Origin of the sequence: Streptomyces himalayensis subsp. himalayensis (assembly GCF_013778455.1) — a bacterium.
Classification (GTDB): domain Bacteria; phylum Actinomycetota; class Actinomycetes; order Streptomycetales; family Streptomycetaceae; genus Streptomyces; species Streptomyces himalayensis.
Map to the genome: position 1 here is coordinate 57,672 of NZ_JACEHE010000020.1, position 57,671 is coordinate 115,342.

The 57,671-nt window shown below is 69.5% G+C and carries 49 protein-coding genes and 3 pseudogenes; 42 read left to right on the plus strand and 10 right to left on the minus strand.

The genetic code is table 11. The annotated features are described in order from the left end of the window. Window positions 1-444: 444 nt before the first annotated feature. The 31 genes and pseudogenes from H1D24_RS28280 (at window position 445) to H1D24_RS28420 (ending at window position 35,204) form a co-directional block, all read left to right on the plus strand. A complete protein-coding gene (locus H1D24_RS28280) occupies window positions 445-1,380 on the plus strand; it encodes a conjugal transfer protein (RefSeq protein WP_258564375.1) in 936 nt (311 codons plus the stop codon). A 17-nt stretch (window positions 1,381-1,397) separates the two neighbouring features. Further along, window positions 1,398-1,718, plus strand: coding sequence for a hypothetical protein (locus H1D24_RS28285; RefSeq protein WP_220137338.1), 321 nt, complete (start codon window positions 1,398-1,400; stop codon window positions 1,716-1,718). Beyond that, on the plus strand, window positions 1,715-2,281 hold the full coding sequence (locus tag H1D24_RS28290) for a hypothetical protein (protein WP_181660545.1): 567 nt from the start codon (window positions 1,715-1,717) through the stop codon (window positions 2,279-2,281). The genes H1D24_RS28285 and H1D24_RS28290 overlap by 4 nt, the downstream gene beginning before the upstream one ends. Then, complete coding sequence (locus tag H1D24_RS28295; protein WP_181660546.1) at window positions 2,278-4,962, plus strand: ATP-binding protein; 2,685 nt, start codon at window positions 2,278-2,280, stop codon at window positions 4,960-4,962. Before H1D24_RS28290 ends, H1D24_RS28295 begins: the two co-directional genes overlap by 4 nt. Continuing rightward, window positions 4,959-5,315, plus strand: a complete 357-nt coding sequence (locus tag H1D24_RS28300) for a hypothetical protein (RefSeq protein WP_181660547.1) — start codon at window positions 4,959-4,961, stop codon at window positions 5,313-5,315. Before H1D24_RS28295 ends, H1D24_RS28300 begins: the two co-directional genes overlap by 4 nt. Next, window positions 5,316-8,099, plus strand: a complete 2,784-nt coding sequence (locus H1D24_RS28305; protein ID WP_181660548.1) for a hypothetical protein — start codon at window positions 5,316-5,318, stop codon at window positions 8,097-8,099. Window positions 8,100-8,140: 41 nt separating this feature from the next. Then, entirely contained in the window at window positions 8,141-9,271 is a 1,131-nt protein-coding gene (locus H1D24_RS28310) for a C40 family peptidase (protein ID WP_309484470.1), read from the plus strand. Continuing rightward, window positions 9,268-9,906: an RAD23 family protein gene (locus tag H1D24_RS28315; RefSeq protein ID WP_181660549.1), complete on the plus strand. Its 639-nt coding sequence runs from the start codon at window positions 9,268-9,270 to the stop codon at window positions 9,904-9,906. Before H1D24_RS28310 ends, H1D24_RS28315 begins: the two co-directional genes overlap by 4 nt. Further along, on the plus strand, window positions 9,882-12,503 hold the full coding sequence (locus H1D24_RS28320) for an ATP/GTP-binding protein (protein WP_181660550.1): 2,622 nt from the start codon (window positions 9,882-9,884) through the stop codon (window positions 12,501-12,503). Before H1D24_RS28315 ends, H1D24_RS28320 begins: the two co-directional genes overlap by 25 nt. Beyond that, complete coding sequence (locus tag H1D24_RS28325; RefSeq protein ID WP_181660551.1) at window positions 12,500-13,423, plus strand: replication-relaxation family protein; 924 nt, start codon at window positions 12,500-12,502, stop codon at window positions 13,421-13,423. Before H1D24_RS28320 ends, H1D24_RS28325 begins: the two co-directional genes overlap by 4 nt. 750 nt (window positions 13,424-14,173) lie before the next feature. Beyond that, window positions 14,174-14,680: a hypothetical protein gene (locus H1D24_RS28330; protein WP_181660552.1), complete on the plus strand. Its 507-nt coding sequence runs from the start codon at window positions 14,174-14,176 to the stop codon at window positions 14,678-14,680. Next, window positions 14,674-15,510: an ATP/GTP-binding protein gene (locus H1D24_RS28335; protein WP_220137329.1), complete on the plus strand. Its 837-nt coding sequence runs from the start codon at window positions 14,674-14,676 to the stop codon at window positions 15,508-15,510. Before H1D24_RS28330 ends, H1D24_RS28335 begins: the two co-directional genes overlap by 7 nt. A 21-nt stretch (window positions 15,511-15,531) precedes the next feature. Continuing rightward, window positions 15,532-16,239 carry an SAF domain-containing protein gene (locus H1D24_RS28340; RefSeq protein ID WP_181660553.1) on the plus strand — a complete coding sequence of 236 codons (708 nt, stop codon included), beginning with the start codon at window positions 15,532-15,534 and terminating at the stop codon, window positions 16,237-16,239. Further along, the gene (locus tag H1D24_RS28345; protein ID WP_181660554.1) at window positions 16,239-17,072 is read left to right on the plus strand and encodes a CpaE/TadZ family protein; all 834 of its coding nucleotides are present in this window, start codon (window positions 16,239-16,241) and stop codon (window positions 17,070-17,072) included. Before H1D24_RS28340 ends, H1D24_RS28345 begins: the two co-directional genes overlap by 1 nt. Next, a complete protein-coding gene (locus tag H1D24_RS28350) occupies window positions 17,062-18,576 on the plus strand; it encodes a TadA family conjugal transfer-associated ATPase (RefSeq protein WP_181660555.1) in 1,515 nt (504 codons plus the stop codon). The genes H1D24_RS28345 and H1D24_RS28350 overlap by 11 nt, the downstream gene beginning before the upstream one ends. Then, complete coding sequence (locus H1D24_RS28355) at window positions 18,573-19,526, plus strand: type II secretion system F family protein (RefSeq protein ID WP_181660556.1); 954 nt, start codon at window positions 18,573-18,575, stop codon at window positions 19,524-19,526. The genes H1D24_RS28350 and H1D24_RS28355 overlap by 4 nt, the downstream gene beginning before the upstream one ends. Next, window positions 19,523-20,407, plus strand: coding sequence for a type II secretion system F family protein (locus H1D24_RS28360; RefSeq protein ID WP_181660557.1), 885 nt, complete (start codon window positions 19,523-19,525; stop codon window positions 20,405-20,407). The genes H1D24_RS28355 and H1D24_RS28360 overlap by 4 nt, the downstream gene beginning before the upstream one ends. 43 nt (window positions 20,408-20,450) lie before the next feature. Beyond that, complete coding sequence (locus H1D24_RS28365; RefSeq protein WP_181660558.1) at window positions 20,451-20,666, plus strand: hypothetical protein; 216 nt, start codon at window positions 20,451-20,453, stop codon at window positions 20,664-20,666. Further along, the gene (locus H1D24_RS28370; RefSeq protein ID WP_181660559.1) at window positions 20,666-21,097 is read left to right on the plus strand and encodes a TadE family protein; all 432 of its coding nucleotides are present in this window, start codon (window positions 20,666-20,668) and stop codon (window positions 21,095-21,097) included. Before H1D24_RS28365 ends, H1D24_RS28370 begins: the two co-directional genes overlap by 1 nt. A gap of 41 nt (window positions 21,098-21,138) precedes the next feature. Continuing rightward, window positions 21,139-21,555 carry a TadE family protein gene (locus H1D24_RS28375; protein WP_181660624.1) on the plus strand — a complete coding sequence of 139 codons (417 nt, stop codon included), beginning with the start codon at window positions 21,139-21,141 and terminating at the stop codon, window positions 21,553-21,555. After that, on the plus strand, window positions 21,555-22,007 hold the full coding sequence (locus H1D24_RS28380) for a TadE/TadG family type IV pilus assembly protein (protein ID WP_181660560.1): 453 nt from the start codon (window positions 21,555-21,557) through the stop codon (window positions 22,005-22,007). The genes H1D24_RS28375 and H1D24_RS28380 overlap by 1 nt, the downstream gene beginning before the upstream one ends. Continuing rightward, the gene (locus tag H1D24_RS28385) at window positions 22,007-25,459 is read left to right on the plus strand and encodes a LysM peptidoglycan-binding domain-containing protein (protein ID WP_181660561.1); all 3,453 of its coding nucleotides are present in this window, start codon (window positions 22,007-22,009) and stop codon (window positions 25,457-25,459) included. Before H1D24_RS28380 ends, H1D24_RS28385 begins: the two co-directional genes overlap by 1 nt. A 74-nt stretch (window positions 25,460-25,533) precedes the next feature. Then, window positions 25,534-27,234, plus strand: a complete 1,701-nt coding sequence (locus H1D24_RS42715; protein ID WP_445194928.1) for a DUF2637 domain-containing protein — start codon at window positions 25,534-25,536, stop codon at window positions 27,232-27,234. A gap of 91 nt (window positions 27,235-27,325) precedes the next feature. Then, entirely contained in the window at window positions 27,326-27,652 is a 327-nt protein-coding gene (locus tag H1D24_RS42720) for a transposase (RefSeq protein WP_258564376.1), read from the plus strand. Window positions 27,653-27,657: 5 nt separating this feature from the next. Next, window positions 27,658-28,269: pseudogene (locus tag H1D24_RS42725) on the plus strand (IS3 family transposase); the annotation flags it as partial. Between the two features lie 72 nt (window positions 28,270-28,341). Next, window positions 28,342-29,715 carry an IS30 family transposase gene (locus H1D24_RS42730; protein WP_258564387.1) on the plus strand — a complete coding sequence of 458 codons (1,374 nt, stop codon included), beginning with the start codon at window positions 28,342-28,344 and terminating at the stop codon, window positions 29,713-29,715. Between the two features lie 7 nt (window positions 29,716-29,722). Then, a pseudogene (locus tag H1D24_RS28400) lies at window positions 29,723-30,028 on the plus strand (integrase core domain-containing protein); the annotation flags it as partial. A gap of 522 nt (window positions 30,029-30,550) precedes the next feature. Further along, window positions 30,551-31,972 (plus strand): aldehyde dehydrogenase family protein, encoded by a 1,422-nt coding sequence (locus H1D24_RS28405; RefSeq protein WP_181660564.1) that lies wholly within the window; start codon window positions 30,551-30,553, stop codon window positions 31,970-31,972. 54 nt (window positions 31,973-32,026) lie between these two features. Next, window positions 32,027-33,286, plus strand: coding sequence for an MFS transporter (locus H1D24_RS28410; protein WP_181660565.1), 1,260 nt, complete (start codon window positions 32,027-32,029; stop codon window positions 33,284-33,286). 105 nt (window positions 33,287-33,391) lie between these two features. Further along, window positions 33,392-34,240, plus strand: a complete 849-nt coding sequence (locus H1D24_RS28415) for an oxidoreductase (protein ID WP_181660566.1) — start codon at window positions 33,392-33,394, stop codon at window positions 34,238-34,240. 43 nt (window positions 34,241-34,283) lie between these two features. Continuing rightward, complete coding sequence (locus H1D24_RS28420) at window positions 34,284-35,204, plus strand: helix-turn-helix domain-containing protein (protein ID WP_181660567.1); 921 nt, start codon at window positions 34,284-34,286, stop codon at window positions 35,202-35,204. A 191-nt stretch (window positions 35,205-35,395) separates the two neighbouring features. On the opposite strand, the gene H1D24_RS28425 is transcribed toward H1D24_RS28420, so the two are convergent. After that, complete coding sequence (locus H1D24_RS28425) at window positions 35,396-35,746, minus strand: winged helix-turn-helix transcriptional regulator (RefSeq protein ID WP_309484471.1); 351 nt, start codon at window positions 35,744-35,746, stop codon at window positions 35,396-35,398. Window positions 35,747-35,810: 64 nt separating this feature from the next. Here H1D24_RS28425 and H1D24_RS28430 point away from each other — a divergent pair, with 64 nt between their 5' ends. From H1D24_RS28430 to H1D24_RS28445, 4 genes are all read left to right on the plus strand, one after another. Then, a complete protein-coding gene (locus H1D24_RS28430; RefSeq protein WP_181660568.1) occupies window positions 35,811-36,710 on the plus strand; it encodes an LLM class flavin-dependent oxidoreductase in 900 nt (299 codons plus the stop codon). After that, on the plus strand, window positions 36,707-38,017 hold the full coding sequence (locus H1D24_RS28435) for an FAD-binding oxidoreductase (RefSeq protein ID WP_181660569.1): 1,311 nt from the start codon (window positions 36,707-36,709) through the stop codon (window positions 38,015-38,017). Before H1D24_RS28430 ends, H1D24_RS28435 begins: the two co-directional genes overlap by 4 nt. A gap of 91 nt (window positions 38,018-38,108) precedes the next feature. Beyond that, window positions 38,109-38,759: an FMN-dependent NADH-azoreductase gene (locus H1D24_RS28440; RefSeq protein WP_181660570.1), complete on the plus strand. Its 651-nt coding sequence runs from the start codon at window positions 38,109-38,111 to the stop codon at window positions 38,757-38,759. Window positions 38,760-39,259: 500 nt separating this feature from the next. Next, a complete protein-coding gene (locus H1D24_RS28445; protein ID WP_181660571.1) occupies window positions 39,260-41,689 on the plus strand; it encodes a SpoIIE family protein phosphatase in 2,430 nt (809 codons plus the stop codon). 222 nt (window positions 41,690-41,911) lie between these two features. Here H1D24_RS28445 and H1D24_RS28450 read toward each other — a convergent pair whose 3' ends face one another. The 4 genes from H1D24_RS28450 to H1D24_RS28465 all read right to left on the minus strand — a co-directional run bounded on the left by H1D24_RS28450 (window position 41,912) and on the right by H1D24_RS28465 (window position 46,014). Continuing rightward, window positions 41,912-43,129 carry an acyl-CoA dehydrogenase family protein gene (locus H1D24_RS28450; RefSeq protein WP_309484472.1) on the minus strand — a complete coding sequence of 406 codons (1,218 nt, stop codon included), beginning with the start codon at window positions 43,127-43,129 and terminating at the stop codon, window positions 41,912-41,914. 141 nt (window positions 43,130-43,270) lie between these two features. Next, window positions 43,271-43,957, minus strand: coding sequence for an alpha/beta fold hydrolase (locus H1D24_RS28455; RefSeq protein WP_181660573.1), 687 nt, complete (start codon window positions 43,955-43,957; stop codon window positions 43,271-43,273). Between the two features lie 220 nt (window positions 43,958-44,177). Then, on the minus strand, window positions 44,178-44,846 hold the full coding sequence (locus tag H1D24_RS28460; protein WP_181660574.1) for a hypothetical protein: 669 nt from the start codon (window positions 44,844-44,846) through the stop codon (window positions 44,178-44,180). Window positions 44,847-44,907: 61 nt separating this feature from the next. Then, the gene (locus tag H1D24_RS28465; protein ID WP_181660575.1) at window positions 44,908-46,014 is read right to left on the minus strand and encodes a low temperature requirement protein A; all 1,107 of its coding nucleotides are present in this window, start codon (window positions 46,012-46,014) and stop codon (window positions 44,908-44,910) included. A gap of 721 nt (window positions 46,015-46,735) precedes the next feature. On the opposite strand from H1D24_RS28465, the gene H1D24_RS28470 reads away from it, so the two are divergent. After that, window positions 46,736-46,957 carry a heme-binding protein gene (locus H1D24_RS28470; RefSeq protein ID WP_258564379.1) on the plus strand — a complete coding sequence of 74 codons (222 nt, stop codon included), beginning with the start codon at window positions 46,736-46,738 and terminating at the stop codon, window positions 46,955-46,957. After that, complete coding sequence (locus tag H1D24_RS42735) at window positions 46,918-47,016, plus strand: hypothetical protein (protein WP_374064407.1); 99 nt, start codon at window positions 46,918-46,920, stop codon at window positions 47,014-47,016. The genes H1D24_RS28470 and H1D24_RS42735 overlap by 40 nt, the downstream gene beginning before the upstream one ends. A gap of 381 nt (window positions 47,017-47,397) precedes the next feature. Here the strand turns inward: H1D24_RS42735 and H1D24_RS28475 are convergent, their stop codons facing one another. Then, complete coding sequence (locus H1D24_RS28475; protein ID WP_181660576.1) at window positions 47,398-48,036, minus strand: TetR/AcrR family transcriptional regulator; 639 nt, start codon at window positions 48,034-48,036, stop codon at window positions 47,398-47,400. 675 nt (window positions 48,037-48,711) lie between these two features. Here H1D24_RS28475 and H1D24_RS28480 point away from each other — a divergent pair. From H1D24_RS28480 to H1D24_RS28500, 5 genes and pseudogenes are all read left to right on the plus strand, one after another. Next, a complete protein-coding gene (locus H1D24_RS28480; protein WP_181660577.1) occupies window positions 48,712-49,230 on the plus strand; it encodes a (2Fe-2S)-binding protein in 519 nt (172 codons plus the stop codon). Between the two features lie 2 nt (window positions 49,231-49,232). After that, entirely contained in the window at window positions 49,233-50,222 is a 990-nt protein-coding gene (locus H1D24_RS28485) for an FAD binding domain-containing protein (protein WP_181660578.1), read from the plus strand. Next, window positions 50,219-52,429 (plus strand): xanthine dehydrogenase family protein molybdopterin-binding subunit, encoded by a 2,211-nt coding sequence (locus H1D24_RS28490; protein WP_181660579.1) that lies wholly within the window; start codon window positions 50,219-50,221, stop codon window positions 52,427-52,429. The genes H1D24_RS28485 and H1D24_RS28490 overlap by 4 nt, the downstream gene beginning before the upstream one ends. Before the next feature lie 53 nt (window positions 52,430-52,482). Then, window positions 52,483-52,809: pseudogene (locus tag H1D24_RS28495) on the plus strand (XdhC family protein); the annotation flags it as partial. Window positions 52,810-53,617: 808 nt separating this feature from the next. Further along, window positions 53,618-54,088, plus strand: coding sequence for a Dps family protein (locus H1D24_RS28500; RefSeq protein ID WP_181660580.1), 471 nt, complete (start codon window positions 53,618-53,620; stop codon window positions 54,086-54,088). A 35-nt stretch (window positions 54,089-54,123) separates the two neighbouring features. Here H1D24_RS28500 and H1D24_RS44165 read toward each other — a convergent pair whose 3' ends face one another. The 4 genes from H1D24_RS44165 to H1D24_RS28515 all read right to left on the minus strand — a co-directional run bounded on the left by H1D24_RS44165 (window position 54,124) and on the right by H1D24_RS28515 (window position 57,252). Continuing rightward, window positions 54,124-54,429: an aldehyde dehydrogenase family protein gene (locus tag H1D24_RS44165; protein ID WP_374064408.1), complete on the minus strand. Its 306-nt coding sequence runs from the start codon at window positions 54,427-54,429 to the stop codon at window positions 54,124-54,126. 522 nt (window positions 54,430-54,951) lie between these two features. Further along, on the minus strand, window positions 54,952-55,248 hold the full coding sequence (locus tag H1D24_RS28505; RefSeq protein ID WP_181660626.1) for a helix-turn-helix domain-containing protein: 297 nt from the start codon (window positions 55,246-55,248) through the stop codon (window positions 54,952-54,954). A gap of 694 nt (window positions 55,249-55,942) precedes the next feature. Next, window positions 55,943-56,362 (minus strand): nuclear transport factor 2 family protein, encoded by a 420-nt coding sequence (locus H1D24_RS28510; protein ID WP_181660581.1) that lies wholly within the window; start codon window positions 56,360-56,362, stop codon window positions 55,943-55,945. After that, window positions 56,359-57,252, minus strand: a complete 894-nt coding sequence (locus H1D24_RS28515) for an SDR family NAD(P)-dependent oxidoreductase (RefSeq protein ID WP_181660582.1) — start codon at window positions 57,250-57,252, stop codon at window positions 56,359-56,361. The genes H1D24_RS28510 and H1D24_RS28515 overlap by 4 nt, the downstream gene beginning before the upstream one ends. Window positions 57,253-57,671 lie beyond the last annotated feature (419 nt).

Consider the following 57,671-nt stretch of genomic DNA (forward strand, 5'->3'; position numbering starts at 1 on the left):
CCGACGGAACGGGTCATGCGCACGCGGCTGCGCAACGGCCTGGGGTCCTGCGCAGTCCTCGCGTGCGGGCGATTGCGCACGGGGACGGGCGACGTCCGCCGTAGGACTGCTGCGCATGCAGCAGCCAGTGCGCAATCAGCTCCACGGGGCCGGCACAAGGGCAGGCCGCGCACTACCCGTGCGGTGAGCCGCTCCCCCGGTGGGCCATACCGCGCTCGTTCCCGTCGGCTCCCGGCTCCCGTCGAACCCCTTTCCTTCCTTGGGGCGGTGCGATCGGTCGCGTGGGGCCCGTGGTCGGGGCTGTGGTCGGCCCGACCACGGGCCCGACCACGGCGTTTGTGTCCCCATCGTGACCGTGGTCGGGCCTTGTTGGTCGGTGGTCGGGTCGGGGCTGGCGGGTTGCCTGAAGGTCAGCAACAACCCGTTCTGACCTGGGAGTTTGGAATGTTTCCTGCCAAGCAGGCTCCGGTGGGCCAAGGCGCCCCGTCGACGGCCGCGGGGGCCCGCCTCACGCAGATGCGGCGCCGTGTCCGCCTGGGGCGCATGGGGGTGTGGGCTGCCGTGGCGGCCGGGCCCATCGCCCTGGCCGTCGCCGTCACCGCGCCGGCGACGGTGGTCCAGGCGGCCGCCGAGGCGAAGCCGGCCACGGTGCGCACGCCCGTGTCGGCCAACCCGGCCGGCTATGCCGGTGTGTTCCTTACCGCGTGGCTGCGCAGCAGCCGGGGCGACGACAGCAGTGCGCAGGCGCGTCTTGCGCAGTCGCTGGCACCGGAGGTGGATCTGCCCGAGCGGGGCGGTGCGCAGCCGAAGCTGGAGTCGGTGGTGGCGGTGCGCAGTGCGCAGCGCTCCGGCCAGAGGTGGTCGGTGACCTTGGCTGCGCAGTACGCCGAGGGCTCGGTGCGCTATTACGTGGTGCCGGTGGCCGCCGACGGCAGCGGCACGACGTTCACCGTGACAGCAGCCCCCGCTGTGGTGGCCGGCCCGGCACGCGCCCAGGCGGCGCGGTCGCCGTACAGGACGTCGGTCCCTACGACTGGTGATCTGTCGTTGGCGGCTCAGGAGTTCCTCGCCGCGTATGTGACCGGGTCCGGTGAGGTGGACCGCTACCTCGCCCCCGGGGTGCAGCTGTCGGCACTCTCGCCCGCCCCGTACGAGACGGTCACCGTCACACGGCTCGACGCGATCGAGGAGGCGGCGGCCGCCGAGCAGGTCCCGGCTGAGGGCACGCGGGTGCGGGTGGCCGCCCAGGTGGAGGCCCGCGACAAGGCCGGGCGGTGGCCGCTCAGTTATGAGCTCACCCTCACGGCCCGCTCGGGCCGGTGGGAAGTCGCGGCGCTTGCCTGCGGCGTCACCGCCCAGGAGGGGGGTGTCCGGTCGTGATCACCGTGCACAGCGTGATGCTCGCCGGGGAGTTGAACGACCTCGGCGACTCGTGGATCAGCATGTTCAAGGACTGGGCGACCAAGGGTTTGCAGGCCGGCCTGTCCGTCCTCGTCGTCGTGATCATGGTCCAGAGGTTCAGCCTGAAAGCGGGCATCGGCGCCCTGCTGCTGATGGTGATCGCGCTCGGGCTGTACAACTCCCGCAACGACCTTGCCAGGATGTTCGAGGACGAGGTCAAAAACCCCTCCAAGTCGGCTCCCGCCCTCCCCGGCGTCGTCGAGGGCTTTGATCCAGCTGCCCGTGACCACGTGGCAGGTCCGGGAGGCTGGTGGTGAGCGCGTCCGCCGCCCGGGTGGGGCGCTACTACACCGCCGCGCGCCGCCACCCGTGGGTCCTGGGCAAGGTGGCCGACTGGCGCATCCCCCTCGGCCCCTACACCCCCGCCCAGATCTTCCTCGCGGTCGTCGGCGGCTTCCTCCTGGTCAAGACCATCAGCTGGTGGTCGTGGATGGGGCCCATCCCGGTCGCGGCCTGGGTGCTGGCGACCTGGGCGGTGCGCCGTCCGAAGATCAAGGGCCGCGTCCCGATGCAGGCGGCGGCGGGCTGGCTGCTGCTGGCCTGGCAGCCGCACGGCGGGCGGATCGGCGGACGGGCCGCCCGGGACCGCGCAGCCCGCCCTCTGGTCGGTGGCTTTGTCATCGAGGACGCCGCCTGGGCCCCTGCGATCACGCCCCGTGCGCCGCACGGGTCCTCGGATCGGGCGCCCGGCCGCGGATCTGCGCGGCGCCCGTCGGCCGGTGGGCGTTCGGTGGCCGTTGCCCGTACGCAGCCGGCCCGTCCCATCTCGGGCGTGCAGCAGCTGCTCGCACTCGCCGAGCAGGGCGGTGGTGTGCGGTGAGGGTTCCGATCCGTCACATCGCCGGACATCTGGTGTGGTCGACCCACGGCAGCGTGTGGGCCGTCTACCGGCTGCACCCGGGCCCGGACGCCCGCGGCCACCGTGAGGAGACGGTGCAGGGCACCTACGTGCCGGCCCCCGTCCGGGACGAGCAACTCGCCAAGATCACGCACATGGTGCGCTCCCTGTCCGGGGCGCCCCGCCTGATCGGGCTGTGCGCAAGGGTCGATCCGGGTGAGATCGCGCTGCGCATGATCGAAGGCATCGAGCCGGCCGAAGCGATGCCCGACGACCAGCCGCATCCGTGGGTGGAGAACGTCGAAGCCACCTTGGATCTGTTGGACGGTCAGGAGATGCACCGCCGCACGCTGTGGCTGGCGGTGCCGCTGCAGACCGACACCGCCAGCGGGCAGGTGACCGCGTTGCTCGGCTCGGTCTGGGCGCAGATCGCCCCCGCCCTGGGGATGCGGCCAGTGCCGGTGGCCCGGCGCGAGGTGAACGCCTACCGCGAGCAGGCCTTGCGGGTGGAGGCCGCGCTCGCCGGCGGCGTGGCGTTCCGTCCGGCCCGCCCGGCGGAGATCGTGTGGATGATCCAGCACTCTCTGCACCGCGGCCTGAACGAACCCCTGCTCGCCGAAGCCGACGCCAGCGACCTGTACGGCGGACAGGTCCACGGCGGGGTGCTGCACTCCCCCAGCTACGCCGACCTCGGGCAGGCCCGGCTGCAGGAAGGCGGCATCGACCCTGAACTCGACGACATCGAGCGCCTGGGGATCACCGACCAGCTCACGCGGTCGGGCCGCAAGGCCTGGTGGCGGATCACCACCGCTGCCTCGCCTCTGCGGCGGCGCTGGCTACAGGTCGAAACGGACGCCGGAACCGGCTACCAGGCCCACCTGGCCTTGGCCGAGTGCCCGCCCGCCGTCAGCCAGGACGCCGCCGACCTGTTCGCCCAGCTGGAAACCTTGGAGTTCCCCGTCGACTACACCGTCGACCTCGCCCTGGTGTCCGCGGAGAAGGCACGCGATCAGGTGCGGCGCAAGAAAAACGAGCTCATCGACCAGGCCGACCAGTACGACGCGCGCCCCACCGGCATGCCGCCCTCGCTGACCGAGGCCGCCCGCGATCTGGGCGAGCTGGACGCCCGCCTGTCACGCACGTCCGTCGAGGTCGAGGTGCAGTCGGTGACCGTGCTGACGGTATGGGGGCCGACCGCCGCGATCTGCGACGCCCGCGCGCGGGCTCTGGCCGCGCTGCTCGGCGGCGCCGACTACCGCGCCGTTCGCCCGGCCGGCCTGCAGGAGGCCCTGTTCGCCCTGGGCCTGCCCGGCACCGTACGGCCCGGTGTGGTCAGGGAGTTCACGCAGCATCAGGTTTCGGAGGACTGGGCGCTGTCGGGTGCCTTCACCGCCTGTGAGGTCGGCGACCCGAACGGCATGTTCCTCGGCATCGACCTGGACTGCGGCACCACCCGCCCCGTCATGATCAACGTGGCGGATGCGCCGAAGCAGGACGCGTCCGCCTCCATGGGCATCGTCGGCGATCTCGGCGCAGGCAAGAGCGTCCTTCAGAAGCTGATCGCGGAGGCGGTGTGGGCGCGCGGGGGCTGCGCGATCTGCATCGACCGCACCCCGGTACGGGAATGGGCCACCTTCGCGCGGGCGGCGGCGAAGGGCCGCTGCCAGATCATCGACGCAGCCCAGGCCGAGGTGTCGATCGACCCCTTGAGGATGTTCACCGGGCCCGAGGGCCGCCACTACGCGCTGAGCTACCTCACCCTGCAACTGGGCATCGGCCCGATGAGCACGAACGGCGAGGTCCTCCACCACGCGGTCGAGCAGGCCGCCGCCAGCGACGCCCCCTCCATGCGCCGCGTCCTTCAGGTCCTCGAGGAGATGGCCGCGCGCGAGGCGGGCAAGCGGCAGGACGCGGCCGCCACCCTCACCGGCCTCATCCGGGTCGTGGCCTGCAACCCGCTGGCGGCGATGGTGTTCGACCCGACGCTGCCGCCGGTCCGGCTGGACGCCTCCAGCGCCTCCGACATGATCGTGATCACGACGACGGGGCTGAAGCTGCCGCCGAAGGCCGCGTTCGACAAGCCCGAAGTGCTGCATCAGCAGCCCTTGGAGGCACTGATCGGCCGTGCGGTGCTGTACCTGATCGCGGCGATCGCCCGGCAGACCGCATTCGAAGACCCGGAGCGGTTCACTGCGGTTGTCCTCGACGAGCTGTACTGGCTGACCAGTTCTGCGGAGGGCACCGCCCTGGTCCACGAGATCCTCCACGACGGCCGCAAGCACGGTGCCGGCCTGCTCGCCGGATCGCACGACGCCGAGGAGCTCGGCCCCGACCGTGGCCTGATGGCCTACCGCGTGCTCGCCCGCACCACGGATCGTGAACGCGCCCGCCGCGGACTGGAGTTCGTCGGACTCGACCCAGGCGACCCGGAGCTTCTGCGGCTGGTGACCACCGGCCTGTCCCCCGTCGGGCAGAAGGGCCGCGAGGGCGAGTTCCTGCTGACCTGCCCGCGGCAGAACACCGGCCGTATCAAGGCCGTCATCCCCCACATCGAGCGCATCGCCTCGTCCATCACCACTACCCCGGGCCGCCGCCACGACCACAGCCGTCCGCACGCAGCGGACACACCTGAAGCCGCCCGGCCGAAGGAACAACTCTCATGACTTCTTCCTCCTGGGACCGCTCCCGGCGCTTCGCCGCCGCGGGCAGCGTCCTCATGGTGATCGCCGTCGCCGCCGGCGCGCTCGTCCTGGCCCCCGGGGTGAGCATGCCGGAGGCGTGGTGGCCGCGCACCGGGCAGGCCTTCGCCACCGACGTCCACTCGACGCACAAGACTCCGTGCGACCTGATCGCAGGGCCGGGCAAGGCCTGGTGCGAGCGCGGCACCACGACCGCCGCCTTGGCCGAGGACCCTCGCGGCGCCGGTGCGGCGTGGCAGCTGGTGCCGCCCGCCGCGGGCGTGGCCGCCCTCGTCATGTGGCGGCGTCGTGACGCCGCCATGCAAAGGCGGCACTGAATGTTCCGCCCAGACCGCGGCACGCTCCGCTCGGCCGGCTTCGTAGCTCTGGCCACGGTCGTGTTCGTCATGGTGAACAGCCAGGTCGTGTATGCGGCGAGTAGCAACAGTGAGACCGGTGACCTGCTCGCCCCGCTGAACATCACCTCCTCCGAGGGGGTGGCGATCAACGGGTACGAGCTGAACGCCGAAGGCGGCTCCATCGTCAGCTTCAAGACCCAAGCCCTGGCATTCGCCTTGTCCGGCCTGTTCACGCTGATCCGGCTGCTGGTGGGACTTGCGGGGTGGGCGATCGAGGTGGCCTTCCGGTTCCCGCTGCTGAAGATCCTCTCCGCTCCGGCGCAGAAGGTCGCCGACGCCTACAACAGCGTGGTCGTCGACACCCTCGGACTGAAGGGTGTGCTGCTGGCCTGGGCGTTCGTGTTCGCCGGATTCATGCTCGTGCGCGGCCGTGTCGGCCGTGGTCTGGGCGAAATCTTCCTCACCTTGCTCGTCGGGGCGTTGGCAGCGTCCGCGTTCGTCCGCCCCGACTACCTGCTGGCCCAGGACGGCCCGCTGGGGCAGGCCCAGGAGGCGGCCGCCGAGGTCGCCCAGCGATCCGTCAACTCCTACGACTGGGGCGGCAAACTCGCCAGCCGGGGCCCGTGCGACGGCATGGCCGGCAACCAGGAGATCAAGTGCCTGGAGCGCGAAGCCGAACGGCCGGTCTCCTCCACGGACGTGGCCCGCCCCCTCCAGCACTCGATCACCAACGCGCTGGTGGTGAAGCCGTACATGCTGCTGCAGTACGGGCGCATCCTCGACCCGGCCAAGCCTGCCGACCGCAAGGCCTACGCCGTCCATCTGAAGTGGATCACGGGCGGCTACAGGCCGGGTACCGAGGACGGCGGCGACGACAAGGAGAGCGATCCCTGCGACAAGATCTGGGGGCCGGGCAAGAAGTACTGCGAGCGCGACACCAACGGCGCCTCCCGCGGTAGTGACGAGCTGCCGACCCTCACTCCGGGCGGGGAGCTGCTGGACACGGCCAGCCCCGTCGTCAGCGAGGAGGACCAGGAGTTCGCCGCGTTCCTCGCCGATCTGAAGAAGGCCGGCCTGGTCGGCACGTCGTGTGCCGCCTACGCCGAAAAGCCCACCTGGTGGCGGGTCGGCGGCGCCGGACTGCTGCTGATCGGCGCGCTGTTCATCTGCGGCATGCTGCTCTCCTCCGCGATCGTCCTGCTGGGCACCCAGGGCATCTGCGCGGCGGCCGCGGCTGCGGGCGGGGTCGCCTTCATCGCGAGCATGCTCCCCGGTCCGCCACGCCAGACGGTGTGGAAGTGGCTGTCCCTGTGGGGGATTTCGGTTCTCGCGGTGGTCGGCATCTGCGCGTTCGTGCCGTTCTTCGGCATCGCCGTCGACGCGATCCTGACCGACGGCCCCCATCTGATGGTGGAGCGGATCCTGCTGATCGACGTGTTGGCGATCGCCGGCGCGGCCGGGCACCGCAGGCTGCTCATGGGCATCACGTCCTTCGGCCGGCGCATGGCCATGCGGATGCGCTACGCCAAGGTCGGCGGCACCCACATGCCCGGCGACAGCTCCGACCTCGGCGCCGCCCTCGCCATGAACTCCCCCGCTGCTCTGGGCGGCGGCTACGGCAGTGGGCTGCGCGCCTTCACCGGCGGCGGCCGCTACGGGCTCCTCGGCACCCGCCAGCGGCTGATGGGCGCCCTCACGTCCCTGGTCGACGGCGCGGGCATGCCCATCGACACCGGGCAGATGCTCGCCGACGCAGGCGCCGAAGCCCGGCGGGGTCTCGCCCCGCTCACGGCTGCGGCAGCCGGGGCAGGGCTCGGCGCGCGGCTCGGCGCGAAGGGCGCGCACTGGCTGCTGATCGGCAAGCGGCCGGACAAGGAACAGCTCGCCAAGTGGCAAAAGCCCACCGGCGTCGACGGCGACGCCGGCACGCAGCCGGGCGGCGAAGGGCCAGGCCCGGGTCCAGGTCCGGGCGGCCCCCTCAGGCCCCGCGGTCCAGCGGACCGGTACCGCGACGAAGAAGGACGCATCGTCGACCGGGACGGTCGGACCCTCCACGACCACACCAGCGACCGCACCCTGCTCTCGACGCGCGCGCACAACCGGCTTGTCCCATTGCGCGGTTACCGCATCCTCAACCGGGGCGCTCGGGCCGCCTACGCGACGACGGTCGGCCTGCCGGCAGGCGTCCGCCGGGCCCGCTCGGGTGGCTCGCGCTACTCAAGGGACGCCCGCCAGCAGGTGCGAGTGTGGGCAAACACGCTGCGCGAGGACGCCCGGGCCTGGTCAGACACGGGGCGGCATGTGTCCCGCATCATGCGGGAGCACACCGACGACCGCGGCGGGCCCGGCCCGTTCGCCAGCCGCCGCCTGCCGACCGCAACAGCACCGGCACCGGCACCGGCACCGGCACCGGCTGCCCGCCAGGCCAGTCCTCCGCGGCCGCCCAGGTCCAGCGGCCCTGCAGGCCGTAGGGGACCGGCGTCCGCGCAGCCCAACGCGCCGGCGTCTTCAAGTGCCGCCTCAGCGGCGCCTGCCCCGGCGTCGCCCCCGCCGTTGGGGGGCGGTGCACCCCGGCATCCGGCGAGGGCCCCGGGCCAGGCAGGGCCGGTTCTGCCCGGCGGTGGGGGCACCAGCGATGCAGCGCGCAGCCAGGCCCGGGCCCGGTTTGAGGAGCTGATGCGGCGGACCGCGCCCGAGGCCGAGCGGCTGCGCCAGGAGCGGGGTCCCGCCCGGCGGCGACGCGAGGACGGTGAGGACGAGTGAGGCCGGCCCGGCGCCGCATGGGGCGGTGGGGGTGTGGAGTGGTGCTGTTGCTGTTCGCCGCCGTGTGCTGCGCCGCTCCCGTATCCAACGCGATCAGCGCATACGTCGCTCTGCAGACCGGAGCACAAGGCGAGGGAGGAATCGCCGAGGGCGGCACGGCCGCGGACATCCCGCCGCGCATGCTCACCGCCTACAAGCAGGCCATACAGCTCGCCGTTCGGCATGTGCCCACGTGCCAGGGCATGCGGTGGCCGATCCTCGCCGGCATCGCCAAGGTCGAGTCCCACCACGCCATCGGCCGCACCATCGCCGCAGGCGGTGACATCCGCCCCAAGATCTACGGGGTGCTCCTCAACGGCTCCGGCGCGGGCGGCAACACCACACTCTTCCCGGACACCGACAACGGCCGCTGGGACGGCACCCAGAGCGGTGAGCGCGCCGTCGGGCCGTTCCAGTTCCTCCCCTCCACCTGGCAGCAGATCGGCAAGGACGCCAGCGGCGACAAGACCGCCGACCCGCACAACGCCGACGACGCCGCCCTCGGCGCCGCGATCTACCTGTGCGGCAACGGCCGCAACCTGGCCCAGCGCGCCCAACTCACAGCGGCGATCTGGCAGTACAACCACTCCAGCGCATACGTCGCCAATGTGCTGGGCTGGATCGACCAGTACACGGCAGCCGCCAAGGACCCCGACCTGAACAACGTGTCCGGGAAGGCCCGCACCGTGCTCGAGGCGGCACTCTCCCAACGGGGTGTGCCCTACTCCTGGGGCGGCGGCACCACCAAGGGCCCCAGCAGCGGGATCTGCTGCTCGCCGAGCGGGAAGAGCGGCGCCTCGATCAAGGGCTACGACTGCTCGGGGCTGACCCGGTACGCGTACGCGAAGGCCGGCATCCGCCTGCCGCGCACCGCGGCCGCCCAAGCCGGAGCCGGAGCCGGAGCCGGAGCCGGAGCCGGCAAGCGGATCCCCGCCAGCCTCGGCGCGGCCGCCCTCAAGCCCGGCGACCTCGTCTTCTACGCCTATGCCCCCGGCCGCGACTCGACGATCTACCACGTCGGTATCTACGTCGGTGGCGGTCAGATGGTCAACGCCGCCCGCCCCGGCACCCTCGTGCGTCTGGACGCGGTCGATGCGATGTCCGGCTACGCGGGAGGAGCGCGCCTGCTATGACCACATCCCTGCCGCGCTCGCCGCGCCTGCTGCTGATCACCACCGTTGTCCTGTCCGTGACCGGGATGATCCTGCTAGCCCCGTCCCAAGGCCAGGATGTACCGGCTGCGCCGCCGGATACGGCCGCCCCGACACCCCATCACCCGGCGGCCTCCCCCACCGGGCATCCCGCCTCGAACGGCGTGCCCGCACCCGCTCCAACCACCAGCGCCTCGGCGGGGCCGTCCACCGCGTCCGCGCTGCCGCCACACGGCGAAGGCGCTGCCGGTGATCGCGTCATCCAACAGGCGCTGGAAGACGCCTGGCCCGCAGACCTTGCCGCCCGCGACGAGCGGCAACTCCTCGCGGCCGGCCGTGAACTGCTGCGGGCCGACGCCACAGGGATCGGCCGCTCGCAGTGGCCCACCGTCTTCGGCGACCAAGGCCAGGCGATCGCGCCGGCGTACAGCCGGTTCCGGATCCAGGCGGCCATCGCCCGCAAGGACGGCGGCCCCCATCGGGCGGTGGTGCACCTGGTGTGGGCGGGCGCCGACCGCGGCGGCACCTACACCGACGGCCGCATCACCGACCTGCATTTCACCCGCACGACCTCGAAGAAGGGAGCGTCAACGTGGACACCGCAGCCCCGTACCTGAACCGGGATGCCGGCCAGGCGGCGTCCGGCCAGGTGTTCGGCCTGCTCGCCACTGTGCTCGACATCGCGGACTGGCTCGCTGAGCACTGGTACCTGCCGGTGGGGGCCGCACTCGTGGCGTGGGGGCTGGGTGAAGCGGTGGTTCGGCGGCTGGCGTTGAAGGCCTCCGCCGAGCGGATGGCTCTGGAGCTCACCCCCTCCCGGCACTTCGACCCGGGCTTGGAGGAGATCTTCCGCCGTGGCGTGCAGCTCGCCCGTGCCTCAACCAGCATGCCGTGGTGGGCGCCGCGCCGGACGAAGACGGTGCAGATCCGGCTGCGGGCTGATGGCTCCAGCCCGCTGCGCTACCGGATCGAAGGCCCGGCCGGCGGGGAACGCCTGCTGTCCATCACCCCGTTCGGCCCGAACGTGACCTTGCGCAAGGCCGCGCCGATCGTCGACAAGCCACGCACGCATGTCGTCCGTGCCGAGTTCATCCTGCGTGGCAAGACGATCGCGCCGCTGCGGGAGGTGCCGTTGGCCCCTGATCCGCTGCAGCCACTCGTCGACGCGGTCTGCGATTTGCGGGCCGATCTCGGGGACCTCGCCGAAGTACGCGTGGACATTCAGCGGGCTCCCAAGTGGGCCCTGCGCTCCCGCCGCATGCAGCTCATGCAAGCCGCGCGCCGCAGTGAGCGACGCGAGGCCGAGCGCGCGTCCCGTGCGGTACGCAGGGACGCCGCCGCGATCGAGGACTCCATCGGCTGGCAGTTCCAACAGCTGCTGAGCGGCAGGCACGCCGTGGGCGGGCGCCGACTGGTGATGCCGCCCCTCCCGCGCCGGGTGGATCCCGCCGAGGCGCTGGGCAAGCTCGCCGATGACGACCAGCTGGTGCGCGTCCAGCTGCTGGTCACCTGTGCCTCGAACGTCGAGGGCCGGGCCGAGGCGAGGCTGGGCCAGATGCAGGCCGCCCTCGATGTGTTCGGCGGCCGGGCCCGGTGGGCGATGCGCGGTCTGCGCATCGGCCCATGGCGACTGGGTGCCGACCACTGGCCCAGCCGCCACGCCTTCGAACGACGCTGGACACACGGATACTGCCAGCCGCCGCGGGCCAACTGGATGCGGCTGGAGGAGCTCACCGGTCTGCTGAAACCGCCGACCAAGCACTGCCGCCTGCCGCTGCTGGCCGGTGACCTGCCCACCTTCGCCTTCGGCGACCCCGAGCTGCTGCTGCAGGGCCTCTACCGGGGCCCCGACGGCCGCGAGCGTCTGGTCGCCACCTACGCCGCAGAGACACTGTTCGAGTGCGCGGTGGGCAAGGCGGGCGGCGGCAAGACAGAACGTGCCCTCGCCCAGGCGATCGGCTGGGCGCACGCCGGCGGCGGACTGATGGTCATCGACCCCCACCGCGACTCCTGGCCGCGCGCCGTACCGTTCCTGGCCCACGACCACCTTATGGAGCGGATCGCGCTGGTCGACCTCAACGCACCCGGTCCTGCAGCGCAGTTGAGTGCGTGGAATCCGCTGGCGATGCACCAGGGGCAGGCGCCGCACGAGGTCGTAGAGGCAGTCGTGGACGCCTTCGCCGCCGCGCTCGGCTGGGACGACACGGCCGCGCCCCGGGCGATCACCATCTTCACCGCCGCTCTGGCCGTGCTGGTCGCCGTCAACGAGGCCGCCTGCCAAGCCAGCCGCCCCGAGGATCAGACCACGCTCTTCCATGTCCGGGCGCTGCTCACCGACCCCGGTTTCCGCGCTGCGGCGCTGGCCGCCGTGACCGGCAGGCTCGATGAGGAGACCCGCGCCTGGTGGCACACGGTGTTTCCCACTCTCCCCGCCGACGCGTTCGCCATCGTGCTCAATCCGCTCACCCGGCTGGCCGCCAACCCCGTCACCCGGGCCTTCCTCGGCCAGCCGGTCGGCGTCTACAACAGCCGCGCAGCCATGGACCACCGGATGATCGTGTGGGTATGCCCGGCCGGGAACGGGCCCACCGACCGGCTGCTGACCGCCCTGCTCGCCCGCGACCTGCTGCGCGCGGTGCGCTCCCGCCGCGACACCCCCGAGGACCAGCGGGTGCCGTTCCGGCTCTACTTCGACGAGCTGATCACCCTGACCGGCGCCGCCCCGGAGACGATCGCATCAATGTTCGAGGACTTCCGCAAGTACCGGGTCACCGTCCACGGCATGACCCAGCTACTGGCCCGCCTACCGGCCCCGGTGCGGCTGTCACTGACGCAGAACGCCTCCACGCTGGCCAGCACCGCCGGCTCCAAGACGGCCATCGCTGCGATTACCGCCGAGTGGGGCGACAGCCCCAGCCCCGACGAAGTGGCCGTCCTGGACCGGTTCGAGCACTACGTGTCGCTGACTGTCCGCGGCCGCCGTATCGGACCGGTGCGTATCACCGGACCCCACCTCGACGAGGTGTTCGCCGACCAGGCCCGCCCCGGCCAGGTCGCCGCCCTCGAGCGCGCTGCCCGCGCCACTGCCGGCGCGCTCCCGCTCGATCAGCTCACCGCCCGCGCGGCCGGCCAGCTCCATCGCGTCAACAGCTTCCTCGCCCAGCACACGCCCGTCGGCGCAACTGCCGTGCGGCTGCAGAAGGGATACCAGTGACCGTCAACCCCGCCCTCACCAAAGCCAAACCGCCCCAGCTCACGCCCAGTCCCGTCGAGCCGCTGCCGCACCAGCTCCTGGCCGCGCTCGCCCAGCACCGCATGGCCACCACCAGCCAACTCCACGCCCTGCTACGTCCCCACGCGACCCGGCAGACCGTCTCCACCCCGCTCAACAAGCTGCGCCGCCAAGGTCTGCTCGACTACACGGTGCTGCCCCGCTCCAACCGCTCCCGCGCCTGGCATCTCACCTCCGAGGGCGCCCGCCTGACCCGGGACTGGCCAGCGTTGCGCGGCCGGCCCCCGTATCCGATCACCTCGGCAACCGCCGCCTCCCTGAAGACCCCGCACACCCTCACCGTGGTCCGCTCCCACCTGCCCTTCGTCGCCGACGCCCGCCGACGCGGCGATGAGCACGGCCACCTGGACTGGACACCCGAGGTCTCCCACCCGCTCAGTGACGGCGAGAAGGTCATCGCGGATGCGGTCATGCACTACACGCTCACCGGCCATGAACAGCGCACGAAGCTGCGGGCCTTCGTCGAAGTGGACCGGGCCACCATGGGCAGCGAACGTCTGGCGGCGAAGCTGATCGAGTACGCGCGGCTGTGGTCCTACGAGCCGCAACCCGTCGGCCGCCAGCGCTCACGGCAACAGGCAAGCACCGGCGCAGTCTGGCTGCGCTGGTACCCGGTGTTCCCCCGGATCCTGTTCGTGCTGACCGGAGCCTCCCGGTACACCCTGGACAACCGGATCAGCGACCTGCAGGCCATGGTCGCCCAACACCCACTCGTGGCCGCACTCGCCCGCGAAGTGCCGCTCGGCGCCGCAGTCCTTGAAGACCTCGAAGAACACAGCCCCACCAAAAACGTGTGGGTGCCTCTCGGTGGCGGCGAGCCTCGCCCGTGGACCGAGCTGTAACTCCCCGCGGACCGTACGGGCTTCGGCGTCGAAGTACTGCAACCTTCCGGGTCTTCCCACAACCACTTGATATTTGCTCACGCGAACCACTAGTTTACTGCTGCACGCAAGGACCAGAGGTTCAATCCGCCCTGCATGCCCTGAACTTGAGGAATGCGAAGATGACGCACGCTACTGGCGAAATTCGCAGCAACGAAGATTGCGCATGGCCCGGCAGGACACAGGCCGTCTCGTACGTCGGGGACGCCTGCGTGGTCGAAGGAGCCGGCGACTTCGACCTCGACGACCTGCACCTCGTACGCCGCCGCTTCCCCAACCAGCGCGTCACCCTCGACGGCGACGTGATCACCATCTGGCCGCGTCCCTGGAAGCCCGGCGAGGATCCCGGCTCGCACGCATCACATACCAGACCGCACTGCAGCGCGAATACACGAATGCACAGAACCACAAATCGATAACCGGCCCCGAATGTGACCGGATACGTCCGGAGTTGTACGAGTGAACTCAAGTACCACACTGGGAAGTTGACTGACAGATGCGTAATCTTGCGGCTACGCAAACGGATCACCGCAGCTCCACCAGGCCGCAGATCTGGGCTGCCGCGTGCAGGCGGCCGGGACAGCGGCCATGTCACACCGCGTCGTACGGGGAGAAAACGTGACACTTACACAACGACACCCGTCAGGGCTCGCCGCTGTTCGCATTCGGAAGCACGCAGCTGCGCTTCTGCTTGCGAGCAGTCTGGCGACGGTGGCCGGTTGCAGCGACAACGGCACGAAATCATCCCCGCCCGAGCCCAACCGCACCCAAACCGCGAGCCCGTCCCCGTCCTCCAGTAGTGCGGTCGACCCTGAGGAAGCCGCCGTACTGGCGGCGTACACCCGCTCTTGGGAAGCACAGACCGAGGCATACGCGAAGGCATCCTCTGCGGGCACCGATCTGAAGAACGTCACCACCCTCCAGGCACTGGCCGGCATTGAGGACGACCTGTCGGCCATGCGGAAGGCCGGACAGCTGACGACCGGGAAGCCGGTGATCCACCCCAAGGTCACCAAGGTGACCGATGCGGAAATCCCGACGGCCACCATCTCGGACTGCGTCGACACCACGAACTGGACGCTGGTCGAGAAGGACTCGAAGAAGAATGTCCCGCTGCCATCGGAGCGCCTCACCAAGTACGTCAGCACGGCAACGCTTGAGAAGTGGGGGACGAAGTGGATGGTCACGAAGCTGACCGCGCAAGACCAAACATGCTGACCCGACGTCTCGCCGTGCTCTGCGGCGTCGTCGTTCTCGCCGCGGCAGGGACCGCTCATGCCGAGGACGACCCGAACATCGACGCGGGCGACTGCCATGTCCAGAAGTTCTGCGTCGGAGTCGGAATCGATGACCAGACCGGCGGAAAGGGCACGCAGACCGGCTCCGAGGGCGGCGGCGACAGCAAGATGCAGTGCGAACTGACCAAGGTCGACCCGAAGCCGCCGGCCAACCATCCGGCCTGGAAGGGCGCCGACCCTCAGAAGAACGACCTGTACTTCCGTGCCTGTTCGGACGGCGGCCAGAACAACACCGACGGCTTCGTGGTAGTACCGCAGGGCCAAACCGCGCCGCAGGTGGACCCGCAGGAGCTGGCCCAGCGCGCGGTCGACTCCATGACGCTGCTGGGCCCGGACATCGCCAGCCCGCGGGCGGCCGGGAAATACACGGTCGGTGTCCCGATGTGGATGTGGGTCAACCAGGGCGCCACGACGTACGGGCCCAACACGGCGTCGGCGTCGGCGGGTGGTGTGACCGTGACCGCCACCGCGAAGGTGTCGAAGATCGTGTGGCAGATGGGCGACGGCGTCACGGTGACGTGCACCGGCCCGGGCACGCCCTATAGGGGCTCCGATGCCATGGCCGAATCGCCGACCTGCGGACACGTCTACTCCAAGACGTCAGCCGGTGCACAGGGCGGCAAGTTCCAGGTGACGGCGACGTCGACGTGGACGATCGACTGGCAGGGCGGCGGAGCAGCTGGCCAGCTCACCGAGATCCGGCAATCGAACGTGCAGGTGGCGATCGGTGAGCTGCAGGTCGTCAGGTAAAGCTGCCGGAAGGACAGAGGTTTGAGTAAGACGCAAGAACGCAACGGTACGGCCGCCGCGAACGGGATCCCCCCGCAGGATCAATTTGCCGGTCCGGTGACGCCGCCACGGGTGTCGGCGCGAAGGCGCAGGCCGGGCGTGATCGCCTTGTCTCTGGCCCTGATCGCCGCTGGTGGCGCCGGTGTTGCGGTGCTCCTTTTGCAGGTTGGGCATCGGACACAGGTGGTGACCGTGGTGCGTGACGTTCAGGTCGGGCAGGTCCTTACTGAACAGGATCTGGGGAAGGCGTCAGTTGCCCTGGACCCGGCCGTGAAAGCCGTGCGCGCTGGCGACCTGCAGTCGGTGGTGGGTAAGCGGGCCGCCGTCGAGCTCAAGCCCGGCTCGCTGCTGGCACCTTCCCAGGTGACGAAGGACTCGCTGGTGAAGCCGGGTGAGCAGTTGGTGCCGATCGGGCTCGAGGCCGAGCAGGTGCCGGCGACCGCTCTGGTGCCGGGTCAGAAGGTGCAGTTGGTGCACGTGCCCGCCCAGGAAGGGACGGACACGGGCAAGCCGTCCGGTACCTCGCCAGAGACGATCGCCGGACGGATCGTGAAGGCGTCCAAGGCCGCCCCGGGCACGGGCATTGTGGTCGTCGACGTCGCTACGTCCGCCACCAACGGCCCGACCGTCGCCGCATGGGTCGCATCCAGCACGCTCCGCTTGGTCCTCGACGCTCCGGACGGTAGCTGATGAGTGTGATCGCGCTGGCTGGCTGCAGCGGCGCCCCCGGAGTGACCACCAGCGCCCTGGCTCTCCTGCTGACCTGGCCGATTGAGCCAGGAAGGCGGATGATCCTGGCCGAGTGCGATCCGGACGGTGGCGCGGTGTTGCACGGTCTGTTGCAGGGCACGCTCGGCGATCGGTACGGGCTGCGGAATTTGTCGGTCGCCTCCCGCAAGGGCGAGTTGGTCGAGGCGTTCTGGCGTCAGCTGATCGACTTGAGCGGCGACGAGGGAACGAGGGAGGCGCCGGGTGACCGGTTGCTGCTGCCAGGCGTGACCGATCCGGCCCAGACGGCAGGGCTCGGCCCGGCGTGGGAGTCGTTGGCCGACGTGTTCGTGGGTATCGGCGCCCAGCCGGTCAACGCCCACGACGTGCTGATCGACCTGGGGCGCAGTGGCGCGTTCGGGCCGTCTGCGGTGCTGGCGCAGCGCGCGGATGCGGTGATCGTGGTGGTGCGCAATACCCTGCGCTGTCTGCAGGCCGCCCAGGCGCGTGTGGAGGCGCTGGAGGAGCGGGTGGGCAACATCGGGCTGCTGATGATCGACGAGGGCCCCTATCCCGCGGGCGAGGTGCAGCGGGTGCTGCGGGTTCCGGTGGTGGCGAAGCTGCCGTATGCGCCCAAGGAGGCCAAGGTGCTGTCTGACGGCGCCGAGCAGCCCCGGCAGTTCACCAAGACGGCGCTGATGAAAGCGGCCCGTACGAGCAGTGCCCTAATCGCGCAGCGGGTCGCCCTGCGCAGGGCCCGCCTCGCTCCGCGCTACGCCGGCCCGGCGGGAGGGCAGGTGGCACATGCGCGGTAGGCCGGTCCACGCCGATCCCACCGTGCGTCGTTCCGTGAACGGCCCCCCGCAGCAGGGCTTGCCGCGGCAGGCGACGGTCGCGCCCACCGGCGCCGCCTCGAGCGCGCAGCCGCTCGGTGTCGCGGTGCCCCAGGTCACCGTCGACTACAAGATTGCCCGGCACATCGCGACCCAGGTCGCCAAGCAGCGCGAGGAGCTGCTGAAGGCGGACCCGGCGGTGGACCGGGCCGGTGAGGAGCAGCGCTGCCTGCGCTGGATCAACGACCAGGTGGCGCTGTGGTCGGAGGCCCGGGCTGTCGAGCGCGGTGTGAGCCCTACGCCGCAGGAGGACGACGCGCTGCGGCGCGCGGTGTATGACCTGCTGTACCGGGCGGGACGGCTGCAGCCCTATCTCGACGATGAGCGGGTCGAGGACATCTTCATCCAGGGCCACGACGAGGTGTGGCTGGACTACGGCGACGGGCAGCGGCAGCGGGTGGGGCCGGTGGCCGATTCGGAGGAAGAGCTGCTGGAGCTGTTGCGCGAGCTGGCGCGGGATTGCGGGCACAGCGAGCGGACCATCTCCACGGCGAACCCCACACTGGCGCTGTCGCTGAAGGACGGCTCCCGCCTGCAGGCGATCACCGGCCTGGGCCCGAAGACGTATGCGGTCATCCGCCGGCACCGCGTCGAGCACGCCGATCTGGACGACATGGTGCGGCTGGGCACCATCGACCCGGTCCTGAAGGAGTTCCTGGCCGGCTGCGTGCGCGCCGAGAAGAATGTCATGATCGCCGGGAAGCAGAAAGCCGGCAAGACCACGCTGCTACGGGCGATGCTCAAGGAGTTCGACCCGGAGTGCCGGTTCGCCACGATCCAGACCGAGGATGAACTGTTCGCCCACACAAGCGGCTACCACCGCCAGGTGGTCTCCCTGGTGGCTCGCCAGTCCAACGGCGAGACGGATGCCAGCGGCCGCGGCGCCGGCGAGGTGACGCTGCTGGATCTGATACACCCCGCTTTGCGCATGTCGCTGGAGCGGATTGTGGTCGGCGAGGTCCGTGGCCCCGAAGTGGTCGCGATGATGCAGGCGTTGACCAACGGTGCGGGCGGCAACCTGTGCACCATCCACGCCCGGCGCCCCGACATCGTTTTCGACCGGATCGCCGAGCTGTACGCGCTCGCGCAGGGCAATCTGTCCGAGCAGCTGGCTTACCGGCAGATCGCCAATGGCCTCGACTTCATCGTGTATGTCTCCATGACCGACGAGAGCCAGATCGGCGGCCGCCGCCACCGCTACGTCTCGCACGTCGTGGAGGTCACCGGGATCGGCGAGTCCGGGCGCCCCGCCACCAACCTGGTCTTCTCCCCCGGGCTTGAGTTCGGGGAGGTGCGGGCGGTGCCGCGGATGGATCCGGGGTGCATCGATGACCTGCGCCGTGTCGGCTTCGACTCGACGCTGCTGCAACACCCCTACGGTGCCTGGCAGGCGCCGCTGCCATTGAAGGTGCAGGTGGGCCGGTGACTTTGTTGTGGGCCCTGCTGAGCGGCATGGCCGTTATCGGCGGGCTGATCGGCGTGGTGGCGGGTGTCGTCGGTACCACCGCACCGCGCACGGCGCCGCTGCGCAAGCGGTGGCAGCCTGCCGCGGACGACAGGCAGCAGCAGGCCGAGGACATCCGGCTGCGCCGACGGACCCTGGCGACCGCGGGAATCGTGGTGTGCCTGGCCGTGTGGCTGTTTTCCGGGAACTTCGTGGCCGGCGCGCTGCTCGGCTCCGCCGTGATCGGTGTCCCCTGGCTGATCACCCCTGCCCGAATCGCTCAGGAGCGCATCGGGCAGCTCGAAGGCTTGTGTGAATGGACGCAGCGTCTGGCCGGACTGCTCCGCCTCGGCATGGGCCTGGAACAGGCAATGATCACCAGCCGGAAGGGGGCGCCGACCGAGCTCGCCGGGCAGATCATCAATCTCTCCGACCGGCTGCGGCTGGGCTGGCGGCCGGAGGAGGCGCTGCACGCCTTCGCCGACGAGCTGGACGACATCACCGCCGACAAGGTGGCCGCCGCTCTCATCCTGTCGGCGGGTGACCGCGGCCCGGGCCTGGCCCAGGCATTGGAGGACCTGGCCGCCACCGTGCGCGAGGAGGTCGCAGGTAAGCGGAAGGTCGAGGCGGATCGGGCCAAGTCCCGCACGACAGTGCGGTGGATGACCTTCCTTACCCTGGGGATCATCGTGGCCGGATTCTTCGTGCCGTCCTACACCGCCCCGTACGCGACCCTGCTCGGCCAGCTGGTGCTGGCGTTTTTGACGGCGGGGTTCGTCGGCACCCTCGCCCTGATGCGGTCGCTGAGCATTTTCCGCCGGATTGCGCGTTTTTTGGTCGCCGATCCGCGCAGCACCGTGCGTCTGCCCGCTCCCGTCGCCGAGCCGGCTGTGTCGAGCACCGCGGGCGAGCCGGAAGGAGTCAGCGCGTGAATCTGCTGCCCATGGTGGTCACCGGCGGCGCGATCGGTGGCGGCGTCGCCCTGCTGGTAGGGGAACTGCTGCGCCCGCAGCCCGCCTTGGCCGCGGCCCTTCAGCGCACCGCGCCGAGCAGTCTGGCCCTGCCCGAGCCCGAACTGGACCGGGACGAGGTGTGGGGCCGGTGGCTGCTGGCGCGTCTGGGACGCCTGCCCGGAGTGCGCATCCCCACCAAGAACCTTGCCCTGCTCGGCCAAGGCCCGGGCCGGTTCATTCTGAAGAAGACCGCACTTGCCGTGCTCGGCCTCATCTGCCCGGTGCTGGTAACCATCCCGTGGATCGCCGCGGGTATCTCGCTGCCCATCTATGTGCCCGCCATCGTCGGACTCGCCGCTGCAGGCCTGCTGTTCATCATCCCCGACCTCGCGGTACGCGACCAGGCCAAACGGGCCCGGGAAGAGTTCGCCCACGCCCTGTCCGCCTACCTCGACCTGGTCGCACTGAAGCGGGCCGCGGACGCCGGACCCGCCGAAGCGCTGGAGAAGGCCGCCGCGGTCGGCCGCGGCTGGCCCTTTCGCTACCTGCAAGGGGCACTGCGTCGGGCCCGGCTGGAGAAGATCCCGCCGTGGCAAGCGCTCACCGATCTCGCGCACGCCTACGACCTGCCCCACCTGGACGATGTCGCCGACATCATGCGCGGCTCGGCGACCGACGGCGCCGCCGTCTACAAGGCACTGCGGGCGCGGACAGCCGCATTGAACACCGAACTGCTCGCCGCGCAGGCCGCCGAGGCCAACGCCGCCAGCGAGAAGATGACCGCCCCCGGCGCCCTGCTCGCCGTCCTGGTGATGCTGCTGATGGCGTTTCCCGCGGTCATCCGCATGCTCACCGTCTAACCGACTCGACTCAACTCGACTCTTTTGTGGAGGAGCACCCCTCATGAAGCACACCGCAGCACGTTCCTACCGCGCCGTCCGCTGGCTGCACACACGCGCGCAGAAGGCCGCACAGGAGGCGACCCGCCGCCCGGAGGGCGGCGACATCAGCATCACCACCGTCATCATCTGGGTCGCCTCTGTCACCGGGGCCCTGGTGATCGCCGGAACCATCGCCGCGGTCATCAACCGGTACAACCTCAGCCTGTCCGGCATCTGATGCTCTACGGTGCCCGGCTTCAGGCCTGGTGGGACAGGCGCAGATGGCGCGACGACGAGCGGGGCGATGCATCGATCCAGATGGCCATCGTCTTCCCCTTCGTCCTGCTCGCCGCGATCGCCGTCATTCAGGCCTCCATGTGGTACTACGCGCGGCAGGTTGCGCTCACTGCCGCCCGCGAAGGCCTTGCCGCGGCTCGCTCCTACCAGGCGAGCCCGGCCGACGGTGCGGCCCGGGCACGCGAGGTGCTTCGGCGCACGGCGGGCGACAGCCTGCTGGGCCCCAGCGTCTTAACCGCCGGCAGCAATGCCCAGCGGGTGCGCATCCAGGTGTCCGGCACGGCGCAGTCGATGCTGCCGGGTGTCCCCGGACTTCGGATCACCCAGTCGGCGTCGGGGGCCGTGGAACGCTGGACGGTTCCAGGAGGGTGAAACACGTGCTGAATTGGGCTCGCCGGGTCCGCAAGGCCCGGATGGATGCGGGCAGCGTCGCGATCGAAGCCGCCATCATCATTCCGCCGCTGATCATGTTCGTGTGTCTGGCGATCGCTGGCGGCCGCCTGGTCACCTCTGGCGCGAAGATCGACGCCGCGGCTGAGGATGCGGCGCGGGAGGCATCCCTTCACCGCACCGCGGGCGCCGCTCATAACGCGGCCCATGAAGCGGCCGACGAATCACTGAACGACCAGGGCATCCGTTGCGCATCCAGCAGCGTCACCGTGGACGCGGGCGGGCTGAACGTGCCAGTCGGACAGGTAGGGACCGTGACCGTCACCGTGCGCTGCACGGTCGACCTCTCGGACCTTTTGCTGCCCGGTGTCCCGGGGGCCCGCACGCTCACGTCGACCGCCACGTCAGTGGTCGACCGGTTCCGCCAGCGGGAGAACTGATGATCTTTCAACACCGGGGCCTTGGCCGGGGACGGTTGGACGACCGCGGTGGCGTCACCGTGTTCGTCGCCGTGTGCGTGCTCGCACTGATCGGCATCATCGGCGTGGCCGTCGACGGCGGCGGCACGATGCGCGCCACCGAACGCGCCGACTACATCGCCGGCGAGGCCGCCCGGGCGGGCGGGCAGGCCATCGACCCGGCCCAAGCCATCAGCGGCAAGGCGATCGTCGTCGACCCCCACGGCGCCCAAGCCGCAGCTCAGGCCTATCTCCGCTCCGTCGGCGCCGCGGGCGCAGTGGGGGTGTCCGCGGACGGCACGACGCTCACCGTCACCGTCGACGGCTCGTACACCACGAAGTTCCTGCCCGTGGTCGGCATCGGCTCGATGCCGGTGACCGGCCACGCCACAGCCACGCTCTTGCACGGTGTCACCGCTCCCGAAGGAAACTGATGCGCACCCACGCTCCCGCCGCTCAAGGCCGCACCCTGGCCAGGGTGCTCAAGGCGGTGCTCAGCCTGATGGTCCTGGCCGGCGTGGTCGCCGGCCTGCCGCTGCTGCTGGCCTGGGCCACCCCGGTGGTGTGGGCGATCAGTCACGACGACCTGATGCATCTGCTTGACCGGCAGGACACCGGCGCTGCCTTCCTTGTGCTGCTCATCGCCGTGGGCTGGGCCGGCTGGGCCCAGTTCGCATTCTGTGCCGCACGGGAGTTGGTCGCGCAGTTGCGCGGCCTGACCTGGCATGCGCCGCGCGGACTGGGGGCGTCGCAGCGCGCTGCGGCCGCGCTGATCGGCAGCATCCTGGTGCTGCTGCCGGCCGGTTCGGCGCTGGCCACCCCGGCCCAGGCTGCCCCGGCCCAGAGCGCCGCCCGCCTGCCCGGGCAGGCTCAAGCGGAGCGGTCTTTGGATGCTGACCAGCACGCCGCGGCCCCCGTCAGCACATCTGAGACTCGCACCTACACGGTGCGCGGGGTACGGCCGGCGGAGAGTCTGTGGAGCATCGCCGAGAAGGAGTTGGGTGACGGGGAGTGCTGGCGGGACATTGCTGAGCTGAACGAGGGCCGCACCATGGTGGACGGCCAGGTCTTTCGGGCCAACAGCTTTCTGCAGCCGGGCTGGCAACTGCGCCTTCCCGCCACAGCCACGGCCGGTGATGCGGGCGCTCAGGCCGCGGGCGGCGTCGGTCCGCAGATGAAGGACAGCGCCCCGGCCGCCACCAGCCAGGAGGGGCACGCGGCCACCGTCACCGTGAAGTCCGGCGACTACCTGTCGAAGATCGCTGAGGAGCAGCTCGGCGACGGTGACCAGTGGCCCGAGCTGTTCGAGGCCAGCCGGGGCAAGCCGCAGCCAGGCGATCTCCCGGCAATCACCGACCCGGATGTGATCTACGCGGGGCAGCAGGTCGTCGTGCCCGGCGCGCAACCCGACAAGCATGATCTGCCCCAGCAGAACGAACAAGGCGAGGAGTCAGGCGGCGAGGGGCGCACTCCCCCGGCCGCCGAGGAGCCGGACGGCGACCAGGCGCGCGAGGGGGATGCGCAGGCGCCCGCGCCGAGCCGTTCCACTGCGCCAGCACCCGAGGCGCCGGCGCCCAGCACATCGGCCAGCCGTCCCGCCCAGCAGCCCGGCCAGGGTCACGGTGCGCCCTCCGCGACGCCGCGGCCGAACACCGGAACCTCTTCCACGTCCCCGTCTGCGTCGGCTGAGTCGTCCACGTCCGATACTTCCTCCCCCACCGCCACGGCGTCCCCCGCTCCCGCGCCGTCTGCGGCCAGCAGCCCGCTGCAGATGCGCACCGTTGTGGGCGCCGGTGCGCTGCTGGCCGCAGCCGTCACCGGTGCCCTCGCGGTGCGCCGGCTGCTGCAGCGTCGCCGCCGCAAGCCAGGCCAGAAGATCGCGATCGCCCCGGAACCCTCGGCGGCGGAAGCCCAGTTGTCGGCCGTCGCTGAGCCGGCAGGCGCGGCCCGCCTGGACATCGCGTTGCGGACCCTGGCCCACCACCTCGCCCAGGACGAGAACCGGGAGCTGCCCCGGCTGCGGGCCGCGCGGATCGGCGCGCGCTCCCTGAAGGTTCTGCCCGAAGATCTTGCCCAGCAGCCGCAGGCGCCGTTCATCGCCGGGCGCAATGGCTGGTGGACCCTGCCCGCCGACGCCGTTCTCCTTAACGAGGAGGCCGCCCGCGAGGTGCCGGCCCCGTATCCGGGGCTGGTCACCGTGGGCAGCGCCGAGGCCGGTGAACTCGTTCTGCTCAACCTCGCCGCGGTGCCTGCCCTGTTGCTGGACGGCAATCCGGTGCACATCACCGAGGTGTGCACCTCACTCGCCCTGGAGCTGGGGATGAGCCCGTGGGCGAGCGAGGTGGAGATCGTCACCATCGGGTTCGGCGAGGACCTGCCCCAGCTGCTGCCCACCTCCCGCATCGCGCACATGCGGCAGCCGGCCCACGCCCTGCGCGATCTCACCGAGCGGCTGCTGGAAGCCCACCAGATGCCCGAGGCCAGCCACCAGCCCTACCTGCTGCTGTGCGCGTCCACCCTGGACGCGGACACCGCGTGGCAGTTCGCCGACGCCATCGACAAGGCAGACCGTGTCCCCGTCACGCTCATCGCTCCGGCAAGCTCCGCCGCGGCGCACTTCCCCCAAGCAGAGATCCTCAACGCCTCACTCAGTGACCCGCAGCACCTCGACTACGCCGGCCTCGATGTCACGGTGCAGCGCCTGGAGCACGCCGCCTACCAGCAGATCACCACCGCGCTGGCCCTCTCCGGACAGCCCGCCCACCCGGCAAAGGGGCCATGGCGGGACGTTCCAGGCGAGCCTGACAGCGCCCGCCAGCCCGAACCGCTCGCGGCGAAGGAGACCACCGCCCACAAAACCGACACAGCCGGCATCCCCTCGTCGTCGGCGCAGGACATCAGCTGCAGCGAGGTGTTCCCAGCCCTACTCGCCGCCTCCGCCGATCCGCCCAGACTTCACCTCCTGCCCGCCATGGACGCGCCGGGTCAGGCCGGGGCCGAGGCAGAACTCGCCGAAGACGCGAAAGACGCGCCGGACACCGACGCGGCCCAGACACCCAGCTCGCAGGCGGCCGCCTGGACCCCTGCGCGCGGCGAGACCTCCGACGCGACGATCGAGGCCCACGACCCGCATGCGCCGGAGATCCGGGTCCTGGGACCGGTCGAGGTAACCGGCGTGAGAAGCACCGGCCACGGCCCACGCCAGGCCCAACTGGCGGCCTTGCTCTACTTCCGCCCCCATCGCACCGCCGACGTGCTGTGCGCCGACATGGACCCGCTCAACCCCTGGTTGGCAAGCACCCTCAACGCCCGGCTGCAGGGCCTGCGGCGCGCCTTGGGCAACGACGTGGCCGGCAACGCCTACGTGCCGCGCCGCCGCACCGGCGACGACCCCTACCAGCTCTCCCCCGCCGTGCGCTGCGACTGGACCAGATTCGTGCAACTCGCCGAGCGTGCCCTGCCCCATGGCCCGGCCGGTCTGGCGGACCTGGAGAAAGCGCTCGGCCTGGTGCGCGGCCGACCGTTCGGAAGTAGGCCGCTGCCCTGGGCCGAGCCCTACCAGCAGGAGATGATCACCCGGATCATCGACATCGCCCACACCGTGGCCACCTACCGCACCCCACCGGGCCCGGACCACGACCTGAGCGTCGCCCGGCAGGCCATCGTGACCGGCCTCGACGTCGACGAGACTGCCGAACTGCTCTACCGGGACTGGATGCGCATCGAACACACCGCCGGCAACCGCACCGGACTCCACACCGCCATCACCCGACTCCAGCAGATCAACAGGGCGCTGGACTGCTCACTGGAGATCGAGACCGAGCAGCTCATCAACGACCTACTGGGCGGCGCGGGTTCGGGTTCGCCGGCGCATACGGCGCTGTAGCAGGTCGGTGCTTATCCCACTGCGCACCAGTGGCTGGGGGCGACGTCGAGGGAGGTGTAGGCGAGGGAAATGTGATGCCCATTCGCAAAAGAAGCCCGGCAGGAGGTCAGCAGGACGTGGTCGCGGAGACCAAGAAGACTCCGGTCACACTGAGCAGGGCCCACCGCGTCCTGATCGCGGTGGTCGTCGCTGGCGCAGTCATCATCGCGGGCATCGGTTTCGCCGGCTCGTACGCCGCTGTGCGCGACCTCGCGCTCGACAAGGGCTTCGGGAAGTTCAGCTACGTCTTCCCGATCGGCATCGACGCGGGCATCTGCGTCCTGCTCGCCCTCGACCTGCTGCTCACCTGGATCCGCATCCCCCTCCCCCTGCTGCGTCAGACGGCGTGGCTGCTGACGGCGGCGACGATCGCGTTCAACGGCGCAGCTGCCTGGCCCGACCCTCTCGGCGTCTGCATGCACGCCGTCATCCCCCTCCTGTTCGTCGTCACCCTCGAGGCGGCCCGGCATGCCATCGGCCGGATCGCGGACATCACCGCCGAGAGGCACATGGAACGCGTACGCCTCACCCGATGGCTCCTCTCCCCCCTCCCCACCTTCCTCCTGTGGCGCCGGATGAAATTGTGGGAACTGCGCTCCTACGAGCAGGTGATCAAGCTGGAGCAGGAGCGGCTCGTGTACCAGGTCCGGCTGCGCTCCCGCTACGGCCGCGCCTGGCGCCACAAAGCGCCGGTGGAGTCGCTGATACCGCTGCGCTTGGCCCGCTACGGCATCCCCCTCGCGGACACGGCCCCTGCGGGCCTGGCCGCCGCCGGAATCAATCAGCCCACGCCCCTGCTCGCAGCGGAACATGACGCCACCACATCCCACACCCCAGCAGCACACGAACCGCAGCCCGCCAAGGCCGATCAGCAACCCGCGCTCACCAGCCCGCAGGCACCGGAGCCCACCGACCACCCCACCGCGCCGGGACCACCGCACAGCGCTCCGGACCCTGCGTCTTCGCAGGAGACCCACGAAGAAAGCGACGACTCACGGGAGCCGATCCCCTCCCGCACCTGGCGCCAAAGCGCCAGCACATACGGCGAGTTACCCGCCCAAGGCCCTTTCGTCCACTACGTGGCCGAACGGCACGGCGCCACCCACACCCACGGCCAACCCCTTGCCCCCGAAGCGCTCGAACTCGAAGTCCATGCCCTGCGGCAGCAGGAATCCGGCGACCCGGCACCCCATAACAGAAGGGCAGCTCCCGGCCGCGACGACCCCACCCCCATTCCCCCGAGTCCTGCCGTCACCAGCCCACACCCGGCCCGCGCACTACCCACGCACACTCCACGCAGCCCGCAGATCGACGCCACCATCGACACCCCCCACCCCCCGACTGCACAGGACGGGAGCGGCCTGACCAAAGTCGACGGCTACTTCATCGCCTGGCGCGAATACCAGCAGCAACACGGCCAAGAACCCACCGACAAACAACTCTCCGCCCACCTCGCCCACAAAGGCATCCTCGGCCGCGGCGGACACCCGATCAGCCCCAGCACCCTGAGGAGATATTTCCTGCCCTTCCGCCTCTACTCCGTATGGGCTGAGCACCGCCAACACACCGACCAGCCCTCAGCCGTAACCGTGGCCCAAGACTGCACATCCCGCGGAATCACCGCCCAATACAACCAACCCATCACCCCCACCGACATCACCACACAAACCCACGACTTCCAGCGCCGATGGCACACCCTCACCCACCACCACACCCCCACCGACCATGAAAAATGACCACCACACCACCCAGACATCAGCAGCAGCAAGCCGATCACTGAACCGCTCCGGGTCTGATGGAGGCTCGATTCTCTGAGAGGATTGAGTCATGCCACGCCCCTCCCCCTACCCCGCTGAGCTGCGCAAGCGCGCTGTCCGCATGGTCGCCGAGGTGCGGCCCGAGTACGACACCGAGTGGGCCGCGATGAAGGCCGTTGCGTCCAAGCTCGGGATCGGGACGACCGAGACGGTGCGCAAGTGGGTCCGCCAGGACCAGATCGACAGCGGGACCCGGCCGGGGACAACGACGGAGGAATCTGCGCAGGTCAAGGCGCTGAAGAAGGAAGTTGCCGAGCTCAAGCGGGCGAACGAAATCTTGAAGGCCGCGGCGAGTTTCTTCGCGGCCGAGCTCGACCGGCCACATCTGCGCTCGTAGCGTTCATCGACGAGTACCGGGACCGCTTCGGCGGTGTCGAGCCGATCTGCCGTGTGCTGTCCGAGCACGACTGCAGCATCGCCCCCTCCACCTACTACGCCCACAAGCAACGCCAGGCTTCCCCGTCTGCCCGTCAGGTTCGCGACGAGGAGCTGAAGGCCCTGATCAAGGAGGTGTTCGAGGCCAACTACCGTGTCTATGGCGCCAGAAAGGTCTGGCGGGACTTGAACCGGCAGGGCCACCAAGTGGCCCGCTGCACCGTCGAGCGGCTCATGCGCGAGCTGGGCATCGCCGGTGCGGTCCGCGGCAAGAAGGTGGTCACCACCGTGGCGGATCCGTCCGCCGAGCGGGCCCCGGACCTGATCGACCGCGACTTCGTGGCCGACGCCCCCAATCGCACCTGGGTCGCCGACTTCACGCATGTGGCGGCCTGGGCCGGCACCGTCTACGTCGCATTCGTCGTGGACACATTCTCCCGCCGCATCGTCGGCTGGTCCGCCGCCACCACCAAACACACCGACCTCGTGCTGGCTGCCCTGGAGATGGCGCTGTGGCAGCGCGACCGGGCCGGCATCCCGCCCCAGCGAGGCGAGTTGACCCACCACTCGGATGCGGGTTCGCAGGGCGGATTCAACCGGTCGACGCAACACCTCGACTACGGAGGTGTGATGGGCAGGCCGGCGGGGTGGATGAAGGCGTTGACGGGCAGGTCTCCGATGAAGTCGCCGGGGGCGCCCGCGTTGCGGCGGGAGGTCGAGCGGGAGTTCTGGCGCGAGATTGCCAAGGGGCTGCTCGGTGAGGAGGCAGCGGCTGCTGTCGGCGTGTCCCAGGCGGCCGGCGCCCGGTGGTTCCGGCAGCGTGGCGGCATGCCATCGATCGATCTTGCCCCGCTTTCGGGCCGATATCTGTCGTTTCAGGAGCGCGAAGAAATAGCCCTTTTCAAGGCACAAGGAGCCGGGGTCCGTGAGATAGCTCGTCAGCTGGGGCGTGCTCCTTCGACGATTTCGCGCGAGCTTCGCCGCAACGCGGCGACCCGCGGAGGCAAGCTCGACTACCGTGCGTCGGTCGCGCAGTGGAAGGCGGACCTGCTCGCTCTTCGCCCGAAGGAGGCGAAGCTCGTCACGAATCAGCAGCTGCGCGAGTACGTGCAGGAGCGGCTGTCGGGCCACGTCCGCCGTTCTGACGGGACACTGGTGCACGGGCCCGAGACGGGGCAGTGGAAGGGGCGCAACAAGCCGCACCGCCAGGACCGGAAGTGGGCATTGGCCTGGAGCCCGGAGCAGATATCCCACCGATTGAAGATCGACTTTGCCGAGGATGACTCCATGCGGATCTCGCACGAGGCGATCTACCAGGCCCTCTACATCGAAGGCCGCGGTGCTCTCAAACGCGAGCTGGTCGCCTGTCTGCGCACCGGACGGGCTCTGCGTGTTCCTCGCGCCCGCACGGGGCGCAAGAGCTGGGCCCATGTCACGCCCGACGTGATGATCAGTGAGCGTCCGGCCGAGGTCGAGGACCGCGCGGTCCCCGGCCACTGGGAAGGCGACCTGATCATCGGCCTGCAGCGTTCGGCGATTGGCACGTTGGTCGAGCGGACCACCCGGTTCACGATGCTGGTGCACCTGCCCCGTGAGGAGGGCTACGGAGTGATCCCGCGAACCAAGAACGGGCCAGCCCTTGCCGGTTACGGCGCCCTCTCGATGAACAAGGCACTCGCGCCCGCGATCACGACACTTCCCGAACAGCTCCGCAGGTCGCTGACCTGGGACCGGGGCAAGGAGCTGTCCCAGCACGCCGAGTTGAAGCTCGAGACAGGTGTCGCGGTCTATTTCGCCGATCCGCACAGCCCCTGGCAGCGCGGGACGAACGAGAACACCAACGGGTTGCTCCGACAGTACTTCCCCAAAGGCACCGACCTGTCGAGATGGTCCGCAGACGAGCTCCAAGCCGTCGCTCACGCCCTCAACAGTCGGCCTCGCAAAACACTCGGTTGGAAGACTCCGGCCGAGGCGCTTAACGAGCACCTACACTCTCAGGAAGCCGGTGTTGCGACGACCGGTTGAGTCCAGGCAGTACACCTCATTCAAGCTCGCCGAACACCTAGACCGCGAAGGCATCGCGGCCTCCATCGGCTCGGTCGGTGACGCGCTCGACAATGCGCTGATGGAATCGGCGATTGGCCTGTACAAGACCGAGCTGATCAAACCGCAGAGGCCCTGGAAGACCCTGGCCGAGGTCGAGTTGGCCACCGCCGAGTGGGTCGACTGGTACAACCACCGTCGCTTGCACGGTGAGATCGGCCACGTTCCGCCAGCCGAGTACGAAGCCGCCTACTACCTGACAGCCAAGAAACCACAGGTCACAGCCGCAATCTAGAGTCTCCGACCTACCCGGGGCGATTCACACTGAACCGTTCCGGGTTCGGTTGTACGGACTATCTCCGCTAGGGCAGCGCGCCGTCACCGGTCCAGCACTTCTTGGCTGGGTGCTGTCCGCGGAGCCGGCGGGGTGCTGGGGAGGATTCAGCTCGGGTAGCCGATCCGGAAGCGGCGGCGGTCCGGTGAGAGGGGCCTCGACGCCGGCGAACCCGGCGGCTTCCAGGCGCTCCAGGGACTCGGCGAAGCACGAGGCCCCGGTGATGCGGCCGACGCGGGAGCTTCGCGCCGCAGCGCGAGCTCGGCCCTCCAATCGGAGGCCCACACCAGGGAGCAGCCTGCTCGGCGTGCCTGGTACTGGCTTTCCTAGGGACCGGTGCCCAGGAAAAGGCCTCCCTGTATACCCCGGTACTCCACCCCGACGATGGATTTCGCAAGGCGCCCTTCGCACACGAAAGCCGCCTCGGCCACATGGAAGTCCGTGTGGCGCCGGAGAACTGCGCATCTGAGGGAGAAAGACAATATGCGTGAGCACACCAAGCTGTACATCGACGGCGCCTGGCGCGAGCCCCTCGACGGCACGGTCATCGAGCTGACCGACCCGGCCACCGGTGAGGTGTCCGGACGGGTGGCGCTCGGCGGCGAGGCCGACGTCGACCTGGCGGTTGCCGCGGCCAACCGGGCATTCCCCGCTTTCTCCAGGACCACTCGCCAGGAGCGCATCGCACTGCTGGAGCGGATCGCCGACGAGTACGAGCGGCGCGCCGAGGACATGGCCCAGGCCGTCACCGCCGAGCTGGGCTGCCCGCTGCCGCTGTCCCGCGCCATGCACGTTGCCGCCGGACTGATCCAGTTCCGGGCAGCCGCCCAGGTGCTGAAGACGTTTGCGTTCACCGAGGAGCGCGGCACCACCCACATCCGCCAGGAACCCATCGGCGTGGCTGCGCTGATCACTCCGTGGAACTTCCCCGCCCTGCAGCCGGCGGGCAAGACCGCCTCGGCGCTCGCGGCGGGCTGCACCGTCGTCCTCAAGCCGGCCCAGCTGGCCCCGTACTCGGCCGTCGTCCTGGCCGAGATCCTGGAGGCCGCCGGGGTCCCCGCAGGTGTCTTCAACCTCGTCAACGGCCGCGGCTCGGTGATCGGAAACGCACTCTCCTCGCACCCCGACGTCGCCGTCGTGTCCTTCACCGGCTCGGGTGAGGCCGCGCTCCAGGTGAATGCCGCTGCCGCCAAGACCGCCAAGCGCGTGGCCACCGAACTCGGCGGCAAGTCGCCGCAGGTGATCATGCCCGATGCGGACCTGGACGTCGCGGTCGACACGGTGCTCACCTGGCTGATGGCCAACACCGGCCAGATCTGCAGTGCGCCGAGCCGGACCCTGGTACCGCGCGAGCGGCTGGAGGAGTTCCTGTCCGTGCTGCTCCCGCGGATCGAGTCGCTCAGGATCGGCGACCCGCGCTCGGAGGACACCGACATGGGCCCGCTGATCTCCGCCGAGCAGTGGCAGACCGTCCAGCACTACATCCACTCCGGCCTGGACGAGGGAGCCCACCTGGTCGCCGGAGGCCCGGGCAAGCCGGATGGCCTGGAGGAGGGGCACTTCGTCAAGCCGACTGTCTTCACCGGGGTCACCAACGACATGTCCATCGCCCAGGAAGAGATCTTCGGCCCGGTGATGTCGATCATCACGTACGACACGGTGGATGACGCTGTCGAGATCGCCAACGACACCCGGTACGGCCTTGCCGGTTACGTCACCGGCAGGGATGTGGCGGACGCCGCGGACGTCGCTTCCCGTATCGAAGCGGGCTACGTGATCATCAACAACGCCGAATTCGACTGGACCGCCCCCTGGGGCGGCTACAAGGAGTCGGGCAACGGCCGCGAATGGGGCCCCGAGGGCATGCAGGAATACCTGGAGACCAAGGTCGTGCTCGGCCGCTGACGGCCGACGCCGGTTTCTCTTCGGGGAGATGGCAAGACTGAGATGGCAAGACTGATGAACGTTGAGAAGCCGGCTGCCCTCGATGTCCGGGGGCACCAGCGCCCCACCGCCCCCCACCACCGGCAACACCGACCCTGGCACTTCAAAACCGTGGTCGCGGTCGTCTTCGTGGTCATGGCCGCCAGCAGCGCACCGTCTCCGCTGTATGGGCTCTACCAGCAGCAATGGCACTTCGGCACAACCACTTCGACGGTCATCTACGCCTGCTACGCGCTCGGCGCGATCCTGACTCTTCTGGTCGCCGGAGGACTGGCCGAGCACCTGGGCACCCAACGGACGATCGTGGTGGCGCTTGCCACCATCGTCGTCAGCTTCCTGACGTTCCTGCTTGCCACGGGGGCCTGGGCACTGTGTCTGGCCCGCCTGATACAGGGCGTCGGCGTCGGGTTGCTCACCAGCAGCGCGGGCTCAGCACTGGCGGATCTCCACCGGGACCACAGTCACCGGGCCGCAGCGGCGGCCAACAGCGCGGCGACCTCGACAGGCATCGCGCTGGGCGCGGTGTTCTCCGGCCTCGCTATTCAGTTCGCTCCTGCACCACTGGTCACGCCGTTCGTCGTGCTGACCGTCCTGTCCGTCGGCGGAATCGTCCTGGTGCGGGCGATTCCCCCCTGGCAGATCGTGCCGGAACGGCTCGGGCCCTGGCGCCCCCGGATGCTGCGGCTGGGTGCGGAGCCACGCGGGATCCTGCTCAGGGTGGCCCCCATCGTGACGGCCAGCTGGGCGGTCGTCGGCTTGTACCTTGCGCTGGGGGTCGACCTCGTCGCCGGCCTGCTGCACACCACGGACAGGGCGCTGGCCTCGCTGGTCATCCTTGTGGTGCAGGGCTGTGGCGGCATCGCTCCGATGCTGCTGCGGAGACTTGGCGACCGGGCAGCGTCGGTGACCGGGTGCGCGCTGCTCGTAGCCGGGGTCGGAGTGTCCGTGATCGGGTACGACACTGCTCACGCCCTGCTGTTCTTCTCCGGCGCGGCGATCACCGGCGCGGGCTTCGGCCTGTGCTTCATGGGGTCCACGAGCACAGTGACGGCGGCTGTGATCGCCGGGGGGCACCCCCAGCTCCTGCCAGGGTTCTTCGCCTTGGCGTACCTGGCGGTGAGTGTGCCGGTGGTCGCCCTGGGCGCCGCTGCTTCCCGGTTCGGCGTCGCGGCTGCCTTCTCGTGGTTCGGGCTGCTCGTGGCACTGCTCGCCGTGGTGGCAGGAGCCATTGCTGTCGGTCCCCGGGCAAACCATGCCCTTTGCGGCCACCGATAGAGCAGCGAGTGCTGATCTATCGCAGTGCTTATAAAGCAGCGAATACAAGTATGCGCTGCATCTGACCTGATTTTCTCTAAAATCAAACGAATGGAAGGTAGTGGCATGGCCACTTGGTTCATCACTGGTGCGTCCCGCGGTTTCGGCCTGGAGATCGCACGCCAGGCACTGGAGCGGGGCGACAAGGTCGTGGCGACGGCCCGCAAGCCCCGGGACGTCGAGGATGCGCTCTCCCAGTACGGGGACAGGCTGCTCGCTGTCGCCCTGGACGTCACCGACGAGGCGCAGGCCCGTGAAGCTGTCGAGAGAGCCGTGGAGAAGTTCGGAAGGATCGACATCCTGGTCAACAACGCGGGACGCGGCGTGCTGGGCGCGGTGGAGGAAACCTCCGACGCCGAGTTCCGCTCGGTCTACGACACCAACGTCTTCGGTCTGGCCAACGTCACCCGCTCCGTACTGCCGGTCATGCGGCGGCAGAGGTCGGGCCGTATTCTCAACCTGAGTTCCATCGGGGGCTTCCGCAGTGTGCCGGGCTTCGGCGTCTACTGCTCCACCAAGTTCGCCGTGGAGGGCCTCTCGGAGGCGATGCGCGACGAACTGGCACCGCTGGGGATCCAGGTCACGATCGTCGAGCCGGGATATTTCCGGACCGACTTCCTCGACGCCACCAGCCTGCACACGGAGGGCCAGGTCATCTCCGACTACGCCGAGACCGCCGGCGCCGTGCGCCAGGCCGTCCCCGGCCTCAATCACGCACAGCCCGGTGATCCCGTCAAGGGCGCCACGGCCATCCTCACCCTTGCCGACGCCGCCAACCCGCCGCTGCGCGCCCAGCTCGGCAGCGACTGCGCGGCGGAGATGGATCGTAAGATCGCTCAGTTCCGCGAGGAGGCAGACGCCTGGCGGGAGCTGGCCCTGTCCACCGATCACGACGACGTGCAGGGCGCCGTCTGATCCGCCGTATGACTCGCACGGGTCGTACGAGAAGGAGGCTGCTGTGACAGAACTCGGTGAGTACCTGCGCGCATGCCGCGCCCGGGTCAGCGCCGAGCAGGTGGGGCTCCCCACGTCCGGGCACCGCCGGGTGCCGGGACTGCGGCGTGAGGAACTCGCCTCGCTGGCAGGCGTCAGCGTGGACTACATCGTGAGGCTGGAACAAGGCCGCGTGAAGTCCGCCTCGCCCGCCATCCTCACCGCCCTGGCCAGGGCCCTTGAGCTGCGCCCCGACGAGGAGGAGTACCTGCTGCGGTGTGCAGCCGAGGCGGGCATCTCCGGCCGGGCGAAACCGGCCACCGCAAGAAACCAGCAGGTGTCGCAGGCGACCCAGGTCCTCCTGGAGAGCATGGTGAACGTCCCGGCACTCGTGCTCGGCCGTCGCATGGACATCCTGGCATGGAACAGCCTGAGTGCCGCGCTGTTCACCGACTACTCCAGGCTGCCGGCCAAGCGGCGCAACCACATATGGCTCACCTTCCTCGACCCCGAGGTCCGTGGGCTGTACGCGAACTGGGAGCGAGTCGCCCAGGAGTGTGTGGCCTACCTCCGCATGGATGCCGGCCGCTACCCGAACGATCCCGAGCTCGCCCGCCTGGTGGGGGAACTGTCCTTGAAGGACCCCGACTTCCGCCGATGGTGGTCCGACCACAGGGTGCGGTCCCAGCGGCAGGGCCGCAAGGAGTTCGTCCACGCGGTCGCCGGGGAACTGAGCCTGGACTTCCAGGTGCTGGATGTGCGGGGGTCCACCGACCAGAGCCTGCTCGTATACACGGCGGAGCCGCACTCGCCAAGCGCGCAGGCCCTGACCTTCCTGGCGGGTTGGTCCGCCACCGGACTCCCTGCCCGGCCGACGGAGGCGGCAGAGTTGCCCCGGCGACCCGGGGCAGCACCTGCGGCGGGGGAATCCAAGGACGGGGCGTAGCGCATCAGCGGTGACGGCCGGGCCAGTGACGGCCGGGCCCGCAAACAGTTGGGGAGCAGGGTGTGCGACACCCTGCTCCCCAACGTTCGTCTGTACGAAGTGCCCTGGTGAAAGTACATGCGCCAGCGGCCTGGGCGCCTCCGAACCGACGGAGTGAGTGCGCGCGCCTGCTGTCCACACGTATCCGGAGACTACGTCGACGACAGAACCCGCCCCGCACCCCTGGGGCCCGAGCGGTGCATGCTCCACTGCGCGAGTGGCAGCAGGGCGTTCACCAGTGCCTGGCCGTCCGGGGCCAGCTGATAGCGGATCTGTACGGGCGTAGTGGGGATGACGGTGCGCTCGATGAGGCCCGCGGCCTCGAGTTCCTTCAGACGTTGGGAGAGCAGCCGGTCGGAGATGCCGTCGATCATCGCCCGGTACTCGCCGAAGCGCCGGGCGCCCTGGGCGGCAGCCTGCAGTACCGAACCCGTCCAGCGGCGTCCGACCATTTCGAGGGTGCCCTCAAAGCTCGGGCAGGTGTCGTCATGAATGGAGTCCACTTACAAAAGATTAGCTCCTTACCTACCGTTTTGCCAGTGGGGCGGTCCGGCCCACTCTGGACTCATGACCGACTACGGACGCCAACTCTCCTTCGGCGTGAGCCTTGACCCCTCCGCCGGGACATGGGCACTGACCCGGCGCCTCGCGCGCACGGCGGAGGACTCGGGCCTGGACCACCTCGCCGTCCAGGACCACCCGTACCAGCCCGGCCACCTCGACGCCTGGACCCTGATCACGCACCTGTCGGCGGTCACCGACCGCATCTCCTTCCTCACCGGCGTCGCCGACCTGCAGCTGCGCCCGCCGGTGATGCTCGCCAAGGCCGCCGCGTCGCTGAGCGTGCTCACCGACGGACGGATCCAGCTCGGGGTCGGCGGGGGCGGCATCCCCGACGCCATCGCCTCGATGGGCGGGCCGGCGCGACGCGGCCAGGACATGGTGGCGTTCACCGAGGAGTCCCTGGGGCTCCTGCGCACGGCCCTGGCCGGAGGCGTCGTACAACTGCACAGCCCGTACCACGCCGTCGACGGTTACCGTGCCGGACCGGTGCCCCCGAAGCCCGTCGAGCTCTGGCTCGGCGCCCAGAAGCCCAGGATGCTCGCCGTCACCGGCCGGTCGGCCGACGGCTGGATCTCTCCACTGAACATCTACGTCCCGCCGCGGGAGGTGCCCTCGCGTCAGCGGATCATCGACGAGGCGGCCACCGACGCGGGCCGCGACCCGAGCACGCTGCGGCGCGTCTACAACGTGATCGGCGTGATCGGCGACCACGGAGACGGACCCGGGCTCGTCGGCGATGTGCGGCGGTGGGTGGACACCCTTACCGAGTGGGCCGTGGAACTCGGCTTCGACACCTTCGTCTTCTGGCCCGCCACCGACCCCGAGCGGCAGTTCGCGCTCTTCGCCGGCGAGGTCGTGCCTGCGGTGCGCGGGCGCGTCGACGCCCTGCGGAGCGGGCGATGAACGGCACCCTCTCCACCGTGCCGGCCGAGCTCGCGGGCAAGGTGGTCACGCCCGACGACCGCCGCTACCGGCCGCTGCGCTCCACCTACACCACCGTCGGCCGCCCGGCCGCCGTGGTCCTGCCCGAGTCCGCGGGCGACGTCGCGGCGGCGCTGCGGCTCGCGCGGGAGACGGGCCTTCGGGTGGCCGTCCGCAGCGGCGGACACGGCCTGTCCGGCAGCGGCACCAACGATGGCGGGCTCGTCATCGACCTGAGCGCTCTGCACCGCATCGACGTCGTCGACCGCGGCTCCCGACTGGTCCGCGTCGAGGCGGGCGCCCGCTGGGCCCAGGTTGCCCAGGCGCTCGCCCCGCACGGGCTCGCCATCAGCTCGGGCGACCACGGCAACGTCGGCGTCGGCGGCCTCGCCACCGGGGGCGGCGTCGGCTGGCTCGTACGGCAATACGGGCTCACCATCGACCACGTCCGTGCCGTCGAGGTCGTCCTGCCCGACGGAACGGCCGTACGCGCCGACGCCGAGACCGAGCCCGACCTGCTGTGGGTGATGCGCGGGGCCGGCGCGGGTGCCGGGATCGCGGTGGCCTTCGAGATCGAGGCCATGGAGCTTCGTGACGTCGGCCATGCACAGCTCGTCGCCGCAGTGGACCCGGCCGGGCAGACGCTGCGCCGCTGGGCCGATGTCATGGCGCGGGCGCCACGCGAGCTGTCGACGGCGGTGATGCTGTCCTCGCAGGGCACCACCACCACCGCGTTCATCACCGCGGTCGTGGCCTCGGACAGCCCGTCCGTCATCCGCGCCGCCGTCGAACCGCTGCTCGGCATCGGCGACGTGATGGCCCAGCAGGCCCACATCGTCCCCTACACCGAGCTGGTCCCACCGCACCATCTGCACGCCAACTCCGGCCAGATGCCCGCCAGCACGACCAACGGACTGCTCACCGACATGACCCCGCACGCCGCCCGCGCACTGCTCACCGCATCGGCTGCCCCCGACCCGGTCCTGATCCAGCTGCGTTCACTCGGCGGCGCGACCCACGACCCTGCCCCCTCGGACACGGCGTTCGCCCACCGCCACCAGAACACCCTCGTCGTCGCCTCGGCGTTCCCGCCGGACGCCCCCGCCACACTGGCCGCCGCTTGGCGCCCCCTCGCCCCGCACACCGACGGCGCCTACGTGAACTTCGAGAGCGCCCCCGACGAGGCGACGTTCGCCCGCGCCTACCCGGGACCGACCCGCACCCGCGTCACCGACCTGTGGAAGCGCTACGACCCCGACGGCACCCTGCGCCCCCGGCCACCGGCCTGACCGCCGGCCGCCTCGACCTCACCGACCACGAGCCCGCGGCACCCGCCGCGAGCGCCCGCCCTTTCAAGTCACCCAGTACTGGAGATACTCCATGGCCACGTTGCTGCACATCGACTCCTCCGTGTTCCCGGGCGGCGCTTCCGCCTCCCGCGCCGTGACGGAGATCTTCCGCAAGACCTGGGAGGAGCAGCACCCCAAGGGCACGGTGATCTACCGCGACCTCTCCGCCAACCCGGTGCCGCACATCACCGCCCACGCCCACACCGCCGGGTTCGCCGATCCGGACGCCCACACGCCCGAGCAGGCCGCCGCCTTCGCCGACCGCCTGGAGCTGATCGAGGAGTTGGAGCGTGCGGACACGGTGCTGATCGGCGCGCCGATGTACAACTACACGATCCCCTCGACCCTCAAGGCATGGCTGGACAACGTGATCCTCTTCGGCCGCACCTCGGGCGAGAACCCCTCCGCCAAGGGCACCCCGGTCACTGTCGTCGCCAGCCGCGGCGGCTCCTACGCGCCCGGCACCCCGAAGGAGCCCTACGAGTACGTGCAGAACTACCTGACGGCGACCCTCGCCGGCATGCTCTCCCTCGACCTCGACTTCATCGTCCCGGAACTCACCATGGCCCCGCACATCCCGGCCATGGCCGAACTGGTGCCGCTCTTCGAAACCTCCCGCGACCGCGCCTTCCAAGACGCGGCCACCAAGGCCAAGGCCCTCGCCGAACGCCTCGCCGCGTAAACACGAGAACGCCGTGTGCGTCCCTGCCACCGGGACATCGCACGGCGTTTTGACGGTCATCGCCGACGGCGGCTGCCGGAGCACAGGTCTGGTCCCGCACTGTCGCGAGACGGGCCGGGCCGAACTCCCGGCCATTTCGGCCTGCTGCACAGGTACTCGGGACGTCCGATCGGCGTCCAAACGTCCGTCCTTGACGGCTCAGCCCGGATCCACCGGCTTTTCGGGGTGGGCGTTTCGGGTTGTGCGGGCCGTGTCGGGGTTGAGTTGCGGATTCGTGACACTCTGTCACATGATCACTACGTTTCGCTAATCCAACTGATGAGCCTCTGCTCGACGATGCCTGAGCACTCCCTGGCGACGGAGAGGAACGGCACCCCTCTCGGACCTGGTTGGGCACCTCAACGAGTCCACGACCAGCAGGTGGGTCCGATGTCGCGCTCGCCCGTCTCGGAGGACACTGAGTGCGTACCGAGTTCTGAGGCAAGTGAAAGCTGATGACTATGGGTGCATCTCACGCCACCAGCCGCAGTGGCCCCCACGATGGAGTCCCGGCGGAGAACCAGGCCCACATCCTGATTGACCAGCGCGGCACGGTGGTCGGATGGAGCCCGGTGGCCGAGGGGCTGCTGGGCTACCCGGCGGATGCCATGCTGGGGCGCCCGGCATGGGACCTGCTGGCCGGTGTCGATCCCACCACGCACTCGCTCGCCGCCATCGACGACTTCGCCGTTCTCCTGCGACGCGAGGACGGCGCCTCCCTGCCCTGCCGAATGACCGTCCGTCCTGAGCGCGAAGGCGCGGCGGTCAGGTGCTGGGGGGTCACGCTCGCCCCTGCGGAACAGGGAAACCCGACGGCCGAACTCGACCAGGCCCTCCTGGAGACACTGTTCACCGTCTCTCCCGTAGGTCTGTTCCTCCTCGATCCCTGCCTGCGGCTCGTCCGGTTCAACCCCGCGGGCGAAGGCATGCAGGGCACCTCGGTCGCAGAAGCCGTCGGCAGGCGTCCCACGGAGGCGTGGCCGGGCTTCGCCGCGGAATCGGTGGAGCGCGTGATGCAACAGGTGCTGGCCACGGGGCAGCCGGTGATCGGCGTCGAAAAGCGGATGCGCCCCCCAGGAGATCCAAGTCATGAGCATGTCTATTCGGCTTCCGTCTTCCGCCTGGAGGACGTCCATGGTCGCCTCCTGGGCATCGCCGACGCCACTGTCGACGTCACCGACCGCCATCTGGCGCAGGAGCGGCTGAATGTGCTCGCGCAGGCCGGCACACGGATCGGGTCCACCCTCGACGTGCTGGACACCGTCCGGGGCCTGGCGGAGGTATCCGTGCCGGGGCTGGCCGACAGCATGGCCGTGGAAGTCCTGGAGCCGGTACTCGCGGGAGAGGACCTCGAACCCGGTCCCGTACACCGCGACACCGTGCTGCGTCGGGCGGTATGCCGGTCCCGGGACGACGCGGAACCCTGGACGGCCTGTGACCAAGACGGCGCCCTGCCGCCGGTGGCCGCTGCCGAGGCCCTCACCGACCTTCAGCCGCGCATTGTCGATCCGCTGAGTCCTCCCGGACAGCGGGCGTTGCACAGCTTGCGGGCGCCCAGGGAAGACGTCCACTCGCTGATGCTCGTACCGCTGGTCGCCCAGTACCGAGCTCTGGGGCTCGCCACGTTCTGTCGCTGGGGGGAGCGGAGGCCTTTCGAACGTGACGATCTGACCCTGGCCGGAGAACTCGCCCTGCGCACCGCCGCGTGCCTGGACAACGCCCGCCGGTACCTGCGTGAGAGCAATTCCCTGGTCGCACTGCGGCACGCCCTGCGGCCGGGCGGACTCCCCACTCATCACGCCCTGGATGTGGCGCACGAATACGTGCACGCGGGCTCCGGCGGCGACTGGGTCGACGCCGTACCACTCTCCGGAGCCCGGGTGGCCCTCGTCGCAGGCCGGGTGCCCGGCCACGGGGTACAGACCGCCGCAGCCGCAGGGCGGATCCGCGCAGCCGTGCACACCCTGTCGGACCTGGACCTGGAACCGGATGAACTGCTCGCCCGGCTCGACGACCTGGTACGCCGCCTCAGCAACGGCCCCGGAACGGTGGACGACCAGCCATGGCCGGCACGGGACGCCGGGAGATCTGACAACGGAGACGAGGCCGGCGCGACGTGCCTCTACCTGATCTACGATCCCGTGACCCGGCGCTGCTCGCTCTCCAGTGCCGGTCACCCCTGGCCCGTGGTCGTGCACCCGGACGGCACCGTGGCCCTCCTGGAGCATCCGCCCGGCGCCGCACTGTGCTGCGCCGGCGCTCCTTTCGGGAAGGCCGACGTCGACCTGCCCGAGAACTCGATGCTCGCGCTGTACACCCCAGGCCTCTTCCAGGAGCAGCCCGAAGATCGGAACCGCGAGCGCTTGGCCGACCTTCTCGCCGGGTTTTCCGGCTCCGTGCGCCAGGCATGCAGCATGCTGACCGAAGCACTGGTCCCGGCACGGCTCCGGGAAGACGTCGCCGTTCAGGTCGCCCGCACGCACACGCTGGGTCCGGCACGGGTCGTGTCGTGGGATCTGCCGAGCGATCCGGCCATGGTCTCCACGGCCCGGTCGCTCGTCACCCGGCAGCTCACATCGTGGGACATGAGCGAAGCGGCGTTCACCACCGAACTGATAGCCAGTGAGCTCGTCACCAACGCCATCCGCTACGCCAAACCTCCTGTGCAGCTGCGACTCATCCGCAGCCATGTTCTGACATGCGAGGTGTCCGACGGCAGCAGCACCTCACCACGGTTGCGGCACGCCCGCACTACCGACGAGGGCGGCCGGGGGCTGCTCCTCGTCGCCCGGTGCTCCGAACGTTGGGGCACCCGCTACACCGAGGGCGGCAAGACCGTCTGGGTTGAGCAGAGCATTCCTGAGGGCCTGGAGTCACCTTCTCGGCCGTGAACGACTCTGTTGGGAAAGGCGTGATTCGGGTGGGGCTGTGTCGTTCGTCTTGTTGATGGCTATGGTCGTTGGCAGGGTGGGGTGAGCGGGTGTCGCTGGAGTCGCGGTCGGATGATGGGGTGCCTGAGCTGACGGCTCGGGTGGTGCGGGCCTCGTTCCCCAAGGGGACACTCGCGACCCCGAACGCTCCCGGAGCGCCATGCGTCTCGGCATCGGTCCGGCTCAGAGCATCAGGCTCACTCGCTCGCTGCTGCCGAGGAGGGACTTGCCGTAGACCTCCAGGCCGACCGCCGGGACCAGGCCGGCGTGGCGCGCCGCGACGTTGGCGTCCCGCCAGATGCGCTGCAGGGGGCCGGCGTCGGCGAACGCGGCCGCGCCATGCACGTTCAGGAGGGTGCTGACTGCCTCCAGTACGTGCTGTGCGGCGAAACCGGCCCGGGCCCTGACGTGCGCACGTGCGGCGTAGTCCAAGGGGCCGCCGGAGGAGGCGGCCTGATCCACCTCGTCCACGGCTCGGTAGGTGTGTAGGCGGGCCGTCTCCAGCTTCAGTGCTGCTTGTGCCAGCTGTATCTGGACGCCCACCGAATCTGCCTGCCGGCTGTGGACGGTGAACGACAACGGCTTCTCCGCGGCTGCGTCCACCGCCACGCTCAGCGCCGCCTTCCCCAGTCCGAGCAGCGGTCCGACCAGGCACAGCAAGAGCATCGGCCCGAACGTCGAGGTGTACAGCGCCTCGTCCCGGGACGCGCGGGGGTAGACGCCCTCCGCGGCCGCGGGAACCGACAGCACACGGTGCTCAGGAACGAACACGTCCTGCCCGACCAGGGTGTTGCTGGCGGTCGCCTTCATGCCCGCGGTGTGCCAGGTGTCCTCAACGGCCAGCTCGCAGGCGGGGATCAGGACGAGTGCCTGGTCCGCCACTGCTCCGCTGTCGTTCTTCAGCAGCGCACCGACCGCAGCCCAGGTGGCATACGGAGCCCCGGAGTTGTACGGCCACCTCCCGCTGACGCGCCAGCCGCCCGGCACCCGCTCTCCCATGCCCGTCGGCGCCGCCACACCGGTCACGCGGGCATCCGGATCGGCCCCGAAGACCTCTTCCTGGGCCTTGTCCGGGAAGAGGCACGCCAGCCAGTTGGTCACCGCAATGATCATCCCGACCCAGGCCGCCGAGCCATCGCCCTCCCCGAGGGCCTCCGACACCTCGGTCAAGGTCCGAAGGTCGGTCTCATGGCCGCCGTACCGCTTGGGGGTCAGCAGCCGGAAGACGCCTGCCTCGGCCAGAGCTTCGACGACGTCCACCGGCAGGACGCGATCCGACTCGCCGCGCGCTGCCTGGTCCCGCAGCAGCGGCTGCAGAGCGACGGCCCGCGCCACGAGCTCGGCCCTGATCGCTTCCTCGGGCAGCGCACCGGTCTGCTCCTGGCGGCTGTTGCTGTTCACGATGTTCTCCTTCTGCACGGTTTGCAGGCAGGGCAGGACCGCCCCGCCCTGCATGCCTGTCCGCCGGCATGCAGGGTGCGGCCGCGGACGCTGCCGGTTGATCAACTGGGGTGAGTGCTCGGGTGAGGGTGCGGCCTGGGCTCAGGCGTCCGACTCGAGTGCGATCTTCGCCAGGAGGGCGGCGAGTTCCTCCGGCTTGGACATGAACGGCGAGTGGCTGCTCTCGACCCGGTGGACCGCGCCGGACCTCGAGGCCAGCAACTGCTGGCTCTGCGCGGGCAGGGCCTGATCGTCCTCGCAGACGATGTACGTCGACGGGACGGTGTGCCACCCCGCCCCGGTCAGGACGTCGCTGAAGGACCTCGCGCTCTGCGGCACCAGCCGCTCGGCGGCCTCCTCGGCCTCGGACCGAGGCACATCGCCGTAGAACAACGCGATGGGATCGTCCGGTACGGCCTCGAAATCGCCCCGCTTTGGTGAAACAGGCGCGCCGTAGAACCCGAGGAGACTCTCACCGACGTCGAGCTGGAACGACGCCAGATAGACGATGCGCGAGACGTTCCCCGCCTCGGCAACGGCTTGGGTGACCGGTATGCCGCCGTATGAGTGTGCGACGACCACAACGGGGCCGTCGATGATCTCCAGCTCTCGGAGCACCGCCTGCGCGTCGTCCTGCATGCCGGTCCGCCCCCCGGCGCTCGGCAGGTCGATCGCCCGAGTCCGCCACCCGTCGGCGTGCAGCACCGACGTCAGCTTCTCCCAGCACCACGCGCCGTGCCATGCCCCGTGCACGAGGAGCAGAGTCGGACGGGAAACCCCATCAGTCACGGAAAATCCACTTCAGATCGGTCAGAGCAGCCGGGCGCCCAGCGGCGCTCACAGAAGGACCCTAAAGGTGATCGGACATGCTGTCCAACGCACTGCACAAAGGCGGGAGATAGCCGTACTGACCGCGGGATCTGCAGACCCGGGGATCTGCTGCGCGCACAGGCCGAAGCGGCCTGCCTCCGGAGCGGTCACCGGATGCGGGCCAGGTGGTCGGCGTCTGTCAGTCGCCCGGAGTCTTGCCGATCTTGTTCACGACGCCGACGTCCAGCAGCGCCACCTCATCGGATCCGAGGTAGTGGAGCGTCGTGCGGTCGAAGACCCACACGTCACGGTCGTCGCCGTCTGCGAAGGCAAGCCCGATACCGCGCCGACCGGCGGCGTCCTCGACCACAAAGACGCCGGGGATCCTGGCGGCGGCGCGGTAGAGGGCCGCGCCGATGGTCTCCAGCGCCGCCTCCTCTTGGGTCGGCTCCTGACCTTCGGTGTCGGCCCAGATCTTGCGGTAGGGCGCGGCCGGGTCGGTCGGCAGGGCCTGCAGTTCCCGGTAGGTCACGGCGTTCGGGTCGGCATCCAGACGCATGGTCTTCGTTCCCCGGCCGGAGGGGCCGGACAGCACGGTGATCCGGGCGAGTCCGGCCCGCTTGCCGTCGACGGCCTGCCAGTCCGAGCGCCGGAAGATGTCCCCGGCGTCCTCGGGCGCCGCGAGGGTGGCGATGCGGTTCAGCAGCCCCACGGCCTCCTGGTCGGTGACCGGGTCGCCGGGCCCAGTGTCCGTCCCGGCGGTGAGGACCGCAGCGCGGACGGCTGCGGAGGTGGCCGGCGGCACAGTGATCAGGGCCGCCCGGCGTCGCCGTCCGCTCTCGCGCGAGGCCACTCCGGCCCGCGCCATGAGCACATCCCGTCGCGGCGCTTGTAATGCTGAAGCCGGTGTCGTCGGCGCAGTCGATGTGTCAGCCGGATTCAACGTCCTCGAGCGGGCTCGGGTCCTTTGACGCCAGGCGGTGGTCCACGGTGGCGATGGCCGTCAGGACGACCACAACCATGGTCATACCGATCCAGCCGGCGATGGCCGCTGTTGCCCCCAGCGGCACCGCGCACACCGCCCCGACCAGGCGGTCGGCGATCCGTCCGCTTCCCAGCAAGCCTCGGTAGATCGCGTGACCCACGAGAAACACCGCTGTGCCGCAACCCAGCCACCACTGGTGTGCATGACCGCCGAAGTGGTGGATGGCGTCGCTGATCCCGGCCGCGACCAGGATGATGCCGATGATCATCACAAGGTGCGCGCCGGTGAACGCGTAGTAGGCGAGCATTTGGCGACGGTGCTCGGTGGCCTTCTCGAACTCGGCGTCAGCTCGCGCCTCGTCCCCGTCGAAGTACACCCACCACAGCCCCGACGCCACGGCAATCCCCAACGCCACGCCGAGCGCCAAGGGGGCGTCCACCGCGTGGGGCTCCGCTCCTTGGGCGCCGATTCCGATGGCAACCACCGACTCGCCCAGTACCACCAGCAGGAGCAGCGCATGCCGCTCGACGAAGTGATGCGGCTCAATGACGAAGCCGCGAATGTGACCCAGGAAGGGCGAAAGATAGAGGACCAGTACAGCTGTGGCCCAGCACACCCAGCCCCATGCTTCCGGCAGATGCGGGGCGACGAACACGAGGACGCCGGCAGCAGCGTTGAACGGCATGTTGCGACGGATGGCCTGCCGCGCCGACGGCGCATCGGCTGTCAGATAGACCACCCCGTGGATGGCAACGACGGCCAGATACGCCAAGGGGAAGGCCCACCCCTCAGGCGCGAAGGCGTAAGGCACATCCAGCCCCATGATGAAGAAGCCCGTCATCGCAAGCATCAGCAACAGGCGCACTTGCACCGCGTCAGGCCTCACCGCGTTGGTGAGCCATCCGAATCCGCTGAACATCCACCACACGATGACCATCGGGAACAGCCCCTTGAGGAGGCCTTCCCAACCAGGATGGGTTTCCACCGCGTGGGTGACCTGAGTGACGACGAAGACGAACACCAAGTCGAAAAAGAGCTCGGTCGGCGTCACCCGGCCCCGCGTACTCTCCGAAATCCACAGCCGTCTAGGAACGGGAGACGTCTCGTTCCGTACGGTTCTCCTCACGAGCGGTTCCCTTCCCCTCATCGGCACGAGCGGACAGCCGTCCGCCCGAGGCACCCGGCGGTGGATCCTACTGGCTGCCGAGATCGAACCCCGCACCGCACCGTTCCTGACCTTCACTTTCTCCCGATCCAGAAGCCTCTGGAGGCCTCGGGGCCGGTTGCTCGGTATGCAATCTGGTACCGGCACATTTCCCCGTCATGCTCGCGCATGTTTCGTCGCCCCTGTGGGGCGACGCCGGGGCGTCCGGCGATCGGGAGGCCGGGGACCTAGCGAACGCGACTGAGTGCCCGCGCGCAGCCCGCAATGTGTACGTAGCGCGAGGCATCTGAGCCGACATCCCCAGTCCGCCTGGCCGGGAGCATCTGAAGCGGTCAGCTCACCCGGCCCCCGTGACACCCGCGGGCGCGATCCCGGAAACGAAACTGATGCATGGGCGAACTGCGCCTGCCCCGTCCTGGTCACCATACCTACGGGAACTGCTCGCAGCCCTTTCCAGCATGGTCGGATGACGGATTACACCACATGTCCGGCATGGCGAAACATTGGCGTCAGAAAGAAACGCCGACCGATTGGCCGGACCACAAGGCGGTTACCGGAATCGCGAACCGGCCGGCAAAGACGCCACCATGCAAGGAGTGTCGTCCCCATGCCTGACATTTCGACCGGAGAGAACCAGCGGGTTCTCTCGGCCGGTATGCGGAGCGCAGCGGAAATGGCGCTTCCCGTGAATATCGCGGTGTTCGACACCGGAGCGAATCTCAAGGCTTTCGTCCGTATCGACGGTGCCCTGCTCGGCCTGGCGGCAAGCCGATTCACAACGCCGAGGGCGTGGCCGTCGGGGCCGTGGGCGTGTCAGGGGGATCCGTGACCCAGGATGCCGAGATCGCCCAGGCGGCGGCCGCTGTCCTTGCTCCTGCGCCGGCCTGAGTTCCTGCCCGGCCGGGACGTGCCTTGAACCGGTCGCACCGATAGGCGTCTGGCTGAGCCCCTGCCGGGTGCCGGTCTTCGCGCCCCAGCGGAAGCTGCACAAGCTCCCACAGCATTTCGGGCGCGAGAAAGAAAAATCAAAACAACAAATGCAACACCGAGTAAAGAGGAGTGCATCGCTGCGTCGGGCGGGGCCGGGCCCGAAGGGCCTCGCCAGCAGACAGTGTTACCGCGACGACGACGCTTCCCGCCTTCCCTGAGCGGCGAGCAGGACACGGCAACCGGGGCCGATCTGGTCGACACCCGCCTGCGGGAGGAAGAGGAAGCCGAAGGCGCCCTCCGATCCTGGTCAAAGGCACGGTAGGCGCCCTCCGGCCTTGGCTAGCCGGCAGCCGCTTCGTGGGAGCGGCGGTACACGCCGTACCAGTAACCGTTTGCCAGCTCGCGTGCGAGCGCGGCGTCGTCCCCGTCGCTGCCGGACACCTGCTGGGCGATGACCTGACCGCCTCCCTGGACGATGACCCTGGCGGCGAGCTCGGGGTCGATGTCCGCGGGTGTCCGGCCGGCCTGTTGCTCCTCCTTCAGCACTGTCACTACGTGGTCAACGAAACGGTCCTGATCCGCCGTCCATGCTTCACGGACCGCCGGGTCGTAGGCGGCCACTTCGTTGATCGCCGAAAGCAGCGCGGCGTGCTTGCGGTAATGCCGCAGGATGAGCTCGTAGGTACGGGCCAGGCCGTCCAGTCCGCCGCCCGGACCGCAGGGCCGCCAGGAAGAGGCGATCGCATGACTCTCTGTCTTGAGCGAGCCGCTCAGCCGAAGCAGGACATCCACCTTGTCGCGGAAGTACAGATAGAACGTGGAACGCGAGATGCCCGCCGCGTGGGCGATCTGCTCCACGCTCAGCTCGGTGTAGGTCACACCACCGCTCAGCAGCTCCTCGATCACGGACAGGATCCGCCTTTCGAGTGCGGACCGTCGGTCAGCCGCGCTGGAGCGTCGTCGAGTGGTGGAAGCCATGGGGATCATTCTAAGGAACCGGCGGCACGTCGAAGGGCCCGGATCCGTGCACGGCACCGGTCCGGCAGGACTGCGTATGTGGCACGACGCGAACAAGCCGCACGGCGCGCCAGCCCGGTGCCGGTGCTCGGTCCGAAGATGATGGTGCGGTGGAATGCGTACGGCATGCATGACAGAAGTCCTGCTGCCTGTACACACGCGCATCCGTAGCACCCCTGGCGGGATGTCCCTGATATGTGGCACAGCACCGCTGAATCAGCCGACCCTGGTACGTACGGTCGCTGGTCAGCGCGCTAGGATCGATGTGCTGCTAGCGGCAAGATCCGGACATATGGTGGAAACTGAATCCACGTACATGCCCTTGTCCAGCACAGTGGAGTAGGCCGTGACCGGGGCGGCGTCGGCGAACCGCTCGTTGAGCCGACTTCCAGCAATTCCACGACCTCGGGCCATCGCCGACCGGCGTTGGATTTGCCCGTGCGCCGAGCGAGGGAATGGCGAAAAAGGCCCTCACGCGCAATAGGGCACAGCAACCATTTCTGCTCAGCGACATACTTACACAGTACGAGTGGCGGATTACAACCACTTCTGAGACGCAACCTCTGACCGCAGGGCCGGAAAAAAAGTGGCCTTGCCCGGAGGAATTCCCTCCGGCTGAATCAGAATTGAGGCGCCATGAAGCATGTGGAAACCGAGGCACGGCCGGCCGGACAGGCGCCGCCGGAAGCGCCCCATGTCGACGTCACCCTCAACGTGAACGGCACGCTCCACCGGCTCCGGCTCGATGCGCGTGTCACGCTGCTCGACGCGCTGCGTGACCACCTGGGCCTCACCGGGGCGAAGAAGGGGTGCGACCAGGGTGCCTGTGGAGCCTGCACGGTGATGGTCGACGGGAGGCGCGTGGTGTCGTGTCTCGCGCTGGCCGCGCAGTACGAGGGGCGCGAAATCACCACCGTGGAATCCCTGTCGGTCGACGGCGAGCTGCACCCCATGCAGGCCGCCTTCGCCCGGCATGACGCGTTCCAGTGCGGCTACTGCACGCCGGGGCAGATCATGTCCGCGGTCTGCCTGATCGCCGAGGGGCGCGCGAACTCGGAGGAAGACATCCGCGAGTTCATGAGCGGCAACATCTGCCGCTGCGGCGCCTACCCGAACATTCGCGCGGCGATTCGCGAAGTGACAGGGGAAGGCTGACGATGCACCCCTTCGAGTACGCCCGCGCCACGGACGCCGACCAGGCGGTCGCTGTGGTCAGCGCTGATCCGCACACGTCGTTCCTCGCCGGCGGCACCACGCAGCTGGACCTCATGAAGGACGGGGTGCTCCACCCCGAACGGCTCATCGACATCACCCGCCTCCCCCTCGGCGGCATCACGCACACCGCCTCGGCGATCCGGGTCGGCGCGCTGACGACGATGGAGGAACTCGCCACCGATCCCGTCGTGGGCGAGCGGCTGCCGTTCGTGCGACAGGCCCTTCTGCTCGGCGCATCGACCCAACTGCGCAACATGGCCACCATCGGGGGCAACCTGTTGCAGCGAGCCCGGTGCCGCTACTTCCGAGATCCCACCGTCGCTTCCTGCAACAAGCGCAACCCCGGTTCGGGGTGCGCTGCCATCACGGGGATCCAGCGGATGCACGCCATCCTCGGCACCAGCGACCACTGCATCGCCCTGCACGCCTCGGACGTCGCGGTTCCGCTGACAGCACTCGACGCGATCGTCCACGTCCTGGGCGCGGAGGGTTCACGGTCGATTCCCCTGACCCAGTTCTACTTGCCGCCGGGCGACACGCCCCACATCGAGAACGTGCTGCGGCACGGGGAGCTGATCACCGCGATCGAGATCCCGCTGCTTCCCGACGGAGCACGGTCTCACTACCTCAAGGTCCGTGACCGTGTCTCGTACGAGTTCGCGCTGGCCTCGGCCGGCGTGGCCCTCGCGACCGAAGACGGCCTCATTCAGGAGGCGCGAGTGGCGCTGGGCGGCGTCGGCACCATCCCCTGGCGCGCCTGGAACGCGGAGGACGTCCTGCGTGGCGCCCGCGCGGGCGCCGACTCCTTCCGCACTGCGGCGGAGGCGGCCCTGGAGGGCGCCAGGCCGCTGCCTGGAACCGCATTCAAGGTGGAGTTGGCAAAGCGCACTCTCGTACGCACCCTCGAGACCGTCGCAGGAGCGCTGTCATGACGACTCTCGAAACCGGCAGGACCGTTGGTGCGGGCCTCGACCGCGTGGACGCCCCCCTGAAAGTGACCGGAGACGCTCAGTACCCCAACGACTACTCCTACCCCGGTATGGCGCACGCCGCCTTGGTGCGCAGCACCATCGCCGCGGGACGCATCCGCAGCATCGATGTGACCCAGGCCCTGGCGGCGCCCGGTGTCCTGACCGTCATCACGCATCTGACCGCGCCGAAGCTGGAACGCGGCCCCATGACTCTCCTGGGCGGGTCGCCTCCGGCTCCGCTGCAGGACGATCGCATCCTGCACTACGGTCAGCACATCGCGATCGTGGTGGCGGAGACCGCGGAGCAGGCCCGGCACGCCGCACGGCTGGTACGCGCCGAGTACGAAGCGGCCGAAGCGATGCTCGACCTGAACGACCCCCGGGCCCAGATCGTTGAGAACCCCTGGGGGCTGGACACCGAGCGCGGTGACGTCGACGCCGGATTCGCCCAGGCGGACGTGGTCGTCGAGGGGACCTTCACCACCCCTGACAACACCAACAATCCACTTGGCCTGATGGCCACCATCGCGTTCTGGCACGGCGATTCACTCACCGTGCACGACTCCACGCAGTGGCCGCACAACGTGCGTACCTCGCTCGCCACGATCTTCAAGATCCCCGAGAGCGGCATCAGAGTCCTGGCCCCCTTCGTCGGCGGCGGCTTCGGCGCCGGCCTGCGGGTGTGGCCTCATGTGATTCTCACGGTGCTGGCCGCCCGCGAGGTCAATCGCCCGGTCAAGCTGGTACTGACCCGGCCCGAAATGTTCACCTCCGTGGGACACCGGCCCAACAGCGTCCAGCAGATCAAGGTCGGCGCCACCCGCGGCGGGGACCTCGTCGCCATCGAGCACCATGGCATCTCGTCCGTCGCGATGGAGGACGACGACTACGAACCGGTCTCCTTCTGTTCGGCCGTCTCCTACGCCTGCCCCAACGTACTGACCCGCGACCGGCAGGCGCGCCTGAACATCCCCTGCCCGGGCTCCATGCGCGCCCCGGCCGAAGGCCAGGGCAACTTCGCCCTCGAGTCCGCCATCGACGAAGTCGCCCACGCCGTGGGCATGGACCCCCTCGAGATCCGCCTGCGCAACTACGCGGAACAGCACCCGTTCCTCAACCTGCCCTGGTCGAGCAAGGCACTGCGGGAGTGCTACCTCCAAGGCGCAGAGCGGTTCGGTTGGTCGCGGCGCACGCCGGAACCGGGCTCCATGCGCGACGGCCGCTGGCTGGTCGGCTACGGCCTGGCCGGCGTCTCCTACCCGTTCTACCAGGTACCGTGCCAGGCCCGCGCCTCCGTGCGCCGCGACGGCTCGGCGTACGTGCGCAGCGCCGCCACCGACATCGGAACCGGCACCTACACGGTCATGACCCAGCTGGCGGCCGAACTCCTGGGACTCGACATCACCCGGGTGCGTTTCGACCTCGGCGACTCCGACATGCCCTACGCCCCCCAGGCCGGCGGCTCCGGTCTCACCGGGGCCCTCGGCAACGCCGTCCACGCCGCCTGCCGGCGCCTGGTGCGGGAATTCCTCGACGTGGTGCGCGACGATGCCGCATCCCCCCTGCGCAGAGCAGCGCTCGACGAGGTGACGGTCACCGACGGGCGCATCCACCGCGTCGGCGATCCGGGGCAGGGAGAGTCCTACGTCGACATCCTGGCCCGGCACAGCCTGGAAGAACTCAGCGCCGACGGCAGGAGCACCCCGCCTCAGGCCGAGGAGCTGGGCATGGCCCTCTCCGGCGCCTTCGGTGCGAAGTTCGTCGAAGTGCGCATCGATCCCGAACTGGGCCTGCTGCGTGTGGCACGGGTGGTCTCCGCCATCGACGGCGGACGCATCCTCAACGAGAAGACCGCCACCAGCCAGATCATCGGCGGCACCGTGGGCGGCATCAGCCAGGCCCTGTTCGAGGAGACGGCCACCGACGAGGTCACCGGGCGCATCGCGAACGCGACCTTCGGGGACTACCTGATGCCGGTCAACGCCGACGTGCCCGACATGGAGGTGCTCTTCGTCGGCGGTCCCGACCGCGCAACCGCGGTCGGAACCAAGGGAGTCGGCGAGGTCGGACTGGTCGGTATCGCAGCGGCCATCGGCAACGCCGTCTACCACGCCACCGGACGCCGCCTCCGCTCCCTGCCGATCACCATCGACCAACTCATGCTCTGAGATCGCAGGCGTGTGATGCCGTACCGCACCGCTGCAGTCCAGAGGAGAAAGGCATGCTGGACCTTGCAGGAGAGTTGTGCCAGTGGATTGAGCAAGGCCGTGACTTTGCCGTCGCCACCGTGGTCGCGGTCAGCGGTGGTGCACCGCGTGCGCCTGGCGCTGCCCTGGCCGTGGATCGGGACGGCACGGCCATCGGCTCGGTCTCCGGCGGTCGTGTGGAGGGCCCGGTTTACGACCTGTGTCAGCAAGCGCTGAAAGACGGTGAGATCGTCCTGCAGCAGTTCGGCTAGAGCGACGAGGACGCCTTCGCCGTCGGCCTGACGTGTGGCGGTGTCATAGACATCCTGGTCACGCCCGTCCGTGTCGGTGATCCGGGCCGGAAATAGCGACGGCAGCAGCGCGGTGGGGATCTCATGACCCGCGACGGCGAGGAGGCTGGCGGTGCCAATACACCTCACCCCGGGCGTGAGCCATCGATCTCTGATCTGCTGGTCGTCGGCAGGCGTGGGTGGCTTTGCGGCTGGCACGGCGTGAGCGCAGGAAATCTCGGAGCATCGTGTTGTGCCTCATCGGGGCCTCCCCGCGGCGGCGAAGGGGGGTACTGGCGTGCCTAGGGTGGTGGCCGCCCCATGGACAAGCGCCTCCCTACCGCGGCTGACCGCCATGTCGTCACATACAGGCATGCCAACTCTCTCGTTGGGCGAGGCCGAGCAGGAGCTATCCGCAGGCGTCGCCAGGGCGACCGAGCTGTCGGCCGCGGTCGACATCGCTGTCCTGGATGCAGGGATCAATCTGAAGACCTTCGTCCGCATGGATGGACCCTTGTTGGGCTCCATCGACGGAAACGTCGTCCGGCCTGGAGAACAGCAAGGGCGGGCTGGTCGTGAATGCCGGCGGGCGCCCATTAGTCGTCGGCCGTGGCGGAGCGATCGACGTGCAGGGACGGTCGGTCGCGTACTGGCGGCCATCGAGCAGATGCTCAAGGGGAGCCAAGCGGCGGCGTGGACACGCACGGTGCAGCGGAGATGCCCGGCGCGCGACGGGGCGGACCATTGAACGCTTCGTGCCCGCTTCACCTGCGGCAACTTCATCGACGTCGTCGAAGAATCTGCCTGGCGGGAGTCCTGCACCCCTTTCATCCCTCATCCTGTCCCCCGCCTGGTCCCAGGCAGCGAAGGAGAACATGTCATGTCTGTCATCACCAGCCCGTTGCCGGAAGCCGACCGCAAGGTCGTCGCAGAGGCCTTGCAGGGCGCCCTGGTGGACCTGCTGGATCTGTCCCTGACGGGCAAGCAGGCCCACTGGAGCCTGTACGGGCCCCGCTTTCGCTCCATCCATCTCCAGCTCGACGAGGTCGTGACGAGCACCCGGGAGTTCTCCGACGCTGTTGCCGAGCGGGCCGCCGCGCTCGGCATCACGCCCGACGGCCGGGCGGCAACCATTGCCGCCGGCAGCAACCTGCCCGGCTACCCGGCTGGTTGGGTACGCGACAGCGACGCGGTAGCCGCAGTCGTAGAGTCCTTGGCCTTGGTTATTGCCCGGATGCGGGAGCGGGTCACGAACACTGCAGAGGCCGACCCGGTCACCCAGGACCTGCTCATCGCCATCACCGCAGACCTGGAGAAGCAGCACTGGATGTTCCAGGCGGAGAACACTTGACCGGCCCGGATGCCCAAGCGGCGCCCAGTCGGCGATCAGAGCTGTGCCGCCCAGCTCCAGCGGCCTGATGCCGGCTTGGCAGCAATGCTGCGGCCGACCGGTATCGAGCCGGTGACGGAGACCATGCACGGGACGGGATGCTCCACCAGCGCATTCCCGATAGATTCTCCATTCTTCCCACCAGCACGCTCAGGACTTCCTCCGGTAGGCCCGAATCCCCGTACGGCATGCGGTCGAACTTCAGCAGGCGCTGACCGCCCACCGGGACCCTTAGTACCGGCCTGCGCGTGACTCTGGCCGGGCCCGCTGGACGGCGGACCGGGCCTAAGGCACGCCGTCACAGTGAGGACGGCCGCTCATCTCGCCGAATTCCTGTGACGCAGGTGAGACATGCGCTTAAGTGTCGGCGCACGCGACAGGCACGTCCGTCCGGCTCCCGGCTGGTCAAGGCGTTCAACCACCCGGGTTACCACGACCTGGAGGAGGAAGCGCGGCCCGCCGGGGAGGAGGGACGCAAGGCCATCGCGATCGCCGGCGACGACCCCGACGATCGTGCCGTCGTCGCCTCTCTCGTTGCTGCGCTGGGCTTTGACCCGGTCGTCGCCGGCCCCCTCGCTGAGGGCATGCGCTTTGAACCAGGGACCGAACTGTTCGGAGCCGACGTGAGCGCCGACGAGGTCCGGGCATGCTCGACCGCTTCCCGGAGTCATCGTGTGGAGGGACTGTCGCTCTCGCACGCGCCGCGACGCCGCCGGAAGCGCCCACATCTTTCGCCACTGACCGGTACGGTCCCGCGACGTGTTCGGCGCCACGGGCCCAGGCCCGTAGCCGACGCCCGTGGCTCCTCCCCCGGCGCTCACCGCTCACGAAGACTCGGTCCCAGCACCGCCGCCGTCCACGGCCTTTCCGATGTGCCGCGCGCCGCGCGCCGGTAGCGGTTCGATCAAGTCGGTGATGGTGCACTCCAGGATGTCCAGCAAGGCCATCAACGTGCGGAGGCTAAGCCGCTCCGGTCGCTCTGCCACCAGCCGATACACCTGGCTTGGCGATAACGCGACACCGCGCTCGACCAGCAGCGGCCGCAGATCTGTGGTCGCGAACATGCCGCGAGTCGCCATGACCTTCCGCAGATGCCATCGGTAGTCCAGCTCGACAGTCATGCCGTCAGCCATCATCGCTCCCAACTCCGCCTCCAACGCCACTCACATCACCGCATGCACGATCAACTCGCCGACCTCGATGTTGCTGGCGAACATCACGGCGGACCGCTACCCGACATGCGCCTGCAAGAGACTGTGCACGCTCATCTGCGGCACCGACCAGCGACTCGGACCGCAAGAGATGATCGACGCGACCGTGCGCATCGGCACCAAGCGAGGGCGGGAAGCGGGCCTGCTGCCTGGCCCGAACACGAAGTGCGCATACGCAGGGCATACGAGACAGGATCCCGCTGTCTGTACGTGCTCGTATCCGTAGTGTCCCTAGTCCGCCATCCGCAGTGTGCGGCTGGACGAGCCCTGCCGGATGGGCCGCCCAGGCCGGGGATCGGCAAGTCCACGATTGTGGGGCGAAGCCTCGTGCCCGCGCTGAGGCTCGCGGGATGCAGGTGCTGACCACCACTGGCGTGCAGGCCGAAGTCCAACTGCCTTACGCCGCAGTGCAGCACCTGTCCCCTCGGCCGCGCCCCGGTCTCGGCGCGACCGCCGGCGGAACGCCGTTCCAGGTCGGCGTTGAGGCGCTCACCGCCCTCAGCTCGCTCGACCAGCCGGTCCTGCTGGCGGTGGAGGGACGCCCACTGGCTGGATCGGGCAAGCTGAGAACGGCTTGCCGGGCAGGGGCCTCGTGCCGAGCCCGTCAGGGGGCGGGGCTCACGGTCTGCCAGAGTTCGTTGAAGGCGATGCTGTCGTAGAACGCCGTCCCGTCGACGACCTTGCCGTCCTCAAGGGTCATGAACCAGGCGTAGGTGTTGCGGTACCGCGTCCCGGCGATGGTGGTGCCTTCGCCGTCCCAGACCACGGTCACCGTGTCCTGCTCTTCATCGGCGTAGACGGCGCGGATGTTCACCGGGCGAAAGGGCGCGTCCGCACTGAACCTGGCGCCGAAGGGCTGCAACACCTCCTCGGCGAACTGCTTGGCGCTGTCGTAGGTCTTGGAGGCGGCCGACCTGCCGACGATCTCCCAGCGCATGTCAGGGGCGAAGATGTCGGCGATGTATCCGGTGCCGGCCGCCCATGCGGCGAAGGCGTCGGCGACGATCTGGCGGTTGGACTTCATGACGGTAGCTGCCTTTCACTCGTGACGCGGGCTTGAGGGGAGAGGTTCAGAGCGTGGAAGGTGGCGTCGTGCAGGCGGTCCTGCCGTGCCCGGTCGGAGGCCTGCGGGTTGGGCGGCGCGGGGTTGCGTTCGTCGTAGTAGGCGCCGTTGTCGTCACGGCGCGAGGCCACGTACCGGAGGTTGGCCGCCGCGTGCTCGGGCCGATCACCGGCGACGGAGAACATGGCGTGCAGGAGACGGGTCGAGATGACCCCGGGGTGCATGCTGACAACGTCCAGTGACCGGCTGGGCCGATGTACCGCCAGCCAGCAGGAGTAGGTGACCAGCGCCAGCTTGGAGTGCGCGTACGCGGTCGACGCAGAGTACGGGTGGTGGGCCAGGCTGAGGTCGTCCAGGAGCAACGTCGCGGAAAGGTGCGTGGCCGAGGCGACGTTGACGATCCGCCCCCGCCGCCCGTCCCCGATCAGATCGATGAGCCTGCTCGTCAACAGGACGGGGGCCAGGTAGTTGGTCTGGAAAGTGATCTCGTGGCCGGCGCCGCTGACCGTCCGGGCCGGCGGCCCGGGCCGGGCGGCGTTGTTGATGAGGATGTCGATCCGGTCGGTCGCCGCGCGGATCTGCCGGGCGAGCCGCTCCACCTGCGCCAGGTCGCTGTAGTCCGCCTGGAGATAGCTGAGCCGGGTATCGGCACGCATCGTGGTCTGCACCGCATCCAGCAGGTCCGCGACGTCGTCCTGGCGTTCCAGGCCGTGGAGGATCAGATGGCCGGCCCGCTCGGCGAGCGCCATTGCGGTGGCGCGGCCGATCCCGGTCGTGGCTCCGGTCAGCACGATGGTCGCGTTGTGGTTGTCCTCGGGGTCATCGACAGCCCGGCGATCGTGTGGGTGCACGGTTGGTTCCTCATCGTGTTGCGTTCCTCAGCGCGTTGCTGATCGCCGCCAGTGTCAGGTTGGCCAGATGCCGGTCGCATCCGTGCTGGCCCTAGCCTGCCGCGCAAGTCCGAACGCGCACGCAAGCTGGCACGGCGTCAGTCCGAGGCGCACTCGTGCCGGTCTTGAGGGAACAGTTCGTTGTCCTCGTACGTAGACGACCATCAGTCGCTCGTACGGTCAGTTCCAGCGATCAGGAGGCGACCGCGACCGCCAACACGGTTGGCGTCATCCAGCGCGGTGCCCCTCTGCACTCAGAGCGATACAGAAGGTTACGCCGGTAGTCAGATGCGCCGAGCCGCCGACTTTCCCGACTGGCGACCGAAGCGTTGCCGGATTTTGTCACCTATATGGGGTGTGAGCTGGCCAATCCTGGCTGT

Coding starts and splice junctions, on each gene's coding strand:
- H1D24_RS42720 (WP_258564376.1), top strand. CDS start 27,326: ATGCCACGCCCCTCCCCCTACCCCGCTGAGCTGCGCAAGCGCGCTGTC.
- H1D24_RS28445 (WP_181660571.1), top strand. CDS start 39,260: ATGGGTGCATCTCACGCCACCAGCCGCAGTGGCCCCCACGATGGAGTC.
- H1D24_RS28315 (WP_181660549.1), top strand. CDS start 9,268: ATGACCACATCCCTGCCGCGCTCGCCGCGCCTGCTGCTGATCACCACC.
- H1D24_RS28505 (WP_181660626.1), bottom strand. CDS start 55,248: ATGACTGTCGAGCTGGACTACCGATGGCATCTGCGGAAGGTCATGGCG.
- H1D24_RS28365 (WP_181660558.1), top strand. CDS start 20,451: ATGAAGCACACCGCAGCACGTTCCTACCGCGCCGTCCGCTGGCTGCAC.
- H1D24_RS28280 (WP_258564375.1), top strand. CDS start 445: ATGTTTCCTGCCAAGCAGGCTCCGGTGGGCCAAGGCGCCCCGTCGACG.
- H1D24_RS28480 (WP_181660577.1), top strand. CDS start 48,712: ATGAAGCATGTGGAAACCGAGGCACGGCCGGCCGGACAGGCGCCGCCG.
- H1D24_RS28430 (WP_181660568.1), top strand. CDS start 35,811: ATGACCGACTACGGACGCCAACTCTCCTTCGGCGTGAGCCTTGACCCC.
- H1D24_RS28305 (WP_181660548.1), top strand. CDS start 5,316: ATGTTCCGCCCAGACCGCGGCACGCTCCGCTCGGCCGGCTTCGTAGCT.
- H1D24_RS28410 (WP_181660565.1), top strand. CDS start 32,027: ATGAACGTTGAGAAGCCGGCTGCCCTCGATGTCCGGGGGCACCAGCGC.
- H1D24_RS28490 (WP_181660579.1), top strand. CDS start 50,219: ATGACGACTCTCGAAACCGGCAGGACCGTTGGTGCGGGCCTCGACCGC.
- H1D24_RS28335 (WP_220137329.1), top strand. CDS start 14,674: ATGCTGACCCGACGTCTCGCCGTGCTCTGCGGCGTCGTCGTTCTCGCC.
- H1D24_RS28300 (WP_181660547.1), top strand. CDS start 4,959: ATGACTTCTTCCTCCTGGGACCGCTCCCGGCGCTTCGCCGCCGCGGGC.
- H1D24_RS28500 (WP_181660580.1), top strand. CDS start 53,618: ATGTCTGTCATCACCAGCCCGTTGCCGGAAGCCGACCGCAAGGTCGTC.
- H1D24_RS28375 (WP_181660624.1), top strand. CDS start 21,139: ATGGATGCGGGCAGCGTCGCGATCGAAGCCGCCATCATCATTCCGCCG.
- H1D24_RS28435 (WP_181660569.1), top strand. CDS start 36,707: ATGAACGGCACCCTCTCCACCGTGCCGGCCGAGCTCGCGGGCAAGGTG.
- H1D24_RS28510 (WP_181660581.1), bottom strand. CDS start 56,362: ATGAAGTCCAACCGCCAGATCGTCGCCGACGCCTTCGCCGCATGGGCG.
- H1D24_RS28470 (WP_258564379.1), top strand. CDS start 46,736: ATGCCTGACATTTCGACCGGAGAGAACCAGCGGGTTCTCTCGGCCGGT.
- H1D24_RS28370 (WP_181660559.1), top strand. CDS start 20,666: ATGCTCTACGGTGCCCGGCTTCAGGCCTGGTGGGACAGGCGCAGATGG.
- H1D24_RS42730 (WP_258564387.1), top strand. CDS start 28,342: ATGAAGGCGTTGACGGGCAGGTCTCCGATGAAGTCGCCGGGGGCGCCC.
- H1D24_RS28460 (WP_181660574.1), bottom strand. CDS start 44,846: ATGGCGCGGGCCGGAGTGGCCTCGCGCGAGAGCGGACGGCGACGCCGG.
- H1D24_RS28380 (WP_181660560.1), top strand. CDS start 21,555: ATGATCTTTCAACACCGGGGCCTTGGCCGGGGACGGTTGGACGACCGC.
- H1D24_RS28285 (WP_220137338.1), top strand. CDS start 1,398: ATGCTCGCCGGGGAGTTGAACGACCTCGGCGACTCGTGGATCAGCATG.
- H1D24_RS42715 (WP_445194928.1), top strand. CDS start 25,534: ATGCCCATTCGCAAAAGAAGCCCGGCAGGAGGTCAGCAGGACGTGGTC.
- H1D24_RS28385 (WP_181660561.1), top strand. CDS start 22,007: ATGCGCACCCACGCTCCCGCCGCTCAAGGCCGCACCCTGGCCAGGGTG.
- H1D24_RS28440 (WP_181660570.1), top strand. CDS start 38,109: ATGGCCACGTTGCTGCACATCGACTCCTCCGTGTTCCCGGGCGGCGCT.
- H1D24_RS28475 (WP_181660576.1), bottom strand. CDS start 48,036: ATGGCTTCCACCACTCGACGACGCTCCAGCGCGGCTGACCGACGGTCC.
- H1D24_RS28485 (WP_181660578.1), top strand. CDS start 49,233: ATGCACCCCTTCGAGTACGCCCGCGCCACGGACGCCGACCAGGCGGTC.
- H1D24_RS28350 (WP_181660555.1), top strand. CDS start 17,062: ATGCGCGGTAGGCCGGTCCACGCCGATCCCACCGTGCGTCGTTCCGTG.
- H1D24_RS28405 (WP_181660564.1), top strand. CDS start 30,551: ATGCGTGAGCACACCAAGCTGTACATCGACGGCGCCTGGCGCGAGCCC.
- H1D24_RS28345 (WP_181660554.1), top strand. CDS start 16,239: ATGAGTGTGATCGCGCTGGCTGGCTGCAGCGGCGCCCCCGGAGTGACC.
- H1D24_RS28415 (WP_181660566.1), top strand. CDS start 33,392: ATGGCCACTTGGTTCATCACTGGTGCGTCCCGCGGTTTCGGCCTGGAG.